Here is a 57220-nt window from a genome sequence, read left to right on the forward strand (position 1 = left end):
CGCCACCACCAGCACCTTGTCAGCCAACAGCACCTTGCCGCTGGGCCGCAGGGGCTCGCAATCCAGGGCGGTAAACTGCTCATCCAGCCAGCGGCGCGCCTCTTCGTTGCCCATGGGTGCCAGGCGGTCCACATCGGCACGGAACTGCTGGTCGGCGCTGAGTTGCACAATGACTTCACTGATCATGGGGAGCCTTTCCGAAAAGCGGTGTTCCTTGGCGCTGCAGCGGGCCCCGTACGCCCCGGGGCGTGAAGAAGGGGTGCCCGCTGGACACCACGGAAACATATAGAAAACAAGAGCTACCTACACAATACCAGCAAGCGTTTGCGGCAAAAGTCACTGCAAAGACAATCCCCGCAGATCTTCACCACGCAGGGCCTGCCGGGCAGGCCCTGCACGCTCAGGCCGCCACGGCGGCAACGGCCTGGGGCTGCACCACGCCGCGGCGTTTTTGCACGGCGCCCGACAGGCGATCCAACACCTCCAGCGTATCGTTCCAGCCGATGCAAGCATCGGTGATGCTCTGGCCATAGTGCAGGCCGCAGATCTGGTCCTTGCCGGGGGTGAACTTCTGCGCCCCTGCGACCAGGTGACTTTCCAGCATGACACCGAAGATGCTGCGCGAACCGGCTTCCATCTGCGCCGCAATGTCGGCCACCACGTCCTTCTGGCGCTCGTGCTGCTTCAGGCTGTTGGCATGGCTGCAGTCCACCATCAGGCTGGCGGGCAGGCCGGCCTTGCCCAGGTCGGCACAGGCCGCCTGCACGCTAGCGTCGTCGTAATTCGGCGTCTTGCCGCCGCGCAGGATGACGTGGCAATCCTGGTTGCCGGCGGTGTGGACGATGGCCACCTGGCCGTTCTTGTGCACGGACAGGAAGTGGTGGCCATGGCTGGCGGACTGGATGGCATCGGTGGCGATGCGGATGTTGCCGTCCGTGCCGTTCTTGAAACCGATGGGCGCCGAGATGCCCGAAGCCAGTTCGCGGTGGATCTGGCTTTCGGTGGTGCGTGCACCGATGGCGCCCCAGCTGATCAGGTCACCGATGTACTGGGGCGAGATCACGTCCAGGAACTCGCTGGCCGCCGGCACGCCCAGACGGTTGATGTCGATCAGCAGCTGGCGGGCAATGCGCAGGCCCTCGTCGATGCGGTAGCTGCCGTCCAGGTAGGGGTCGTTGATCAAGCCCTTCCAGCCGACGGTGGTGCGGGGCTTTTCGAAGTACACGCGCATCACGACTTCCAGCGTGTCCTTGTACTGCTCGCGCACATCGGCCAGACGGCGGGCGTAATCCAGCGCAGCCGCTGGGTCGTGGATGGAACAAGGTCCGACAATCACCAGCAGCCGGTCGTCGTTGCGCCCATGCATGATGTTGCGGATGGCGCGGCGCGTGTTGCTGACCAGCGACTCCACGGGTGTGCCTTGGATGGGGAAGAAGCGGATGAGGTGCTCGGGAGGGGGCAACACGGTAATGTCCTTGATACGTTCGTCGTCAGTCTGGCCAGTCTTTTGTACAGAGCTGCGATACCAAGCGTCGCCGGTGGAGTTGTTGTGAGCGTTCATGTCTGCCTCGTGGTCCTGTGGAGTGTTGGAATAGATGGGTGAAAAAAAACCGCCGGGCTTTTCAGCTTCGGCGGTTTTTTGGAGGGTGTTCGTGTGTGCGAGCGCTTGCCTCTCATCCGCCTGGGACCGAGAACCAAAAGTAAAAATAGAAAGCGCTACGTACTTGCATGGCGAAAGACTTTAACACCAGGAATCGTGCACTGCAACACAACCCAGCACACACGATTCAGGAAAAAACCAAAAACACCTATAAAAAAGGCTGATTCATCGAAACAAATCAGCCTTTCTAGCAATCAGCACAGGAATACTGCAAACAATTCCAAATTAAGCCGTACCACCCACGGTCAACCCGTCGATGCGCATGGTCGGTTGCCCCACCCCCACGGGCACGCTCTGGCCTTCCTTGCCGCAGGTACCTACGCCGCTGTCCAGACGCATGTCATTGCCGATCAGGCTGACCTTCTTCATGCACTCCGGACCGTTGCCGACCAGCGTGGCCCCCTTGACGGGATACTGGATCTTGCCGTTCTCCACCCAGTAAGCCTGGCTGGCCGAGAACACGAACTTGCCGCTGGTGATGTCCACCTGACCGCCGCCAAAGTTGGTGGCGTACAAGCCCTTCTTGATCGAAGCGATGATTTCCTGTGGATCCTTGTCACCACCCAGCATGTAGGTGTTGGTCATGCGTGGCATGGGCAGGTGGGCATAGCTTTCGCGACGACCATTGCCGGTGGGCTTGACGCCCATCAGGCGCGCATTCAATGCATCCTGGATGTAGCCTTTCAGGATGCCGTCCTCGATCAGGACATTCGCCTGCGAGGGACAGCCTTCGTCGTCCACGTTCAACGAGCCACGGCGATCGGCCAGCGTGCCGTCGTCCAGAATCGTCACGCCCTTGGCGGCCACACGCTGACCGATGCGGCCACTGAAGGCGCTGGATCCCTTGCGGTTGAAATCGCCTTCCAGGCCATGGCCCACGGCTTCGTGCAACAGCACGCCGGGCCAGCCAGGGCCCAGCACCACGGTCATCTCGCCGGCAGGGGCGGGTCGGGATTCCAGATTGACCAAGGCCTGGTCGACCGCTTCGTTCACATACTCGGCAATCTGTGCATCGCTGAAATAGGCCAGGCCAAAGCGGCCGCCACCACCGGAAGAGCCCACTTCACGGCGCCCGCTCTGCTCTGCAATCACGGTCACCGACAGGCGCACCAGGGGACGCACATCAGCAGCCAGCGTACCATCCGCACGCGCCACCATCACCACGTCGTACTCGCTGGCCAGGCCGGCCATCACCTGCACGATGCGCGGATCCTTGCCGCGGGCCAGGGTTTCCACCTTGCCCAGCAAGGCCACCTTCTCGGTGCTGTCCATCGTGGCGATGGGGTCGAGGCCGGGATACAAGCTGCGCGAAGGCGCCACCTTGGCCTTGGGAATGCGCACCTTGCGCTCCTGGTGGTTGCCGGAGATGGCACGCACAGCATGGGCTGCATCCAGCAAGGAGGCCAGCGAAATGTCGTCGGAATAGGCAAACGCGGTCTTCTCGCCACTGACGGCGCGCACCCCGACACCCTGGTCGATGGAGAAGGAGCCGGTCTTGACGATGCCTTCCTCCAGGCTCCACCCCTCGGCACGGGTGTACTGAAAGTACAGATCTGCATCGTCCACCTGGTGAGCGCGGATTTCCGCCAGCGCACGCGACAGGTGGGTTTCATCCAGGCCGAAAGGCTCTAGCAACAGTTGCCGGGCCGTGGCCAGGCGCTCGATGGTGGGTTCGCGAGAGATCATGGTTGCCATTGTAGGCAGGCTGCCATGCCCTCACCACGCAGTGGTTGGCATATGGGGCCTGCCTATGCGGCCGCTGCGCTCTGGTCGTCCAGCGCAGCGTCCGCCGCATTCTTCATGACGGAGGCAATGCCGTTGTCACGTGCCACTCTGGAGGAATACATCTCGCTGCGGCCAATCACCTGACCATTCGTGGCCTTGAGCGTAAAGTAGGATGAGCCATCCTTGCCGTCGAGCTTGTCAAAGCGTGCCTCCAGAGGCCCATTCTTGCGCACCGACTCCACACCGTTCAAGGCGCTGGCCTTGGCCTCATACATCTCGCTGCTCAGAATGATCTGGCCGTTGACGGCATGGAGATTGAAAAAGAATTTTCCGTTCTTGGATTGCTTCAGCACGTACTTGGCAACCACGGCTCAGGTCCTTTCAAGAAAGAAAGGCTGGCACAGACATTGGCCAGCCCTGGAGGCTTTGTACGCGAACTTGGCGCAAGAGCCCAGCCGCAGAGCCCTGGCAACCGCGGATTTACAACGTGTGTTTCGGCTCCGCCATGGACAGCCGCTGCGCGCGGGCGACCGACATCAGCACCCCCAGGGCCAGCCCCAGGGTCACCATGGCCGTGCCGCCATAGCTGATGAACGGCAGGGGCACGCCGACCACGGGCAAGATGCCGCTGACCATGCCCATGTTCACGAAGGCGTAGGTGAAGAAGATCATCGCCACGGCCGAAGCCATCAGGCGGCCGAACAGGTTCTGCGCCTTGACGGCGATGGCCAGGCCACGCCAGACCAGCAGCAAAAAGCCCAGCAGCAGGCACAGGTTGCCGATCAGGCCGAACTCCTCGGAGAACGCCGCGAAGATGAAGTCGGTGGTGCGTTCGGGGATGAATTCCAGGTGGGTCTGCGTGCCGGCCATGAAACCCTTGCCCCAGACGCCGCCAGAGCCGATGGCAATCATGCCCTGGATGATGTGGAAGCCCCGGCCCAGCGGGTCGCGCATCGGGTCCAGCAGGGTGCACACCCGGGTGCGCTGGTAGTCGTGCAGGAAGTACCAGCTCATGCCGTCCTGGCACAGCCAGGGCTCGTTCCAGATCAGCCAGGCGATGCCCACGGCCCCCAGCACCACGGGCGGCACCACCAGTTTCCACGGCAGGCCGGCAAAAAAGATCACCGACAGGCCCGCTGCCATCACCAGCAGGGCCGTACCCAGGTCCGGCTGCTTCATGATCAGGGCCACAGGTACCATCAGCAGCACAAAGGCGACCACGAAGTCGATGGCCCGCAGCACGCCCTCCCGCTGGTGGAACCACCAGGCCAGCATCAGCGGGCCGGCGATCTTCAAAATCTCGGAGGGCTGGATCACCACGCCCACGTTCACCCAGCGCTGCGCCCCTTTGCGCGTGATGCCGAACAGCAACACCGCCACCAGTAGCACCACCCCCAGGGTGTACAAGGGCACGGCCACGGCCATCAGCTTGTGCGGGGGGATCTGGGCCACCACGAACAGGATGGCCGCCGCCAGCAGCATGTTGCGCCCATGGTCGACAAAGCGCGTGCCATGGTCGTAGCCGGCCGAATACATGGCCAGCAGGCCCAGGGACGCCATGCCGGCGATGATCAGCAGCAAAAGCGGATCAAAGCCACGAAACAGCGGCAAGATGCGTTGGAGAATGTTGGGCTTGTCAAATTCGGCGGCCATAGTCCACCATTATCTGCTGCCCGCTTTGCCCCTGGAACGTGTGGACGCTCACCAGCGGCGCAGCACCCGCCCATCCACAGACACCTGCCCATGCCCACCACCCACCTGCTGTACCTGCACGGTTTTCGCTCCTCGCCCCAGTCCACCAAGGCCCGCACCATGGCCGAGTACGTACAGCGCCGGCACCCGCAGGTGAGCTGGTACTGCCCGCAGCTGCCGCCCTCGCCGCGCGCCGCGATGGAGCTGGTGATGGCGCAGGTGCGCGACTGGCCCGGCGAGCGCATGGCGGTGATCGGCTCTTCGCTGGGTGGCTACTACGCCACCTGGGTGGCGCACCAGAAGCACTGCAAGGCCGTGCTGCTCAACCCCGCCGTCTGGCCGGACCACTCGCTGGAGCAGTACATCGGCCAGCAGACCAGTTGGCACCACCCCGAGGAAGCCTTCTTCTTCCGCCCCGAATACATTCAGGAGCTGCGCGACCTGGCCCTGCACGAACAGGCCGCCACCGCCCCGCAGTTGGGCGTGTTTGCCAAGGGCGACGAGGTGCTGGACTGGCGCCAGATGGTGGCGCGCTACCCCGAGGCCGAGCAGCTCATCCTGGAAGGCGGCGACCACGCCCTCAGCGACTTTGACAGCCACCTCTCGCGCATCCTGGACTTCCTGGACCTGGCCTGAAGCCAAAAACATAGCGGATGGCGCACGTTGCACAAGCACTTCAGGCTGAAAATGCTTTGAAACGACCGTTGCACCTGCGCAGCCCACTTTGCTTTGGATAGCTTGCCGCTGGCACCGCCGCCGCGGGCAAGCGCCCTCCGGGGGAAATTCGCGGCGTGGGACAATCGCGGCATGCACGCATTGTTTGAAGATGCCGGTAAGTTTTTGGCCGGCCGTATCCTGTCCGAGGCCGATGCCTCCTCCCAAATCGAGCTGGCCTCTGGCAAGCGCGTCAAGGTCAAGGCCGCCAACGTCCTGCTCAAGTTCGAGAAACCCGAGCCCGCCGAGCTGATGGCCAAGGCCGAGGCCATCGCCGCCAGCGTCGAGCTGGACCTGGCCTGGGAATTCGCCCCCGAAGAAGAGTTCGGCTTTGCCGACATTGCGCGCGACTATTTCTCCGAGTCCGCCCCGCTGAGCGAGCAGGCCGGCATGCTGTTTGCGCTGTACGGCGCGCCGCACTACTTCCGCCGCGCCGGCAAGGGCCGCTTCAAGAAGGCGCCCGCCGAAATCCTGCAGCAGGCCCTGGCCGCCATCGAAAAGAAAAAGCAGCTGCAGGCGCAGATCGACGCCTGGGCGCAGGAGCTGGTCGCCGGCACCTGCCCACCCGCCATCCGCGAGCAGCTGTACAAAATCCTGTTCAAGCCCGACAAGAACGCGCCCGAGTACAAGGCCGTGGTCGAGGCCAGCCGCAGCGCGCAGAAGGCCCCGCTGGAGCTGCTGCAGGCCGCCGGCGCCATCGACTCGGCCTACCAGTTCCACTGGAAGCGCTTCCTGTTCGAGAACTTCCCCAAGGGCACGGCCTTCCCCGCCGTCACCGCGCCCCAGCCCCCGGCCGACCTGCCGCTGGCCGCCGTGCAGGCCTACTCCATCGACGATTCCATGACCACGGAAATCGACGATGCCCTGTCCGTACAGGGACTGGGCACCGGCACCGTCACCGTGGGCATCCACATTGCCGCGCCCGGCCTGGCGATCACGCCCGGCTCGGACCTGGACAAGCTGGGCCGCGCCCGCCTGTCCACCGTCTACATGCCCGGCTACAAGATCACCATGCTGCCCGACGAGGTGGTGCAGATCTACACCCTGGACGAAGGCCGCGCCAACCCCGCCGTGTCGCTGTACGTGACCTATGACGAGGCCACGCTGGAGGTCAAGGACAAGGTCACCAAGCTGGAGCGCGTGCCCGTGGCCGTCAACTTCCGCCACGACAAGCTGGACCACATCGTCACCGAAGCCTGGCTGCAAGACCCCAGCATTCAGGTCGAAAACACGCCCCAGCCCTTGCTGGACAAGCGTGAAGAGCTATCGTTCCTGCACCGTCTGGCCCAACACCTGAAGGCCGGTCGCGAACAGGTGCGCGGCAAGCCCGAGAACTTCTCGCGCCCCGACTACACCTTCCGCCTGGACGGCAATGGCGACAACGAGCCCCAGGGCCACGAAACCGTCAGCATCACCGTGCGCAAGCGCGGCGCGCCGCTGGACCTGATCGTGGCCGAGGCCGCCATCGTGGCCAACAGCACCTGGGGCCTGATGCTGGCCGAATACGGCGTGCCCGGCATCTACCGCAGCCAGGCCAGCCTGGCCCCCGGCGTCAAGGTGCGCATGTCCACCAAGGCCCTGCCCCACGCCGGCATCGGCGTGAAAGCCTATTCCTGGGCCACCTCGCCGCTGCGCCGCTACACCGATCTGGTCAACCAGTGGCAGATCATTGCCTGCGCCCGCCACGGCGCCACGGCCGCCCTGGCGGCACCGTTCAAGCCCAAGGATGCCGAGCTGTTCGGCATCATCAGCAGCTTCGACGGTGCCTACAGCGCCTACAACGGCTACCAGGCCGGCATGGAGCGCTTCTGGACGCTGAAGTACGTGGAGCAGAACGCCATCACCGAGCTGGACGGCGCCGTGATCAAGGACAACGGCCCCAACGGCGTGCTGGTGCGCGCCGACAGCCTGCCGCTGGTCATCAGCGTGGCCGGCGCCCAGGCCCTGCCGCGCGGCGCCCGCGTGCGCGTGAAGCTGGGCGAGATCGACGAGATCACCCTGGACATCCACGGCACCGTGACCGAGCGACTGGACGACCCGCAAGATCCCAGCGATGATGCGCCCCTGGACGACAGCGCCGACGACGAAGAGGACGTGGCCGGCCCCATCGCGATTGCGGTGGACGTCAACGAGTCCGACAGCCCCAGCGCCGATAATTCCAACCCGTGAAACTGCCCGCCGCGCTCCGCTCCATGTCCACACTCAGCCTGACGCTGGGGGTGTCGATCGCCATTCACGCAGCTCTGCTGACGGTGCGCTTTGTCGCCCCCGAGCAGTTCAACCGGGTGTTCCAGGACACGCCGCTGGAAGTGATCCTGGTGAACGCGCAGACGCAGGAGCGGCCGGAAAAGGCCCAGGCCATCGCCCAGGCGGCCCTGGCCGGCGGCGGCGATGCCGCCCGGGGCCGGGCCACCAGCCCGCTGCCCTACTCGGCCCTGACCGCTATCGGCGACGACTTCGAGGAGCGCCAGAAGAAGCTGGACGCCATGCAGGAGCAGCAGACCGTGATGCTGACCCAGCTGCGCAAGCAGCTGTCGTCGATGCCACAGTTCGACCCGCGCGAGCAGTCCCAGCAGCAGGACCGCGAGCAGCAGGAGCAAAAGCGCAAGCAGCTGATCAAGCTGCTGGCCGAGATTGAAAAGCGCATCAACGAAGAGAACGCCCGCCCCAAGAAACGCTACATCAGCCCCGCCACGCGCGAGGAGGTGTATGCCGTCTACTACGACGGCCTGCGCCGCAAGGTGGAAGACAAGGGCACGGAGAACTTCCCCGAGCACAAGGGCAAGAAGCTGTATGGCGAGCTGGTCATGGTGCTGACCGTGAACCACGACGGCCGCGTGCTGGACACCGAGATCGTGCAGGGCTCCGGCATCCCGCAGCTGGACACCCGGGCCCAGGCGATTGCCCGCGCCGCAGGGCCGTTCGGCCACTTCGGCCCGGCCATGCGCGCCAAGGCCGACCAGATTGCCGTGGTCTCGCGCTTCAAGTTCACGCGCGAGCAGACGCTGGAAACCAATGTCCGCTGACGGTGCCTGCGCGCGCGTCCGTCCCTGTCCGTTTTTTTGCCGTTGCACCGAATGACCACCACCGATCTGTACTGCGTTGTGGGCCACCCCGTGGCGCACAGCCGCTCGCCCTGGATCCACACGCGCTTTGCCCAGCTGACCGGCCAGGCCTTGCGCTATGAGCGCCGCCTGGCGCCGCTGGAGGGCTTTGCCGCCGACCTGCAGGCCTTCATCCAGGCCGGCGGGCGGGGTTGCAACATCACCGTCCCCTTCAAGCTGGACGCCGCCCAGGCCGCGCACAGCCACAGCCCGCGCGTGGCACTGGCCGGCGCCGCCAACACCCTGGTGATTGCAACCGATGGCCGCATCCACGCAGACAACACCGACGGCCTGGGCCTGGTGGCCGACATCACGCGCAATGCCGGCATCCCCATCACCGGGCGTGATGTGCTGCTGCTGGGCGCCGGCGGCGCGGCCGCTGGCGTACTGGGCCCGCTGCTGGAGCAAAAGCCCCGCCGCCTCGTCGTGGTCAACCGCACGCATACCAAAGCCCAAACGCTGGTCCAGCAGCACGCGGCCATTGCCACACTACATAAAGTAGAGCTGGTAGCACTTGAAAGACAAGTGCTTGAGACCGATTTGACCCAAAATTTTGACATCATCATCAATGCCACAGCCAGCAGTTTGGCTGGGGATGATGTGCCCGCGCCCGCCAGCGTGCTGCACGCACGCAGTCTGGCCTACGACATGATGTACGGCCCCGCCGCTCAGAATTTTCTGAATTGGGCCAGCAGCCACGGTGCACTCGCACGCGACGGCCTGGGCATGCTGGTGGAGCAGGCCGCCGAATCGTTTGCGCTGTGGCGCGGCGTGCGCCCGCCTTCGACCCAGGTGCTGGACGAGCTGCGCGACCTCCTCGCGCACGAAGCCGCCGCATGAAGGCCCTGGGCCGCTGGCTGGCCGTGCTGCTGTGCGCAGCCCTGGCGCTGCAGCTGTTCTTCATCGCCCGGATTGCGCTGGCCGCCTGGTGGGATCCGCAGTCCACCAGCTTCCAGCGCTCGGAGATGTGGCGCATCTGGCAACAGTCGGCCCAGCAGCGCCACTGGCAGCAGCAGTGGGTGGATTACCCGCGCATCTCCCCCCACCTCAAGCGCGCCGTGCTGACCGCCGAGGACGATGGCTTTGTCGACCATGACGGCGTGCAGTGGGACGCCATCGAACGCGCCTGGGAGCGCAACCAGCAGGCGCTGGAGCGTGCCCAGCGCAGCCAGCGCCTGAGCGCCAAGCCGGTGCCGATCTACGGCGGCTCCACCATCACCCAGCAACTGGCCAAGAACCTGCTGCTGTCGGGCGAGCGCAGCTTCTTGCGCAAAGGCCAGGAGCTGGTGCTGGCGCATGCGCTGGAGCTGTTCCTGAGCAAGGAACGCATCCTGGAGATCTACCTGAACAACGTGGAATGGGGCCAGGGTATTTTTGGTGCCGAAGCTGCCGCGCGCCACTACTTCCGCAAGAGCGCCCAGCAGCTCAGCGCGGCCGAAAGCGCGCGCCTGGCCGTGATGCTGCCGCGCCCCCGCTATTACGAGCAGAACCCGCAGTCGCGCTACCTGCAGTCGCGCACCAGCGCCATCCTGCGCCGCATGGCGGCCACGCCGCTGCCCTAGCGCCACAACCACGCCCGGCAACGGGCCGTCCAACCGAAGGCTGCCCGCGGCACGCCAGCACCACCACGCGGCCGCTCACCGGCGCCAGGGCGGGCAACGGCGCTCAGCCGCCCATCTCGCCATACAGCAACAGCACCTGCAGCGCGGTCAGCGTTTCTTCGTGCAGCGCCGTCAGGGCAGCCACCCGAACCGGGTCCAGGATGGGCCTGTCCTGCCCGTCCACCGCAAAAGGCCGGCCCAGAATTTCGGCCATGTCGATGGTGTAGTAGGACCGGTCGCCATACGGGCGCTTTCCGTCAATGGCGTGCATGGGCCACAGCGGTGCAGCCTCGGTGCTCTCGGCCAGCCATTCCTGCAAGGCCTCGCTTTCCACCTCGCGCCACATGGCGGCACGCAGCAGGGCCAGGTGCTCGGCCCGCAGCTGGAACTGGCCGTGCTGCACACCGGGCAGCCAGGCAGCCATGTCGGCCGGCACGGCATAGCGCCCCGGCGCCAGGTGGGCCTGGGTCACAAACGGCCGCACCCAGTGCGCCACTTCGGCCAGCCGCTGCGTGGCCAGGGTGGCGTCGTCGGTGGCCAGCAATTGCTGGGCGCGCTGCACGGCGGGGGGCTCACCGCGCAGCGGCTGGCCGGGGTCGACCCCGGGCGCACCGGATTCGACCGGCAGCCACCACACCCGCAGCGCGCGCACCAGTTGCAGATGCTGCGGGGTGAACACCGGCAGGGGGGCCGCGCGGAACACCTGCTGCACCATCTCGGCATGGCGCGGGGTGGAGGCTGTGGCCAGCACCACGATGCGCCAGCCCACCAGCACCAGCACGGCCGCCCCCAGGCCCAGCAGCAGGCGCAACAACACACGGAACAGGCGACGAAGGATAGGCATGGGCAGACACGGCAAGGGACACACAAGGGGCGCAGTGTACCCAGGGCAGTGCCAGTTCCACGGCGGCCATGCGGGCATGCGGCACAATCGCAAGCAAGCGCAGCCTGCGCCGCCCTCCCCTTGTTCCCAGCACTTTCCATGCGAATCCTTGGCATTGACCCCGGCCTGCAGACCACCGGCTTTGGCGTGATCGAACGCGACGGCCACCAGCTGCGCTATGTGGCCAGCGGCACCATCCGCACTACGCGCACCGAAGGCGTGGCGCTGGGCGATCTGCCGGGGCGCCTGAAGATCCTGTTCGAGGGCGTGAGCGAGGTGGTGGCGCGCTACCAGCCCGACACGGCGGCCATCGAGATCGTGTTCGTCAACGTGAACCCGCAATCCACCCTGCTGCTGGGCCAGGCGCGCGGTGCAGCGCTGACCGCCCTGGTGACCCAGGACCTGCCCGTGGCCGAGTACACGGCGCTGCAGATGAAGAAGGCCATCACCGGCCATGGCCGGGCGGCCAAGGGGCAGATCCAGGAAATGGTCAAGCGCATGCTGCAGCTGCCCGGCCTGCCCGGCACCGATGCGGCCGACGCGCTGGGACTGGCCATCACCCACGCCCACGCCGGCGCCATGCTGGACAAGCTGGCCCAGGACTCCGGCCTGCAGCGCCGGCAGCACGCCATGCTCAAGGCCGGCCGCGCCTACTGAACCGCTGTCGCCTGGCTGTGCCGAAAGGCCACACGCCAAAATCGCCCGTAGCGCTTACCCCGTCAGCGCAGAGTGCTCTGCTTTTGATGCAATCGACCATGGCCTGCCACTGGGCACAGCAGGCCATGGCAAAGGGCCATCACGGCGGGGCGCCCCATGCACAGCGCTGCGCCCCGGCGCCAAGCGCCCCTCAATACATGCTGTGGATGATGAGCTGCGAGATCACGCCGGTCGCAATCGCCACCAGCATGTAGTCACCGCCGTAACGCACCCAGTGGTAGCCGCGGGGCGGCTGGTGCAGGCGGTGGCCACGCCAATCGTGCACCACGTAGCGTGTGGCACGGTACTGCGGCGGCAGGCGCGTGCCCTTGACCCAGTTGTGCTGCGGGCCCGCGCCGCGGTAGTAGCGGTGGCCCGGAGGCGGTGGTCGGTGGCCGGGGTGCGCCTGCGGACCATGTGGCCCACGGTCACGGTGCCAGCCGGCAGAAGGCCCGGGCTTGTGGCGGTGCTGCTGGGCGTAGGGTGCGTCATGGTGGCGGCCGCCGTGCGGCTGTGCCTGGGCCACGGCGCTCACCCCCAGGGTCAGGGCCACAGCGGTGGCGATCGAAGCAGTGAAACGTTGCAGTTGCATGGTGCGTCCTTTCCGAGGCAGAAAGCAAGCAGCCGGAGCGGCTGCCACAACGCCATCATGCGAGAAAAAACGGACCGCCCCGGCCGGTGCAGCCCAGCTTTACGGAACTTTGCCCCTGCCCCGCACCGCTTTGCACAGACTTTACAGATGCAAGCAAGTGCACAGCCCTGCACGGGCCCGTGCGCTCAGATCAGCAGGAAGCGCGACAGGCCGAGCACGGCAAAAAAGGCCAGCCCGGCGATCACGGCCCACTTCAGAATCACCAGCCCCCAGCGGCGATAGTGCGGCCGGCCCGTGCCCAGGTAGAAGACAAAGCACAGGGCCGAGGTGATCAACAAAGCAAAAAGCAGCCAGCGAAAAATCAGCATGGCTGCTTTATACCGTGATTCCCAGGGCGGGACTTACCAGGCCAGGGCGGTCTGGGCAAATCCGGCGGGGGCCTTGCGTTCGTTGTCGAAGGTGACGAATTCCCAGTTGGCGGCATCGGCCAGCACGGCACGGATCAGCTGGTTGTTCATACCATGGCCCGAGCGGAAGGCGCTGTAGGCACCCAGGATGGGATGGCCGATGACGTACAGGTCGCCGATCGCGTCCAGGATCTTGTGCTTGACGAACTCGTCGTCGTAGCGCAGCCCGTCGCTGTTGAGCACCTTGTAGTCGTCCATGACGATGGCGTTGTCCAGCCCGCCGCCCAGCGCCAGGCCATTGGTGCGCAGCATTTCCACGTCTTTGGTAAAGCCAAAAGTGCGGGCGCGCGCGATGTCGCGCATGTAGTTGCCTTCGCCCATGTCGAACTCGAACGACTGGCCGGTGGAGTCCACGGCAGGGTGCGAGAAATCGATATCGAACTTCAGCTTGAAGCCGTGGTAGGGATCAAAGCGCGCCCATTTGAGGTTTTTTCCTTCCCCTTCACGCACCTCCACGGTCTGCTTGATGCGGATGAACTTCTTGGGCGCGTTCTGCAGCTCGATGCCCGCGCTTTGCAGCAGGAACATGAACGAGGACGAGGAACCATCCAGGATGGGCACTTCCTCGGCCGTGATGTCGATGTACAGGTTGTCGATGCCCAGCCCGCACAGGGCAGACATCAGGTGCTCGATGGTGTGCACCTTGGCGCTGCCCACCCCGATGGTGGAGGCCATGCGCGTGTCCACCACCGCCTGGGCCGTGATGGGAATGTCGACCGGCTCCGGCAGGTCCACCCGGCGGAACACGATGCCCGTATCCGGCTGCGCAGGGCGCAACGTCATCTCGACACGCTGGCCGCTGTGCAGCCCCATGCCGACGGCACGGGTGAGGGTCTTGATGGTACGTTGCTGGAGCATGGGTCAATTTTAGCGGCGGAGGGCATTTTTCCGCCCCGCCAAGGACATGGAAATTTCTATAACGCCGATTGACGCCTGCCGTTGACCCCGGTGTGTTGGCCAACGTTACAAGCATAAAAAAACCGGGTTCAAGAACCCGGTTTGGGGACCGCGCTGTCGGATCAGTCCGCCTGCTTGCGCAGGAAGGCAGGGATTTCCAGATCGTCCATGCCACCCGAGGACAAGGCATCCACACGGGCTGCGGCCTGGGTACGGTTGGTGCGCCAGACGCTGGGCACGCTCACATCGGCATAGCCACCGCCCACGCTGGCGGCACCACCCATGGCAGGCGCTGTGGCAGCGCCCATGCTCACGCCGCCCATGGCGGCCGTGGGGGCGCCGGCGTAGGCGAAATCGCCGTCCGTGCCGGTGCGCAGACCACCCTGGACCACGGACATGGCCTGGCGGCGGGCCGCAGGACGCGACAGGCCGGTGGCCACCACGGTCACACGGATGTCGTCACCCAGCGAATCGTCGTAGGCAGCGCCATAGATCACGTGTGCGTCGGGCGAAGCGTAGGCGTTGATGGTGGACATGGCCAGACGCGACTCGGCCAGCTTCAGGCTGCCTTTGGCGGCCGTCACCAGCACCAACACACCCTTGGCGCCGGACAGGTCAATGCCTTCCAGCAGCGGGCAGGCCACGGCCTGCTCAGCCGCGATGCGTGCTCGGTCGGGACCGGAAGCGCGGGCTGTACCCATCATGGCCTTGCCAGGCTCGCCCATCACGGTGCGCACGTCTTCGAAGTCGACGTTCACATGGCCGTACTCGTTGATGATTTCGGCGATACCGCCCACGGCGTTCTTGAGCACGTCGTTGGCCTGCGCGAAAGCTTCTTCCTGGGTGATGTCATCGCCCAGCACTTCCAGCAGCTTTTCGTTCAGCACCACAATCAGCGAGTCGACATTGGCTTCCAGCTCGGTCAGGCCGCCATCGGCGTTCTGCATGCGGCGGCCACCTTCCCACTCAAAGGGCTTGGTCACCACGCCCACGGTCAGAATGCCCATCTCCTTGGCCACGCGCGCGATCACGGGTGCCGCACCGGTGCCAGTACCGCCGCCCATGCCGGCCGTGATGAACAGCATGTGCGCCCCTTCGATCGCAGCACGGATGTCTTCCACGGCGGCTTCCGCGGCTTCACGGCCTTTGTCGGGCTTGCTACCAGCACCCAGGCCGCTCAAGCCCAACTGGATGGTGCGGTGCGCGTTGCTGCGGATCAATGCTTGCGCATCGGTGTTGGCGCTGACGAATTCAACGCCTTGCACATTGCAAGCAATCATGTGCTCAACGGCGTTGCTGCCGCCGCCGCCCACACCGATCACCTTGATCTGCGTGCCTTGATTGAATGTTTCGGCTTCGATCATTTCGATGGTCATGTTGGTGCTCCTGGAGATTTTTGAAATGGGTTCAGTGGTGCTGTATAGGGGGCTTCTCTTCGTCGTCGGTATCGAAAATCCGTGGGAGGCCCGGTAATGCGCATACGTCGAGAGCACATAGTTAGAAGTTTCCCACAATGAAGTCTTTAAATCGACCAAAAGCGGTCTTCATGGACCCACTCTTTTGTGCCACCTTGAAACCGCGCAATCTTGCTTGTCGCGCTTCTTCCAGCAAACCCATCACCGTCGCGGAGCGCGGCTGCGCCACCATGTCGGCCAATGCACTGGAATACTTGGGCACGCCGCGGCGCACGGGCTTGAGGAAAATGTCCTCGCCCAACTCCACCATGCCCGGCATCACGGCACTGCCACCGGTGAGCACGATGCCCGAGGACAACACTTCCTCATAGCCGGACTCGCGGATGACCTGCTGTACCAAAGAGAAGATTTCTTCCACACGGGGTTCGATCACACCGGCCAGCGCCTGCTTACTGATCATGCGGGGGCCGCGATCGCCCAGGCCCGGCACTTCCACCTGGCTGTCGGGATCGGCCAGCATCTGCTTGGCATAGCCGCTTTCCACCTTGATGTCTTCGGCATCCTTGGTGGGGGTGCGCAACGCCATGGCGATGTCGCTGGTGATCAGGTCGCCGGCGATCGGAATCACGGCGGTATGGCGGATCGCACCGCCCGTGAAGATAGCGACGTCGGTGGTGCCGGCGCCAATATCGACCAGGGCCACGCCCAGGTCGCGCTCATCGTCGGTCAGCACCGCCTGGCTGGCCGCCAGCGGGTTGAGCAGTAGCTGCTCCACCTCCAGGCCACAGCGGCGCACGCACTTGATGATGTTTTCCGCCGCGCTTTGCGCGCCGGTCACGATGTGCACCTTGGCTTCCAGGCGGATGCCGCTCATGCCCACGGGTTCCTTGACGTCCTGGCCGTCGATCACGAACTCCTGGGGCTCCACCAGCAACAGGCGCTGGTCCGAGGAGATGCTCACCGCCTTGGCGGTTTCGATCACACGCGCCACATCGGTGGGCGTGACTTCCTTGTCCTTGATGGCCACCATGCCACTCTGGTTCAACCCGCGGATGTGGCTGCCGGTGATGCCGGTGTAGACACGCTGGATCTTGCAGTCGGCCATCAGCTCGGCCTCTTTGAGGGCCTGCTGGATGCTCTGGACCGTGGCTTCGATGTTCACCACCACGCCACGCTTGAGGCCGTTGCTCGGCGCCACGCCCAGCCCTGCCAGCTTGAGCTCGCCATTGGGCATGACCTCGGCGACCACGGCCATCACCTTGGCAGTGCCAATGTCCAAACCGACGACGACGTCTTTGTACTCTCTTGCCATATCAGTGCCTGCCCTCAGTAGGTCGTGTTTTTTTGCTATCTTTTTGTTGCTGTGCTGCCTGGCGTCTGGCCATTTCCAATGCCTTTTCTCGAGACACGGTGGTCACGCCACGCAAGCGCAGGGCGTAGCCATCGGGGTAGCGCAGATCTGCGTACTCCAAGGCCTCGGCCGTGCGCTGGTATTGCTGGGTAATTTGCGGCAACGTCCGCACAAAACGCTGCGTACGCTGTAGGACTTCTTCCGGCTTGCCGCTGCCCAGCTCGATGCTGGCACCGTTGTCGAGCTGCACCAGCCAGCTACCGCGGTCACGCCAGGTCAGCGCATCCACTGGCGCCCCGATGGCAGTGAAGACGGGGTCCAGGGCGTAGTACATGCGCAGCACCTCGACGGCCGAGCCCTCGGGGCCAGAAAGGCGAGGCAAGCCTTCACGCTCCACCTCGCCCACATTAGCCTCGAACACCTCACCCATGGTGTTGACCATCGCGGTCCCGGTCTCCGGCCCCCAGTACGCCTGGGGTTCGTGCTCGTGCAGGATGACGCGCAAGCTGTTCGGATACTCGCGCCGCACCTCGGCCTGGCGCACCCAGGGCACCTGCTCGAAGGCTTCGCGCGCGTCCTTCAGATCGATCGTGAAAAAATTGCCGGTCAGGTGCGGGGCCACATTCGCCCGCAGGGTCACGGCATTGTTGTGCAGCATCTCCCCTTCGACCACGATGCGTGCAATCGAGAAGGCCGGATGGCGCACCGCCCACCAGCTCACCACCGCCAGCATGAGGATGGCCACCCCACCGAACATGGCCGTTGCGGTCACGTTCATGAGTTTGACATCCAAAGGGGCTGGCATGGAGTAGCTCATCAGGCCGCACGCTCCTCTGAAGACGTGCTGTCCAGCGAGGCCGAAGCCAGGATGGTCAGGCACAGTTGCTCATAGCTCATGCCGCGCGCACGCGCGGCCATGGGCACCAGCGAATGGCTGGTCATGCCGGGCGAGGTGTTGATCTCCAGCAGGAAGGGCTGGCGATCGCTCTGACGGATCATCACGTCGGCACGGCCCCAGCCACGGCAGCCCAGGGTGCGGAAAGCCTTTTCCACGATCTGCTGGATGCGCGCTTCCTCGTCCGCCGGCAGGCCGCTGGGGCAGTGGTACTGCGTGACGTCGGTGAAGTACTTGTTCTGGTAGTCGTAGTTGCCGTCGGGCGCCACGATGCGGATCACGGGCAAGGCCACAGCCGCTGCGCCTTCGCCCAGGACGGCGCAGGTGGTTTCCTCACCGGCGATGAACTGTTCGCACAGCACTTCGTCGTCGTACTTGGCGGCCAGGGCATAGGCTGCAGCGCACTGACTGGCGTCCGTCACCTTGGTCAGGCCCATGCTGGAGCCATCGCGGGCGGGCTTGACGATCATGGGAGCGCCCAGGGCCGCCAGGGCCGCCGTGGTTGCCTCGGGGCTGGACACCATGCGCCAGTCCGGCGTGGGCAGGCCTTCGAAGCGCCAGATGCGCTTGGTCATGATCTTGTCCATGGCCATGCTGGAAGCCATCACGCCGGAGCCGGTGTAGGGAATGCCCAGCAGCTCCAGCGCACCCTGCACCGAGCCGTCTTCACCGAAACGGCCATGCAAGGCGATGAAGCAGCGCGTAAAGCCCTGGGCTTTCAGCGCGCCCAGCTCCTGCTCGGCGGGATCGAAGGCGTGGGCATCCACCCCCTGGGCACGCAGGGCGTCGAGCACGCCCTGCCCCGACATCAGGGACACCTCGCGCTCGGACGAACGGCCGCCCATCAGCACGGCCACTTTGCCCAGGGCACGCGGATCGATTTTCTTCATGGAATTGCTCATAGCGCAGATCCTTTCTGCGCTTGCAGCTCTTTTTTCTCTAGCATTTCAACCAGTTGCGCGGGGACCGCGCCAATCGACCCTGCGCCCATGCACAGCACCACATCCCCAGGCTGCGCATTGTCCGCAATTGCCTGGGGCAAATCCGCAATTGTCTCAATAAAAATGGGCTCCACACGCCCTGCGACACGCACGGCGCGTGCCAGTGCGCGCCCATCCGCGGCCACGATGGGGGCTTCGCCGGCGGCGTAGACCTCGTTGAGCAGCACCGCATCGGCAGCGCCCAGGACTTTGACGAAGTCTTCGAAGCAGTCGCGCGTGCGGGTGTAGCGGTGGGGCTGGAAGGCCAGCACCAGACGGCGCCCAGGGAAAGCCCCCCGCGCAGCGGCCAAGGTGGCGGCCATTTCCACGGGGTGGTGTCCGTAGTCGTCGATCACGGTGAACGTACCGCCCTGTGCGCAAGGCAGATCGCCATAGCGCTGGAAACGGCGGCCGACGCCCTTGAAGCCCTCCAGGGCGCGCAGCAAGGCGGCATCGGGCAGCTCCAGCTCCATGGCCACCGCCACGGCCGCCAGTGCGTTGAGCACATTGTGCTCGCCCGCCAGGCTCAGGGTCACGTCCAGTTCGGGATAGGTCTGGCCGTTCTGGCGCAGCACCTTGAAGCGCATCTGGCCATGCTCGGAGCGCACCTCCAGGGCCCGCACCTGCACATCGGGGGCGAAACCATAGGTGGTCACAGGCCGCGCCAGCGCGGGCAGGATATCGCGCACCGCCGGGCTTTCGGCACAGACAATGGCACGCCCGTAAAACGGCATGCGGTGCAGGAAATCGACAAAGGCCTGCTTCAGCTTGCCGAAGTCGTGGCCATAGGTTTCCATGTGGTCGGCATCGATGTTCGTGACCACCGCCATCACCGGCAGCAGGTTCAAGAACGAGGCATCCGACTCGTCGGCCTCGACCACGATGTAGTCACCCTGGCCCAGCTTGGCATTGGCACCGGCGCTGTTGAGCTTGCCACCGATGACGAACGTGGGGTCCAGCCCGGCCTCGGCCAGCACGCTGGTCACCAGGCTGGTGGTGGTGGTCTTGCCATGGGCGCCAGCGATCGCGATGCCCTGCTTGAAACGCATCAGCTCGGCCAGCATCAGGGCCCGGGGCACCACGGGAATCTTGCGCGCACGCGCTTCCAGCACCTCGGGGTTGTTGGCCTGCACGGCGGTAGAGGTCACGACCACATCGGCGGCCTGCACCTGGGACGCGGCATGGCCCACAAACGTCTGGATCCCCAGCGCCTGTAGGCGCTGCAGGGTAGCGCTTGGCGCCAGATCGGAGCCGGAGACGGTATAGCCGAGGTTGTGCAAAACCTCGGCTATACCGCTCATGCCGGAGCCACCCAGACCCACGAAGTGGATGTTTTGAATGGCGTGTTTCATGCGGCGAGCTCCTCGCACGCAGCGACCACCTCGCGGGTGGCATGAATCTTCTGCATCGTTTTCGCTTTAAGGGCAACGTTCAAGAGTGTTGAACGCTGCATATTCTGTAGCATTTCTGCCAGTTTTTGTGCATTCAATGCAGGTTGTGGCATTAACCATCCACCCCCGGCATCCACCATGAAGTGCGCGTTCGTGGTCTGGTGGTCATCGACCGCGTGCGGGAAGGGCACATAAATCGCCGCCACACCAACGGCCGCCAGCTCGGTCACGGTGCTCGCACCGGCGCGGCAGATGACCAGGTCCGCGTCGGCAAAGGCCTGCGCCGTGTCCTCGATGAAGGGGGTCAGCTCGGCCTGCACCCCGGCGGCCGCATAGTTGGCACGCAGGGCATCGATCTGCTTGGCGCCGCTCTGGTGCACCACCTGCGGGCGTGCCTCGACCGGCAGCAGGGCCACGGCCTGGGGCACGATGTCGTTCAAGGCCTTGGCACCCAGGCTGCCGCCCACCACCAGCACCTTGAGTGGGCCGCTGCGGCCGGCAAAGCGCTCGGCCGGCTCCGGCTGCTGCAGGAAGGCCTGGCGCAAGGGGTTACCCACCCACTGCGCCTTGGGCAGCGCATTCGGAAATGCTGCAAACACCTTGTCGGCGACGCTGGCCAGCACCTTGTTGGCCATGCCGGCCACGGAGTTCTGCTCGTGCAGGATCAACGGCTTGCCCGCCAGCACGGCCATCATGCCGCCGGGGAAGCTGATGTAGCCCCCCAGGCCGATCACCACGTCCGGCTTGACGCGGCGCACCACCGACAGCGACTGCGCGAAGGCCTTGAGCAGGCGCAGCGGCAGCAGGGCCAGGGTGAGCAGGCCCTTGCCGCGCACTCCTGCAAAATCAATCGTTTCCAGCGGGAACCCCTGGGGCGGCACCAGCCGCTCTTCCATGCTGCCGGGCGCCCCCAGCCAGTGCACACGCCAGCCTTGCTCGCGCAGCGCGTGGGCCACGGCCAAGCCCGGGAAGATATGCCCCCCGGTGCCGCCTGCCATGACCAAAGCCACTTTCTCTTGCATCACTTCCTCACCTTTGGACTGATGAGCTTGTTCTCATAGTCAATCCGCAATACCACCGCCACCGCGACCAGGTTCATCAACACCGCCGAGCCACCGAAGCTCATCAGCGGCAACGTCAGCCCCTTGGTGGGCAAGGCCCCCAGGTTCACACCCATGTTGATGAAGGCCTGAAAGCCAAACCACAGCGCCACCCCCTGGGCCACCAGACCGGAAAACACCTTGTCGTGGAAGATCGCCTCCCGGCCGATTTCGATGATGCGGCGGGTCAGCCAGACAAAGGCAACGATCAGGATCAGGATGCCGATGAAGCCGAACTCCTCGCCAATCACGGACAGCAGGAAGTCGGTGTGCGCCTCGGGCAGCCAGTGCAGCTTCTCCACACTGCGGCCCAGGCCCACGCCGAACAGCTCGCCCCGTCCGATGGCGATCAGGGCGTGCGAGAGCTGGTAGCCCTTGCCCAGCGCATGGTCCACCGAGAACGGGTCCAAGTAGGCAAAGATGCGCTCGCGCCTCCAGGGCGAGAAGGCGATCATTAGCACAAAGGCCCCGACCACCAGCGCCGCCATCAGAAAGAACATGCGCGCATTCACGCCGCCCAAGAACAGGATGCCCATCGAGATCACCACGATCACGAGGAAGGCCCCCATGTCGGGCTCGGCCAGCAACAGCACGCCCACGACGAACACGGCCGCGGCCATGGGCAGCACGGCGCGGAAAAAGCGCTCCTTCACGTCCATGCGGCGCACCATGTAGTCGGCGGCATAGACCAGCACGGCAAACTTGGCCAGCTCTGAAGGCTGGAAATTCATCACCCCCAGCGGCAGCCAGCGCCGCGCGCCATTCACGACCAGGCCCACGCCGGGCACCAGCACCATCACCAGCAGCAGCAGGGCCAGCAGGAACATGGGCACGGCCAGCCGCTCCCAGGTTTTCATCGATACCTGGAAGGCCAGCAGCGCCGCCACAAAGCCCACGCCCAGGCTCATCGCATGCCGCAACAGGAAGTGGTAGTGCTCGATCTTGCCGAAGCGCGGGTTGTCCGGCATGGCGATCGAGGCCGAGTACACCATCACCAGCCCCCAGGCCAGCAAGGCAATCACCACCCAGATCAGGGCCTGGTCCAGCCCCAGGGCCGTGGGCGGCAGGGCCCGGGTGTTGCGGTACTCCGTGCCCCCCACGCGCACGGGCAGCACGTCGACAGGCTTGTCGGCCGCGCCGGCCAGCCAGCCTTGCAGGCGTTCGCGCACATGGGTCAGGGCGTTCATGCGTCGTACCCTCCGAGGATCTGTCCGGCCTCATCGGCCAGCTCCTGCACCGCCGCCACAAACACCTGGGCGCGGTGGGCATAGTCACGGAACATGTCCATGCTGGCGCAGGCGGGCGACATCAGCACGGCATCGCCCTCCCGGGCCTGGGCACTGGCCAGTTGCACGGCCTGCGCCATGTCGGCGGCCTCCAGCAGGGGCACGCCTTCGCCCTGCAGGGCTTGCTTGATCAACGGGGCATCGCGCCCGATCAGCACCACGGCGCGCACATAGCGCGCCACCGGGGCGGCCAGCGGGGTGAAATCCTGCCCCTTGCCCAGCCCGCCCAGGATCAGCACGATGCGCCGATCGGCCCCCAGGCCGGTCAAGGCAGCGACGGTGGCCCCCACGTTCGTGCCCTTGCTGTCGTCAAAATATTCCACGCCCTGCACGATGCCAATCGGCTCCACGCGGTGGGGCTCGCCACGGTATTCGCGCAGTCCGTACAGCATGGGGCCCAGCGCGGCACCGGCCGCCTGGGCCAGCGCCAGCGCGGCCAGGGCGTTGGTGGCGTTGTGGCGGCCGCGGATGCGCAGGGCATCGGCGGGCAGCAGGCGCTGCAGGTGCAGCTCTTCCTGCGGGTCGCGCGCGCGGCGGCCCGCCTGGTCCACCTCCAGCGCGCGCACCAGCCAGGCCATGCCAGCCACCATCTCGATGCCATAGTCGCCGGGGTTGCGCGGCAGGTCGGCGCCAAAGCTGATGTGGGCGCGCTGCTGCGGCTTCTGCAGCTTGACCTTGACCGGCGCAGGCAGCATGTCCATGACAGTGCGGTCCTCGCGGTTCAGCACCATCAGGCCGTGCTCGCCGAAGATGCGGGCCTTGGCGGCGGCATACGCGTCCATGCTGCCGTGCCAGTCCAGGTGGTCCTGCGTGACGTTGAGTACCACGGCGGCGGTCGGCTCGAAACCCTGCACACCATCGAGCTGGAAGCTGGACAACTCCAGCACCCAGACCTGAGGCAGGTCCTGCGCGTCGATGCGCGCGCTCAGGGTGTCCAGCAAGGTGGGGCCGATGTTGCCGGCCACCCCCACGCTCAGACCGGCATGCTCCAGCAGCTTGCCGGTCAACGAGGTCACCGTGGTCTTGCCATTGGTGCCGGTGATGGCCAGCAGCTTGGGCTGGTAGCCATGCGCCTGGGCCATGCCCTGCAGGGCGGCGGCGAACAAATCCAGCTCGCCCCCGACGGGCAGGCCAATCGCACGCGCGGCGTCCGCCACGGGCGCGATCACATCCGGCGCCAGGCCGGGGGAACGGTACACGGCGTTCAGGCTCTGGCCGTCCACCAGGGCACTGGTCAACGGACCGCCCACAAACCGCGCCTGCGGCAGCTCGCTGTGCAACAGCGCCAGCTGGGGCGGGGCTTCGCGGGTGTCGGCCACGGTGACTTCGGCCCCGGCACGCACGCACCAGCGCGCCATGGACATACCCGAGGCGCCCAGGCCCAGGATCAGCACGCGCCGGCCCTGCAGGTGCTGCGCCTGGTCCTGCGGCCATTGCGCAGGCACGGGGGGCAGCGCCACCGCAGGGGCGGCATCCACGGGCACGGCCACGGCGGTGACGTCGGCATCGGCCGCATCCGACATGCTGGGGTCGGTGAAAATCTGCGCCACAAAGGCAGCCGCGTCCTTGGCGGCGCTCAGGCTGCTGACGTCGGGCACGGGTTCCGCCCAGGCAGGTAGCGCCTCTTTTTCAGGAGCAGCTGGCGCTTGCGATTCGGCCACTTCAGACACTTTTGCATCGCCATCCAAGGATACATGCGCGCTGACTGCTCCTGAATTTTCCAGCTGTACCGCAGCGTCGACCGGCGCCACCGCAGTGTCGGGGTGGGGCTGGGCCGGTGTGAGGTCTTGGGTGTGCATGGAGCCTACCTCAGCTTCAGCGTGGACAGGCCGATCAGGCACAGCAGCATGGTGATGATCCAGAAGCGGATCACGACCTGCGTTTCCTTCCAGCCGCTCTTTTCAAAGTGGTGGTGCAGCGGCGCCATCTTCAGCAGACGACGGCCTTCGCCATAGCGCTTCTTGGTGTATTTGAACCACACCACCTGCAACATCACCGACAGGGCCTCGGCCACGAAGATGCCGCCCATGATGGCCAGCACGATCTCCTGGCGCACGATCACGGCGATGGTGCCCAGGGCGCCGCCCAGGGCCAGCGCGCCCACGTCGCCCATGAAGATCTGCGCGGGGTGGGCGTTGAACCACAGGAAGGCCAAACCGGCACCGGCCATGGCGCCGCAGAAGATCATCAGCTCGCCCGTGCCGGGGATGCTGGGGAAGTGCAGGTACTTGGCGTAGCTGACGTTGCCGGTCACATAGGCAAAGATGCCCAGCGCCGTACCAACCATGATCACCGGCATGATGGCCAGGCCATCCAGGCCGTCGGTCAGGTTGACGGCATTGCTGGCGCCAACGATGACCAGGTAGGTCAGGATGACGAAGCCCAACACGCCCAGCGGGTAGCTAACTTCCTTGAAGAACGGCACCTGCAGCCCGGCCTGCGGCGGCAGGTCCATGGAGAAGCCCGACTGCACCCAGGTCACGAACAGCTCGAAGGCGCGGCTGTTGGTGTTTTCGGAAATGCTGAACACCAGGGCCACGGCGGCGATCAGGCCGATCACCGACTGCCAGAAATACTTCTCGCGCGAGCGCATGCCCTCGGGGTCCTTGTTGACCACCTTGCGCCAGTCATCGACCCAGCCGATGGCGCCAAAGCCCATGGTCACCACCAGCACGATCCAGACGAAGCGGTTGCTCAGGTCAAACCACAGCAGGGTGGACGCGGCGATGGCGAACAGGATCAGCACCCCGCCCATGGTGGGCGTGCCGTTCTTTACTAGATGGGTCTGCATGGCATAGCCGCGCACGGGCTGGCCCACCTTCAGCGCGGTCAGCATGCGGATGGCCTTGGGGCCAATCCACAGGCCGATCACCAGGGCGGTCAGCGCCGCCATCACGGCGCGGAAGGTGATGTACTGCACCACGCGCAGGAAACCGAAATCGGGCGACAAGGTCTGCAGCCACTCAGCCAAGATCAGCAGCATGCTGCACCCTCCCCACAGGCGCTTTCCAGGGCCTGCACCACGTGTTCCATCTTCATACTTCTCGAACCTTTGACCAGCACACTGCCGGTCTGCCCCATGCGGGCCTGCACCGCTGCCACCAGCGCTGCCATCTCTTCAAAATGCGTAGCACCCTGCCCAAATGCAGCCACGGCGTGCTGCATTTGTGGCCCCAATGCCAGGAAAGTTTCAATGCCGGCCTGCCGGGCACTGGCGCCGACTTCCGCGTGGAAGGCCGGCCCCTGATCACCCACCTCGCCCATGTCCCCCAGCACCAGCAGGCGCGGGGCGGGCAGCTCGGCCAGCACGGCAATCGCAGCCTGGACGGAGTCGGGGTTGGCGTTGTAGGTGTCGTCCACCACGTCCACGCGCCGGCCCGCGCACACCACCGCGGTGGAGCGCGAGCGGCCCTTGACCGGCTGGAAGGCGCTCAGCCCCTGGGCAATCGCCGCCAGGGGCACGCCCGCCGCCAGGGCACAGGCCGCCGCCGCCAGCGCATTGCGCACGTTGTGGCGGCCGGCGATGTGCAGCGCGCAGTCGAAGCGGCCTTGCGGGGTCTGCACCTGCACCTGCCACGCGCTGTCGGCCCAGGTGGCCTGCAGACTGCGCACGTCGGCGTCCTCGCCCCCGAAGGTCAGCACCGGGCGTTCACCCGCCAGGCTGCGCCACAGGGGGGTGAAGGCCTCATCGGACGGGAACACGGCCACGCCATCGGCGGGCAGGTAGGCCAGCACGCTGCCGTTTTCCTCGGCCACGGCCTGCACGGTGTGCATGAATTCCTGGTGCTCACGCTGGGCGTTGTTGACCAGGGCCACCGTGGGCTGGGCGATGCGCGCCAGCTCGGCAATCTCGCCGGGGTGGTTCATGCCCAGTTCCACCACGCCCAGCTGGTGCGCAGCGCTGAGGCGGAACAGGGTCAGCGGCACGCCGATCGCGTTGTTGAAATTGCCCTGGGTCGCAAACGCCGCATCGCCGGCCTGGGCCTTCAGGATGCTGGCGATCATCTGCGTCACCGTGGTCTTGCCATTGCTGCCGGTGACGGCAATCAAGGGCAGGCCAAACATGCTGCGCCAGCCGGCCGCCAGGGCCCCCAGGGCCTGGGTGGTGTCCGGCACCTCGATGCCGGGCAGGCCCAGCGCCTCCAGGCCGTCGTGGGCGATCGCCGCAGCGGCCAGGCCCTGCGCCCGCACCTGGGGCAGAAAGTCATGTGCATCCATGCGCTCACCCTGGAGCGCCACAAACAAATCGCCCGCCTGCAGGCTGCGGCTGTCCGTGTGCACACGCAGCAGGGGCGTGGCACCATCGCCCACCAGTCGCGCCTGCGGCTGGAAGGCCTGGATCCACTGCCATGCCTGTTGCAAAGTCATCATTGCTGCATTCCCTCTCGCCGGAGCAAGGCGGCACGCGCCTTGTCCATGTCGGAAAACGGGTGCTTCACACCCTGGATTTCCTGGTAGTCCTCATGGCCCTTGCCCGCCAGCAGCACCACATCCTGGGTGCCTGCCTGGGCAATGGCCTGTTCAATCGCCTGCGTGCGGTCCACCACCACCTGCACGCGATCGAGCCGCATGCCGGCCGTGATCTGCTGCACGATGGTCTGGGGGTCTTCGCCACGTGGGTTGTCGCTGGTCACCCACACCACGTCGGCCTGGCGCTGCGCAGCCTGACCCATCAGGGGGCGCTTGCTGCTGTCGCGGTTGCCGCCACAGCCGAACACGCAGTGCAGCCGGCCACCCCGTGCACGCGCCACGGGCTGCAGGCCCTGCAAGGCCTGCTCCAGCGCATCGGGGGTGTGGGCATAGTCCACCACCACCAGGGGCTGATCAGCCTGGGCAATCTGCTGCATGCGCCCTGGCACCGGCGCCAGCCCCTGGCACAAGGCCACGGCGTCCGGCAGCGTCCAGCCCCAGCTGCGCAGCACGGCCAGCACGCCCAGCATGTTGCTGACGTTGTACTGGCCGATCATCTGGGTGGTCATGGTCACGGACTGCCCGTCTTCCTGTACCTCGAAGCACAGGCCCTGCAGTCCATGGCGCACGTCCGTGGCCCGCAAGCGTGCCGGGGCGTTCACCGCCACGGTCCACAGATCCAGGCCTGCGCGCCCCTGCAACTGCTGCGCCAGCAACTGCCCATGGGCATCGTCGACGTTGAGAACGGCCACCTGCAGGCCTGCCCAAGCAAACAGCTTGGCCTTGGCCTGCCAATAGGCTGCCATGCTGGCGTGGTAGTCCAGGTGGTCCTGCGTGAAATTGGTGAACACCGCGGTGTGGATGTGCGTGCCATCCAGGCGGTGCTCCTCGATGCCGATGGACGAAGCTTCGATCGCGCACGCGGCCAGGCCCTGCTGCACGTAATCGGCAAACGCATACTGCAGGCAGACAGGATCGGGCGTGGTCATGCCCGTGCTGACCACCTGGGGCGGCACGCCAATGCCCAGCGTGCCCACCATGGCACAGCCCTGGCGCCCTTGCAGCTGGAACCCGACCAGTGCATGCGCCAGCCACCAGGCGGTGGACGTCTTGCCGTTGGTGCCGGTGACGGCGACCACCCGCAGCTGCCGCGAGGGGTGCTGGCACCATTGCGCCGCCATCTCGGCCGTGGCAGCCTTCAAGCCGCGGTAGCTGGCCACCGCGCCGGGCAGGTTGAACGCCTCCACGCCGTCGTGCTCGACCAGGCATGCAACCGCACCGCGCGCGATGGCCGAGGCCACATGGGCGCGGCCATCGGTCACGCCACCGGGCCAGGCGATGAAACCATCCCCGGGCTGCACCTGGCGACTGTCGGTGCGCAATTGGCCGGTGACGCGGGCGCGCAGCCAGGCCAGGGCCTGGGGCAGATCATGCAAAAACTCAGGGGCGCGACTCACAGCGATTCCTCCACGGGGTTGGCGACGATTTGCGGCTGTACCGCCATGTCGGGCGCCACCCCCAAGAGACGCAAGCTCTGCTGCACCACCGTGCTGAAGACGGGCGCCGCCACCGTGCCCCCGTAATAGGTGCCGTTGCTGGGCTCATCCACCATCACTGCCACAATCACGCGCGGATCTTCAATCGGCGCCATACCGGTAAACCAAGCGCGGTATTTTCCTTGGGCATAGCTTTTGCCCACTTGCTTGCGAGCGGTACCTGACTTGCCACCCACGGAATACCCGACCGTCTGTGCGCGCTGCCCCGTCCCGCCCGGGCCGGTGGCCAGGGCCAGCATCTTGCGCACCTGCTCGGCGGTCTTCTCGGAAAACACCGGCACGCCCACAGGGGGCCTGTCCAGCTTCAGCATGGTGGCGGGGATCACCTTGCCGCCGTTCGAAAACACTGTGTAGGAGCGCGACATCTGCAGCAAGCTGGCCGACAGGCCATAGCCGTAGGACATGGTGGCCTGTTCCACCGGACGCCAAGTCTTGTAGGGGCGCAGACGGCCACTGGCCGCGCCAGGGAAGGCGATCTGCGGCTTCTGGCCAAAGCCCACGGCCGAGAACGTCTCCCACATCTCCTGCGCAGTGAGCTGCTGGGAGATCTTGGTCGTGCCCACGTTGCTGGACTTCTGGATCACCCCTTCGACCGTCAGCACCCCGTAGTTGTGCGTGTCGGAAATGGTGGAGCCGGTCACATTGATGCGCCCGGGCGTGGTGTCCACGATCGTTGAGGGCTTGAACTTGCCGCTCTCCAGAGCGATGCCGACCGTGATCGGCTTCATGGTCGAGCCCGGCTCGAACACGTCGGTGATGGCACGGTTGCGCAACTGCTCCCCGGTCAGGTGCTTGCGGTTCGAGGGGTTGAAGCTGGGGTAATTGGCCAGGGCCAGCAGTTCGCCGGTCTTGGCATCCATGACCACCACCGTGCCGCCCACGGCCTTGTGGGCCAGCACCTGCTCCTTGAGCTTTTGGTAGGCAAAAAACTGGATCTTGCTGTCGACCGACAGCTGGATGTCGCGGCCATCGATCGGGGGCACCTCTTCGCCCACGCCATCGACCACCCGCCCCAGGCGGTCCTTGATCACACGGCGCGAGCCGGGCTTGCCCGCCAGGTCCTTTTCGAAGGCCAGCTCCATGCCTTCCTGGCCCTTGTCCTCGACGTTCGTGAAGCCCACGATGTGGGCCGCCGCCTCGCCTTCAGGATATTGGCGCTTGTATTCGCGGGTCTGATAGATGCCCTTGATGCCCAGGGCCTTGATCTGCAGACCCACATCCCAGTCCAGCTGGCGCTTGACCCAGACAAAGCTCTTGTCCTCGGCCAGCTTCTTCTTCAGCTGGTCCAGCGGCATATCCATCAGCTTGGCCAGCTTGGGCAGCTTGGCCAGGTCTTCCGGGGTGTTCTTCTCCACGTCCTCGGGAATCGACCAGATGCTGGCCGCCGGCACGCTGGAGGCCAGGATCAGTCCATTGCGGTCCAGGATGCGCCCACGGTTGGCCGACAGCTCCAGGGTCCGGGCAAAGCGGACCTCGCCCTGGCGCTGGAAGAAATCGTTGTCGATCACCTGCACCCAGGCCGCACGCGCAGCCAGGCCCGTGAAGGCCAGCACGATGCAGCCCATCACGAACTTGCTGCGCCAGGCCGGCGTCTTGCTGGCCAGCAAAGGGCTGGAGGTGTAGGCCAGACTGCGTCTCACCGGGCACCTCCGGCAGGTTGTTCATCGCGCACATAGTGCGTGATGGCGGGCGATGCGCCCTGCAAGCCCTGGGCCACAGCCAGGGACTCGATGCGCGAAGGCGAGGACTGCGCGCGCAGTTCCACCTGCAGCCGCTGGTACTCGGTCTCCAGGTTGCGGGCCTCGTTCGTCGCGCGGTGCAGCTCGGTGAACAGGCGGCGCGACTCGTACTGGGTCTCGACCAGGTACAGGCCACTGAGCAGCACCGCCACCAGCAGCAAGAGGTTCAGGCGCAGCATGCCACCTCCTGGATGCTGGGCCACTGTGGGCGGGTGGTCATGCCGGCACCTCGGTGCGTTCAGCCACGCGCATCACCGCACTGCGCGAGCGCGGATTGGCGTCCACCTCGGCCTTGCCAGGCTTGATGCGCTCCAGCGCCTTCAGGTGCATGGGCTTGGGTGCGGCAAACGGGGTGCGGCGGTCGTAGACCTCTTTGGCGTGTTCGGCAATGAACTGCTTGACGATGCGGTCTTCCAGCGAATGGAAGCTGATCACCGCCAGGCGGCCGCCCGGCTTGAGCACGCGCAGACTGGCCTGCAGTGCTTCTTCGAGCTCCACCAATTCGGCATTGATAAAAATCCGCAGGGCCTGGAAAGTGCGCGTGGCGGGGTTCTGTCCATCACGGCTTTTCACAATCTTGCCCACCAGATTCGACAGCTCGGTGGTGGTCTGCAGTGGGCCATGCGCTTCGCGGTGCGCCACGATGGCCTTGGCAATCGGGAAGGCCATGCGCTCCTCACCATAGTCACGGATCACATCGGTGATCTGCTGCACCTCGGCTTCGGCCAGCCACTCGGCCACACTCTGGCCGCGCGTGGTGTCCATGCGCATGTCCAGCGGACCCTCAAAGCGGAAGCTGAAGCCGCGGTCGGCTTGGTCGATCTGGGGCGAGCTCACACCCAGGTCCATCAGGATGCCATCGGCACTCGCCGGCGGCAGTTCGCCGATGTGGCGAAACCCTTCGTGGCGGATAGAAAAACGGGCGTCTTCGATACGCCCGGCTTCTGCAATCGCCAATGGGTCCTTGTCGAAGGCTATCAGCCGCCCCTGCGGGCGCAGCCGGGAGAGAATCAATCGCGAATGGCCGCCACGGCCAAAGGTTCCGTCCACATACGTGCCATCGGCCGCGGACGGATCATCGCCCAGCAAGGCATCGACGGCCTCGTGGAGCAAAACAGTGATGTGTTGGAGGGGCTGGTTCAACGCTCGCCCTTTTCAGAAAGCAAAGTCTTGGAATACATCGGGCATGGGCGCCTGCATGGCTTGCGCCTCATGGGCTTCATAAGTGGCTTTATCCCAAAGCTCGAAGTGATTGCCCATGCCGAGCAGGATCACCTCTCTCTCAAGACCGACCGCCTGACGCAGCTCTGGCGAGACCAGCACACGCCCGGTGCCGTCCATGTCCACATCCATGGCGTTGCCCAGGAAGATGCGCTTCCACCACTGGGCCGACATCGGCAACTGGCCGATGCGGTCGCGGAACAGCAGCCACTCGGGGCGGGGAAACAGCATCAGACAGCCATGGGGGTGCTTGGTGATGGTGAGCTGGCCTTGGGCCTGCGTGACCAGGGCGTCACGATGCCGGGTCGGCACTGAAAGCCGCCCCTTCGCATCGAGAGTCAGCGAAGACGCCCCTTGAAACACGATGGATCACCCCGTTTGCTTGGACCTTGAGCGCCCGCATGTGGGCGGTTAAGGGAATTCTCACCACTTAATTGCACTTTTTTGCACTGTAGCAGCAATTTGATCCGGCGCCACCCGGAAAAGCACATGCTTTTGCAATGAAATCAACGACTTAGAAATTGCAAACTTGTGAAAGCTCGCAAAAAACCCATTGAATTCAATCACTTAGCCACTCATCGAAAAGCAGCACTCGTCCTACGCACCATTTACGTTCTTTATCAAAACAAATCCCCCCAGGCGCCATGGCAACGCGCGGGGGGATGGGGAGGCTGTTTTTTAGTTACAGGATGTATCTGGACAGGTCTTCATCCTGGCTCAGCATCTGCAGGCGCGCATCGACGTACGCAGCATCGATGGTGACCGTCTGGCCTGCCAGCTTGACGGCATCGAAGCTGACTTCGTCCAGCAGGCGCTCCATCACCGTGGACAGGCGGCGGGCCCCGATGTTCTCGGTGCGCTCGTTGACCGTGAAGGCCGTGTGGGCCAGGCGGGTGATGCCATCGGCGGTGAAGGCCAGGGTGACGCCTTCCGTCTCCAGCAGCGCCTGGTACTGCTTGACCAGGGACGCGTGGGTCTGCGTCAGGATGGCCTCAAAGTCCTGCACCGACAGGGAATCGAGCTCGACCCGGATCGGGAAGCGCCCTTGCAGCTCGGGAATCAGGTCGCTGGGGCGCGACAGGTGGAAGGCCCCGGAGGCGATGAACAGGATGTGGTCGGTCTTGACCATGCCGTACTTGGTGGACACGGTCGTGCCCTCAACCAGGGGCAGCAGGTCGCGCTGCACGCCCTGGCGCGAGACATCGGAACCGCTGGTTTCCTGGCGCGTGGCCACCTTGTCGATCTCGTCGATGAAGACGATGCCGTTCTGCTCCAGGTTGGCCAGCGCGCGCGACTTGGTCTCTTCCTCGTTGACCAGCTTGGCCGCCTCCTCGTCGATCAGCTGCTTGAACGCCTCCTTGATCTTGAGCTTGCGCGTCTTGCGCTTGTCCTGGCCCATCTGGCTGAACAAGCCGCGCAGCTGCTCGGCCATCTCTTCCATGCCCTGGGGGCCCATGATCTCCAGCTGGGGCCTGCCCTCTGCCAGATCGATCTCGATCTCCTTGTCGTCCAGCTGGCCCTCGCGCAGCTTCTTGCGGAAGATCTGGCGCGTGCTGCTGTCGGCGGGCACGGCGTCGTGCGTGCGCGCCTGCGGCAGCAGCACATCGAGGATGCGCTCCTCTGCCGCATCTTCGGCGCGCATGCGCAGCTTCTTCACCTCGCCCTCGCGCGCCTGCTTGACGGCGATCTCGGCCAGGTCACGGATGATGGAGTCCACATCCTTGCCCACGTAGCCGACCTCGGTGAACTTGGTGGCTTCGACTTTGATGAAGGGCGCATCGGCCAGGCGCGCCAGGCGGCGTGCGATCTCGGTCTTGCCCACGCCCGTGGGGCCGATCATCAGGATGTTCTTGGGGGTGATTTCCTGGCGCAGGCCATCGGCGACCTGCTGGCGACGCCAGCGGTTGCGCAGCGCGATGGCCACGGCGCGCTTGGCACCGGCCTGTCCCACGATGTGCTTGTCCAGCTCGGAGACGATTTCCTGGGGGGTCATGGAGGACATGGTCAAAATATCCATCAAATCTGGCTTTGACGCTTATGCAGCAAGCGCCAACAGCTATCAATTATTCAAATTCCACGCGCCAATGGCGTACGACGGTGCCGTGGCCGGCCAGCGGACCGCGCTCACAGCGTCTCGATGGTGTGGTTCATGTTGGTGTAGATGCACAGCTCGCCGGCGATTTCCAGGGACTTCTTGACGATGTGCTCGGCCGACAGTTCGGTGTTGTTCAGCAGCGCCTTGGCCGCCGAATGGGCGTAGGCGCCGCCCGACCCGATCGCCACGATGCCCTGCTCGGGCTCCAGCACATCGCCGTTGCCGGTGATGATCAGCGAGGCCGTGTGATCGGCCACGGCCAGCATGGCTTCCAGCTTGCGCAGCACGCGGTCGGTGCGCCACTCCTTGGTCAGCTCGATGGCGGCACGCGTCAGGTGGCCCTGGTGCTTTTCCAGCTTGGCCTCGAAACGCTCGAACAGCGTGAAGGCGTCGGCCGTGGCGCCGGCAAACCCGGCCAGCACTTTGCCGTGGTAGAGCTTGCGCACCTTGCGCGCCGTGCCCTTGACCACGATGTGGCCCAGGGTGACCTGGCCGTCGCCGCCGATCGCGACCTGGATGCCTTCGGGCGTCTGCCGACGCACGCTGATGATGGTGGTGCCGTGATACTGTTCCATAGCGACTGCAGATGGGGCCGGCATGCGGTTTTGCAAGCGCGCCGCTGCCACTTTTTACACATCCGCCGATCAGGCGGCGACGGCCTGCACGGTGGCGTGCTCGTGGATGCCGATGATGTGGAAGAACTCCGCCACCAGCTGGTGCAGCTGCGTGAAGCGCAGCTCATGGCCGTGGTTCTGCATCTCGGCCGCCCAGTTCAGCACGCTGCCGGCGGCCACAAAGTCCAGGCGGATGAGGTCGGCACAGGAAATCTCCAGCACCTGCCCGCGGCGCGCCTGGGCGCCCAAGGCGTCCAGCCAAGGCTGGGCATCGCCTTCGATCACACCGGCCAGGCCCTGCCCCACCGGCATGGCCCCAGGGATTTCGCCTTCCTGCGGCAGCACCGCCCCCGCCTGCACCGACTGCAGGGAGGCCTCGTGCAGCACCGAGACATCGGCCTCGCCCTCTTCCTGCACGATGCAGTGGCACGCCGGCTCCACCCAGGACGGTGGCGACACCTCGTAGGTCACGCAATAGTCCAGCGCCACCTGCTCGTAGGCATCCATGCGGTACACCAGGCGCAGCACCGCCATGCGCAGCAGCCACCAGGCTGCCGGACGGTGCGACTCGCCCACGGCGGTCTGTTGCTCCAGCAATTGCAGCAACTTGCCGGCATCGGACAGCACGAACTGACCCTCGCTGTCGGCCCAGGCCGTGCACAGCCGGGTCAGCGGCTGCAGCGCGGCGTCGTCGATGGCCACCAGCCGCAGCCAAGACATGCACCAGGGCTGGGGCGCATCCTCTTGGGACGCGCGCAGGGCCGTGACCGCGCCCACGGTCAGCAGCGCAGGGCTGGACCACAAGAACTGGCGCTTGCCGGGGTCCTTGCGCACCGCCCCCGCCAGGGCCGTCTGGCCCAGACGGGCCGGCAGGGAGGACCACAGCGGCGCTGAACGGCCAAAATGCTCGGCATAGTCGATCGCCAGGGGTTCGAAGGTGTCCTCGTCCCCGGTGGCGCGGCACCAGTCGAGCATGGCATGCCACAGCCGGCACACCTTGTCCTCATCCCGGGGCGTGGCACTGAGCGACTGCACCAGTTGCTCCAGCAAGCGGGTGCGGGCGCCTTCCAGGTCGCCATGGGCAAACAGGATGGCGGCTTCTTCCAGGTCCGGGTGGGGTTGGAACGCACGCACCACGGGTGGGGGCACCACCACGGGCGCAGCGACCACTGCTGCGGCAACCACGGGAGCCGCAGTGGGTATGGCCGGCGGTTCGGTCGCGACGGGGGCCGCCGCCTCCACGCCGGGGGCGGCCGGTTGCACCACGCTGTCTTCGCCCAGCACCGGCAGGCGGCTCCAGCTGCGGGCCGGGCCCCGCCGGCCGGCAGCTGGAGCCGCAGCCGCACCTGCCGCGGGCGGCTGGCGCCACCACTGGCCGGACATCTGGGCCTCGATCTCGTCGATTTTCTGCAGGGTGGCCGTGCTGCGCGTCTCCTGGCCCAGCAGCGAGGACAAAACCTCGGCCTCGCGCTCGGCCGCAGCATCGTGCACCTGGCCGATGGCCTGGTTGCGCTGGCGCAACTGCCGCAGCTGGGCAAACTCCTGCTGGCGGATGGCGTCGTTGCGGCGCTTGCGCGCCATGACCTCCTGCAGCGCCTCACGGGCCGTCAGACTGTCGGGGTCGGGCGGAGCGTCAGCCTCCGTGGCGGATGTCCCGCGCACGATGTGCATGACCTTACGAAAGAAACCGCCGGATTTGCCGCTGTCTGGTTGCATGATGCTGCGCATGAAAAACCGTGCACTGGGCACGGTCCTGAATCAATCTCCGAACATCTTCTGCTTGAGTTCGCGCCGCTGTTGCGCTTCGAGCGACAGCGTGGCGGTCGGGCGGGCCAGCAGGCGGGGGACGCCGATCGGCTCGCCGGTCTCATCGCAGTAACCATAGTCGCCGGCGTCGATCCGGGCAATGGCCTGTTCGATCTTTTTGAGCAGCTTGCGCTCGCGGTCGCGTGTGCGCAACTCCAGGGCGTGCTCTTCCTCGATCGTGGCGCGGTCGGCGGGATCGGGCACGACCACGGTGTCTTCGCGCAGGTTTTCTGCGGTTTCGCCGGCGTTCTGGTGCATGTCCTGCTTCAGCTTGACCAGCTTGGCGCGGAAATAGGCCTGCTGCACATCGTTCATGTACTCGTCATCGGACATGGCCACGATTTCAGCGTCGGTCAGTTCTTCGAGAGACTTGGTCTTCCAGTTGTTGGCGAGCTTGGGGTCGCGCTTGGTCACGATGGAAGTGGGCGCAGAAGTAGTCGTTGGCATGGTCTTGTTGGAAGCGGCCTTGGTGACTGCAGCAGGGGCTGCTGCAGTGGCCTTGGTTGGTTCATGGGTCACAGTGCGGGATGGGCTGCCCGCGGCGGTCTTGGCAGCAGCGGTGCTGGACTTGGCGGCCGTTTTCTTGGCGACCGGCTGGTCCTTCTGCTCAGCGGTGGTGGCAGCCACTTTGATGGTGGCTTTTTTCTTGCTCGTCTCGACTGCTGTCACTTCCTGTCTCCTCACAGTACTGGCACGGCCCCGTTGACGCCCCCTAGTGGCTGGAAGCTCCCGGGTTCTTCATTAGGGGCGCGATTGTATCGGTCAGATACTGCCATGCCCCCAAAGTTGCACATAACGCACAGACTTGTCTGGTTTAGCCCTGCCCTGCGCAGGGCAATGAAGACCCGCGCGGGCCTAGACCAGGCACTGATCCAGGCCTTGGCGCAGGATGTCTTGCGGCAGGTCAATCCCGATGAAGACCATCTTGCTCTGTCGTTTTTCATCCGCGGCCCACTCAGGGCCCAGGTCGCTGCCCATCAGCTGGTGCACGCCCTGGAAGATCACCTTGCGGGTGGTGCCGCTCATGTGCAACACGCCTTTATAGCGCAGCATCTTGGGGCCGTAGATGTTCACGATAGCGCCCAGGAAGTCCTCCAGCTTGGCGGGATCGAAGGCCTTGTCCGCACGGTAGACGAAGCTCTTCACATCGTCGTCGTGGTGATGGTGGTGCGGGTGGTGGCAGTGCTCACCATGCGCATGGTCGTGGCCGCAGTCAGGGCCGTGGTCATGGTGGTCGTGCGCATGCCCGTGCTCGCAGTGGCCATGGTCGTGGTCGCAATGGCTGTGGTCGTGCGCATGGTCGTGGTCGTCTTCCTTGAGGAAGTCGGGATCGATGTCCAGCTTGGCGTTCAGGTTGAAGCCGCGCAGGTCGAACACCTCGTTCAGCGCCACATCGCCAAAGTGCACGGCCTTGATGGGCGCGCGGGGGTTCATGTGCTTGAGGCGGTGGATCAGCGCCTGCTTGTCGTCCTCGGTCACCAGGTCGGTCTTGGACAGGAAGATCTGGTCGGCAAAGCCCACCTGGCGGCGCGCCTCCTGGCGGTCGTCAAGCTGCTGGTTGGCGTGCTTGGCATCGACCAGGGTCAGGATGGAGTCGATCAGGTAGGTTTCCGCGATCTCGTCGTCCATGAAGAAGGTCTGGGCCACGGGGCCGGGATCGGCCAGGCCGGTGGTCTCGATGACGATGCGGTCAAAGTCCACCAGGCCCTGGCGGCGCTTGGCGGCCAGCAGCTGCAGCGCTTCGCGCAGGTCTTCGCGGATGGTGCAGCAGATGCAGCCGTTGCTCATCTGCAGGATCTGTTCCTTGGATTCGGTGCGCAGGATGTCGGTGTCGATGTTTTCCTCGCCGAACTCGTTTTCGATCACGGCGATCTTCATGCCATGCGACTCGCTGAGCACGCGCTTGAGCAGCGTGGTTTTGCCCGAACCCAAAAAACCGGTGAGGATGCTGACGGGAATGAGTGCCATGGAAATACAACCTTGTCGCAATGCGCGCGCAACCGCGGCTGCGCTGCGCGGAAAGAGAAATCAAACCAGGGTGCCCAGACAGGGTGCCGGGCACCGAAGGCGGAAAGTGTAGCCATGCCGCGAAGCACGTGGCGCCACCAGGGGCGTGTGCATTCTGAAGGTTTTTGGCAGTAAACCCAGGCACAGCCAGCGCTATCAGCTATGAATATTCATAGATCTTCACGCCACCACCCGGTTTTCCAGCAGGCTGGCCATGGACGCCAGGTTCAAATCCCCCACCAGCACGCCGGTGAAACGCCCCTGCGGCCCGTGGATGGGCACGGCAATCGTCAGGCAGAAGTCCTCGGTGGCGCTGGACAGGTAGATGGGCGAGACAAAGGGCTGGCCGCTGTCGCGCACATGCACGAAGTAGGACTGGCTGCCGCGGTGGGCGCCGGCACCGCCGCCGCGGATGCGGCCGTACATGGCCGGGTTGATCCAGTTGGCGCAGATCTGCTGGCCATCGGCGTCCAGCTCGAACAGCACCTCGAAGAAGGGGTAGGCCTTGAACACATGGTCCAGCGCATGCGCGTCCAGCCCGCGCGGCTCCTGCAGCAGGCGCTGCAGGATGTCCAGCACCTGCACTTCCCAGCCGGACATGCTGGGACTGCTGCTCTCGGGCTGGACCACCCGGGGGTGGGCCGCCTCCACCACAATGACGTTGCCGCCCGAGGTCTTGCCCACCTTCTTGAGCTTGGCGGCGCGCGCCGAGGCCTCCACGCTGTCCTGGGGCATGCCGGTGCTGCCGTTGACGCAGGACACGGACATGCTGGCCACGGGGTGGGCCTCGCCGTCCTCGGTGACGAAATAGCCGCGCTGCAGGTCCTCGGTGTCGTACAGGTGCCGCGCCAGGGCATGGAACTGCGCCATGGCGCGCTGCAGCTGCGGAATCAGCAGGGCCACGGGGTGGTCGAACAGCACGATGAAGTCATCGCCGCCGATGTGGCCCAGGATGCAGTCCGGGCTGCTGGCGAACACGTGGCGCAGGATTTCGGCCAGCGTGCGGATCATGGCGTCGCCGCGCACAAAACCATAGCGGTCGTTGAAGGCCTTGAAATGGTCCAGGTCGATGTAGACCAGCTCCAGCATGCCGTGCTTGCGCGCAATCCGCATGTCGATGGCCTGGCGCAGCGTGGGCCCGGTCGGCAGCTGCGACAGCGGGTGCAGGCTGGCGCCGTGCTCCTGGCGCGCCAGCAGGTGGGAGACCAGCATCATCGGCTCCAGCGTGCCGATGTAGCAGCCGCGCTCGTCGACCACGGCCCAGGGGGCGGCGTCCATGCGCTCCAGGTACAGGCGCCGGGACAGGGCCGTCAGCCCGATGTTGTAGGGCAGCATGCGCTGCAGCGGCTGCGCGCCCTGGGCCACGGTGCGCAGGCCGGGCGAGAGCGCCCTGCCGCGGTGCAGGACGCCCACCGGATGCCCGGAATCGGTCAGCATGCACCAAGGCAGGTCGGGCGTGTCGCGAAACGCCTGGCGCACCAGCGTCAGCGGGGTCTGGATGTCGAAGGACGGCGGGGTCTCGATCACGTCGGTGATGGAAAACCGGTCCAGCCGCGCCATGGCGACCGTTTTGTCGGCCGTGGGCAGGGCCAGGCTGCCCCGCAACGGTGCATACGCCGGCTTGGCAAACAAAAAGCCCTGGACCAGATGGATGCCCAGCGAGCGGCAAAAGGCCACGTCCTCCTGGCGCTCCAGGCCTTCGGCGACCACGATGGAGCCCAGGCGCTCGGCCATGGAGACCAGGGCCTCCAGCAGCACCGAGCGCACCCGGCTGCCGCGCGCCTGGTGCACCAGGCCCCGGTCCACCTTGATGAAGTCCGAGCGCACCATGGCCAGCACCGACAGGCAGTTGAAGCCGGCGCCCATGTCGTCCAGCGCAATCCGCAGCCCCTGGGAGCGCAGCGCGTCACAGCGCTGGGCCAGGCCTGCGGGGTCGACCTGCTCGCTCTCGACCACCTCGATCACCACCTCGTGGTGCGGTATATCCAGGTCGTGCAGCCACTGCAGGAACTGGCTGGCCCAGGCCGGCTGCAGCAGGGTGGACGGCAGCACGTTGAGGAACAGGATGGCGCCGGGCTCCAGGTCGGCCACCTTGCGCTGCAGCGCCTTGTACTGCAGCGCCACGTCCAGCGCGTCCAGCCGGCCCAGGTGGCGCGCCAGGGTGAAGGTCTCGTAGCCCGACAGCAGCTCGCCCTGGGGGGTGCGCAGCCGGCACAGGGCCTCGTGGGCATAGATGCGCCCGCCGTCGGCCAGATCGACGATGGGCTGGAAGTGCACCTCCACGTACTTGTCCATGCCCGCCTGCAGCCAGGGGTAGCGCAGCCGCGTCAGCAGCACCATGAAGGGCACTGCGTTGTCCAGCAGCAGGGCCGGCGACTGCTGGTCCGCCACGCGCACCACCGCCACCAGGGTCAGGGCCAGCACCTCGGCCTCGGTCTCCTGCGCCAGCTGGTCCATCACGCCCTGCAGCGCATCCGGGTGCGGCAGGCGGAACACCCAGACATTGCGCCCCATGCGCATGCCGTGCAGTCGGGCCCAGACCCGGGGAATGTGGTGACCTTCGTATTTCAGGAGCAGTTCCATGACGCCATGCCGCAGATTTGTATAAATCTGTAAAAAGCAAAATTTGCACCACCTGCCGCTGGAGAAAATGTGAGCACGTTGCGCTTATAGCGATAGATGATCCAGCGCAAAAACACCTGAAAGTCATGAAGAATCAGCGCTGACAGCTCCTGTTCAAGGAGCCCCCCCCCGCCTCAGGGCGATTTCTTGCGCGCCCGCGGGTGGGCCTGCTCATAGGCCTGGGCCAGGTGCTGGAAGTCCAGCCGCGTATAGACCTGCGTGGTGGTGATGTTGGCGTGGCCCAGCAGCTCCTGCACAGCGCGCAAATCGCCGCTGGACTGCAGCACATGGCTGGCAAACGAATGGCGCAGCACGTGCGGGTGCACAGCAGCCGCCAACCCGGCCTGCTGGCTGCGCTGGCGCAGGCGCAGCCAGATGGTCTGCGGCGTGATGCGCGCGCCTCGCACGCCCAGGAACAGGGCCGGCGCACTCCAGCCGGCCGCAAAGCGCGTGGGACGGATCGCCAGCCAGCGCTGCACGGCGGCGCGCGCCGGCGCCCCCACGGGCACGCTGCGGCGCTTGCCGCCCTTGCCGGTCACATGCACCAGGCCGGCCTGCAGGTCCAGCCAGCCCAGGCTGTCGCCGGCCTGCACATCCAGGTTCGCCAGCTCGCTGACGCGCAGACCGCTGCTGTACAGCAGCTCGGTCATGGCCGCGTCGCGCGCTTCTTCCCAGGGATCGGCTTCCGGGTTGCGGTAGTCCGCCAGCTGCACGGCGGCGTCCACCCCCAGCGCCTTGGGCAGGGGCTTGGGCGTTTTCGGCGCGCGGATGCCCTCGACGGGGTTGCGCTCCACCCAGCCCTGCCAGGCCGCCCAACGGAAAAAGCCGCGCCAGCACGACAGCCACAGCGCAATGCTGCGGCCATGCCGGCCTTTGGCGTGCAGGCTGGCCACGAAGCGGCGGATGTGCTGGGGCTGCAGCGCCAGCACCGCGGGCCCGGCCTCGGCCGCCAGGGCCTGCAGCTGCTGCAGGCCTTCGGTGTACAGGGCCACGGTGCGCGCGGCCAGCCGCCGCTCGCTGGCCACATGCTGCAGGTAGGCCTGCAGTTGCGGCGCGAGCGCGGCGGTGTCGGCCATGCGGAGGGACTCAGTTGCCCGCAGGCATGACGCGCAGGCGCCCCAGGGCGGCGCTGGCCTGTTCGGCAATCCGCGAGAGGAATTCCGTGCCCATGGTGGCATCGAAGCGCAGCGGATCGGTCGAACCCAGCACCAGCAGGCCGAAGGCGGGCGACTGGCTGTCGTTGGGGCCTTCGCGCAGCGTCAGCAGCGCCAGGGACTGCACCGCGTCGGGCTTGGGCAGCCAGGCCGTGGGCTCAAAGCCCAGGTTGGGGCCGCAGAACGGCATGGTCAGCGAGGTGGCGAAGGCCTTGGCGTCCTCGCTGACGCCCATGGTGAACATCGAGCCCAGGTAGGGACCGGCGACGCCCCAGACGCGGATGCCCACCTGGGGCACGTCGAACTCTTTCTGGATGCCTTCGGCAATCGCGTGCGGCAGCTGGCGCACGTCGGACACCGCCGCCAGGGCACAGCTCCAGCGGTGGATCTTGTGCGCGATGGCCGAGTTCTCGCTGCTGTTGCGCACCATCTCCATGATGCGCTGCTCCAGCCCCTTGATCTTGTCGCGCAGCATCTCCGCCTGGCGCTCCTGCAGGCTCACGGCACGCTGGCCATGACCGCTGCTGAGCTGCACGCTGGTCAGCATTTCGGCATGGCGCTCAAAAAACTCGGGGTGCTGCAGCAAATAGTCGGCAATGCTGGCTTCATTCATGGCGGGTGTATCGATGCTGTTCATAGTTCGTCAGGAAGATGGATCTGGCCTTCAAACACGGTGGTGGCGGGGCCGGTCATCAGCACGGCATCCTGCGCGCCGCCGGCCCATTCGATGGTCAGCAGGCCGCCGCGAGTATGCACGTCCACGCGGTGATCCAGTTCACCCAGAAGGATACCGGCAACCACCGCCGCGCACGCCCCGGTGCCGCAGGCCAGCGTCTCGCCGGCCCCACGCTCGAACACGCGCAGCTTGACCGCCGTGCGCGACAGCACCTGCATGAAGCCGGCGTTGACACGCTGCGGAAAACGCACATGGGTTTCGACCTGCGGCCCGACCGTGGCTACCGGGGCGCTGTCCACGTCCGGCACCAACTGCACGGCGTGGGGGTTACCCATGGACACGACCACCACCTGCACCTGGGACACCGGGGCCGGGGCCTGCAGGACCAACGGCCACACCAGGGCCTGACCCTGGCGCTGCTCGGGCAGCCCGCTGGCGTCGAACGGCACACGGGCCGGCTCCAGCACGGGCGCGCCCATGTTGACCGTGACGCGGCCATCGGCGGCCAGCGCCGGCGCGATCACACCGGCCAGGGTCTGCACCCGGATCACGGTCTTGGGGGTCAGGCCCTTGTCGTGCACGAAGCGCGCAAAGCAGCGGGCACCGTTGCCGCATTGCTCCACCTCGCCGCCATCGGCGTTGTGGATCACGTATTCAAAGTCCACCCCTTCGGTGGGCGCAGGGCGCACGGTCAGAATCTGGTCGGCACCGACGCCGAAATGGCGGTCCGCCAGGAAGCGGTAATGGGCCGGCGTCAGCCCCAGGCGGCCCTGGGTTTCGTCGAGCACGACAAAGTCGTTGCCAGCGCCTTGCATTTTGGTGAAGCGGATGTGCATAGCAGTGCAGCGGTTGAGCAATGGTTTCAGCGCGGTCCGCGCGCACCCCGCCCACGGGGGGCACACTGGACCCAAACCCCGGCATCCTACCCCCCAAAACCTGGCCCTGCAGGCACCCTGTCAGACAAAGCACGGCCCACCCCCCGGGTTCGGCATAAAAAAAGACCGGCAGGGCCGGTCTTGGGGGTGCCGCACGGGGCGCTTACATGCTGATCTTGCTGATCTTGCTGCCGTTGACCGACACGCCGGCTTCCAGCCCGGTGTTGTTCAGCACGTAGCTGCTGACCGGCGCGTTGGCCGTGGTGGTGTCGATGCCGCCATTGGCGCCGGCCTTGCCAACGGCCACATTGGCGTCCGCCCCGACGGACCAGCCATCGCTGTTCAAGAACTTGTTGTAGGCATCCTGGGCGCTGAACACATAGATGACGGCCTTGGACTGCCCCCCCGCCTGCCAGCCGATCGAGGCCGCCGTGGTGCTGTAGTAGCCGCGCGTGGTGCCGTTGGAGCGCAGCACGCACTTGCCGTGCTCGGCACCGATCACGAAGCTGCCGCCGATCACGGCCGGGCACACCAGCACGCCGCGCGATTTGGCCACCAACTCACGGGTGCCAGGCATGGCGCTATACAGGCGGTTGAGCGCCGCCGTGGCCTGGGACTCCAGCTCGGCTCGGCTGGAGGGTGCTGCCCCCTTGCCCTGGGTGTTGCCCGTGGTCGTACAGCCCACCATCGCCACGGCCGCCGCCGCCATGCCGGAAGCCAGCACCAGGGAACGCACAGAAAAAGACTTTTGCATAGGAAACCCCTCGACAATGAAAAAGTTATGGAAACCTGCCCATCACCCTGGCGGTGTCCGTCTGGCCGACGTCCAGGGTGGTGGGCGGTGACAAGCATCCTAGGCGCTGCGCAACCGGCTGGCACGCACCCCGTCCAGTTCCCGCCGCCGGCCTACAGCCAGCCGGCTGCCTGTCTGCCATCGGTGCCGGAATGCGCGCACAAGTGCAGCAAGAAAGCCGTTTTTTCCCTGTTTTCCCGCAGACCATCCCCACACTGCATGCTTTAGGCTGGGCAGCCATGAGCTTCTGGAAACATTTTCACCATCCCCTGGCCGCCATGGTGCTGTTGCGCGTCACCCTGGCTGTGCTCCTGCTGTTTCACGGCTGGGCCAAGATCACCGGCGGCATTGCCGGCATTGAAGCCCTGGTGGTCAAGGCCGGGCTGCCCGCCTTCCTTGCCTATGGCGTGTTCATCGGCGAAGTCATCGCTCCGCTGCTGCTGCTGGTTGGCCTGTGCGTGGTGCCGGCCGCACTGCTGATCGCCGTCAACATGCTGGTGGCCCTGGTGCTGGTGCATGGCCCGCACTGGCTGCATATCAGCAAAAGCGGCGGCTGGGCACTGGAGTTGCAGGCCTTCTTCCTGATCACCGCCCTGGTCGTGGCGATGAGCCACAGCCGCAGCAAATAAGTCCGCCGGGCACAAAAAAGCGCGCCCGGGGCGCGCGAGGGTGCGGGGTCTGCGTGCCGCCCCGAATCAGAAGCGCTCCCAGGGCATGGCATAGCGCCACTGCCCTTCGGCCAGCTTGGCCATGGAGATGCGGCCCATGCGCAGGCGCTTGAGGCCCAGCAGCTTCAAGCCCACGCCGGCGCACATGGCCTCGATCTCCTCGGGGTAGATGCCCTTGAGCGCAAAGCGCAGGTGGTGGTCGCTTTGCCAGCTGACCTTGGTGCGCGGCAGGCGCTTGCCGGGGATGGCCGTGCCGTTGCACAGGCGCTCCAGCCCCTCGGCATCGAGCTGGCCCTGCACCTGGGCGATGCACTCCTGCTCCAGGTACAGCACGTCCTCGGTCAGCTTGCGCGCCACGCGCCTGTCCTGGGTGAACACGGTCAGGCCGCTGGCGGGCACGGGCAGCGGCTCCAGACACTCCAGGTGCTGGAAATGCTTGTGCAGCAGGCGGATGGGCGCCGGGGTATCGCCCTGGTTCCAGCGCTCCGGCACCAGCAGGTCCAGCGCGCTGCGCGGGCCGCCCGCCTGCACCGAATAACCGGCGGGCTTGTGCAGCAGCAGGGTGACAGGGGGCACCGGCTCGGGCTTGGCACCGGCGGTGACGGTCAGGACCTGCGCCGGGCCCACGCGGGCGCCGGCTTGCTCGACGGTCTGCCCGTCCACCTGCACGGCGCCGGCCTCGATGTACAGCTCCGCCTCGCTGCGCGAGCACTGCAGTTGCTCCGCCAATCGCTTGGACAGGCGCACGGTGTTGTCGTTGTTGTGGGGAAATTCAGTCGGTGACATGCAGCAAGCCTAAAGCACGAATGCGTTCCACGTGCGCCATCAGGCTTCTTTCGGCCAGCTTCCACAGCGCCGTGGGCGTGTCGGCATAGGCCTGGGCCACCCAGTCCTGGACCGAGCCCTCGGGCTGCTGGCGCATGGCAGCCAGCACCTTGGCCTCGCGCGCTAGGCGGTGGGCCTTGAGCCGGGCGATCACACCCAGCGCATCGCCCAGCACATAGCCATGGGCCGGCAGCACGAACTCCACGCCCTGCGCAGCGCACAGCGCGGCCAGCTTGTCCAGGCTGTCGAGGTAGTCGCGCATATTGCCATCAGGGATGTCGATGACCGGCGTGGTGCCGTTCAGGATGTGGTCGCCGCTGAACAGCAGGGCGTCCTCCTCCAGCAGCAGGCACAGGTGGTTGGCCGCATGGCCCGGCGTGTGCACGGCGCGCAGCGTGTGGCGGATGCTGGAGGCCTTTTCAGCCTCCAGCCCAAGCGGAGCGAGCGTGATGCGCTCTCCATCTTGCAGCACCACATCGGGCACGAACTGGCTGTTGGCACGCGCCGTCGGGGCCGAGGGCAGGCCATGGATTAAGGGCTTGTCCCGCCCCTGCTGCACGCACAGCGCCTGCAGCAGGAAGGCGCCCGGCGAGTGGTCGGCGTGCGAGTGCGTGCAGACGATGTGGCGCACGTCGCCCCCGGCGGCCTCCCACAGGCGCTGCACGTGGTCGGCATCGGCCGGGCCGGGATCGATGGCGATGAAGCCCGTGGCCGCTTCGCCGACCAGGTAGCTGTTGGTGCCCGGGCCGGTCATCACATTCGCGTTGGGTGCCGTCAGGCGCCACAGGTTCTTGCGCAGCGGCACGGCGCGCTCGCTCTGCCAGTCCAGCGGGTGCAGGATCTGCCCATCGGGGCAGACCATGGCCAGCTCACCGAACGGGGCTTCGTCTTCCATGCAGCGGTGCTGCTCGCCACGTAGCAGGCCGGAGCGCGGTGCGCTGGCCCACAGTGGCCCGGCGGCCACGGCGTCCAGCACCGCCTGCACGCTGGGGTAGCGCGCCAAGCGCGCCAGGGTGCGCAGCGTGGGGAAGATCATGGGCATCTGCCCGGCGGCATGGCGGTCCAGGGCCTGCTGCGGCTGGATCCAGACCGGCTCGAACTGCTCGGCCTCGTCGGCCACCGGGGTCTGGCCGGCGGGCATGCGCGCCACGAAGAAGGGCACGGCAAAGCGCTTGGGCAGGTTGCGGTCGGCCGTCCAGTGCGCCAGCTGCCAGACGCCGCGCACGTCCAGGCGCAGGCCGCGCTGCGCCAGCTGCGGCCACAGCGGGGCGTGGCGGTCCAGGGCATCGACATCGGCCTGGGTGGCGGGCCGTCCGTCGGCATGCACGGCCAGCAGCAGGCCCATCTCTTCCAGGCTTTCACGCAGGGCGGCGATGGCGGCGGTCAGCGCCCCGGGCGCCATGCCGTCGCGGTGCGCCACCTGGGCGTGGGCCTGGGCGTCCTGGGCCTCGATGCCGCCGCCCGGAAAGACGTAGGCACCGGGCACGAAGCTGGCCTTGTCGGAGCGGCGCGTCATCAGCACCTCCCAGCCCCCTTCGGGGCGGTCGCGCAGCAGCAGCAGGGTCGAAGCCTCCAGGGGCGTGACCGGCACGCGCTGGGGGTGGAGCAATTGTTCGGGTCGCAGCATGGCGCCCATTATTGATGCGGACGTGGGCCGCGCGCTGTCGCCCGTGGGCACACCGCCAGGACCTTGTGCGGGTCTGCCGTGCACCGCCGCCAGGTGTGCCTGAGTGCGGGTGTGCCGAAGGACGGTACGGCCCCCAAAAAAGTACAGGGCCCGGTCGATGACCGGGCCCTGCGGGGTGTCTGCAAAGTGTGAAGTCCGCCGATAAGCCGGATTCTGTGCATGGGCTTGCGCCCATGTGACTGCCATTACTCTGGGCCGGGGGTCGCCCCACCGGCTCGATGCTACCTACCCGCACACTCCGGGGGCCCCGTCAACGTGTGCCTACTTGGTATTGCTGCGCGTAGAGATTGCCCGTTTCACCCGGGCCGGTTTACCTTGCGGTACGCCTGCCCGACTACGTCTCTGTTGCTCTGATCCTCACCTCACGGTGGACAGCCGTTAGCTGCTACGCTGCCCTATGCAGTCCGGACGTTCCTCCAGTGCCGTGTTTCCACGCTTGCACCAGCGGCAGTCTGGCGAACTTCACGGGCGCCATTATCGTCCATGGGGCCGGCGTTTTCAGGTGATCGCCGAAATCACCCGGATGTCGTAGACGATCACCCCCATCAGGCCCAGCACCGCCAGTTGCATCAGCAGGATGCCCCAGCGGTTTTCACGGTAGGAAAAGCCCACCATCAGTGACACACAGACCACCGTCATGGCCACCATGTTGATGTGCAAAAGTGACATGGACAACGCCCTCCTTCTTTTTGGTGCTGCAAAAAGTATGCGCCATGGCCCCGCAAAATCGAAGTGCGGCGCAAAGGCCGCCTGAAACACTGCGCTTATCCAGACCGGCATATGCATATCGCCGGAGGTATGAACAAGTGCGCCAGAATGTGCAGCTTGTGCCCTCATCCACCCAAGGAGATGCCATGAAATTCGACAACGTCCTGCAGACCATCGGCAACACCCCCATCATCCGCATGCACCGCGTGTTCGGCGCCGGCGCCAACGTATGGATCAAGTCGGAGCGCGGCAACCCGGGCGGCTCCATCAAGGACCGCATCGCCCTATCCATGGTCGAGGATGCGGAAAAGTCCGGCGCGCTCAAGCCCGGTGGCGTGATCATCGAGCCCACCAGCGGCAACACCGGCGTGGGCCTGGCCCTGGTCGCCGCCGTCAAGGGCTACAAGCTGATCCTGGTGATGCCCGAGAGCATGTCCATCGAGCGCCGCCGCCTGATGCTGGCCTACGGCGCCAGCTTTGACCTGACGCCCAAGGAAAAGGGCATGAAGGGCGCCATCGCCCGCGCTCAGGAGTTGGCCGCGCAGACGCCCGGCGCCTGGATTCCGCAGCAGTTTGAAAACCCTGCCAACGTGGCCGTGCACGCCGCCACCACGGCCCAGGAAATCCTGGCCGACTTCCCCGAAGGCCTGGACGTGCTGATCACCGGCGTGGGCACCGGCGGCCACCTGAGCGGCGTGGCCCAGGTGCTCAAGGCCAAGTTCCCGCACCTGAAGGTGTTCGCCGTGGAGCCCGCGGCCTCGCCCGTGATCTCCGGCGGCAATCCCGCGCCCCACCCCATCCAGGGCATTGGCGCGGGCTTTGTGCCCAAGAACCTGGATACCAGCCTGCTGGACGGCGTGATCCAGGTCGAGGCCGAGCCGGCGCGCGAATATGGCCGCCGCGCTGCCCGCGAGGAAGGGCTGCTGGTCGGCATCTCCTCCGGCGCCACGCTGGCGGCGATTGCCCAGAAGCTGCCCGAGCTGCCCGCCGGCGCCAAGGTGCTGGGCTTTGCCTACGACACGGGCGAGCGCTACCTGTCGGTCGAAGGCTACCTGCCCACGGCCTGAAGCCCCCTCGCGCTGCGGCCCGCAACACGGCCGCCGCCTCCGACCACCACACCGGCGTGTGGTGGTTTTTTTATAGCTGCTGGCGCACGCCCCTGGCCAAAACCCCAGGCTTTCACGCTAAATCGCTGGCTGGACAAGCGCCATCCGCTCTTATTTTTGATTTTCATTCTCCTTGCCCTGCCGAGGGCATGCCTGCCGCCTACCATCGAAGGCACAAGGAGAAGTCATCTTGTTCGGATATTTTGAAAAACGGGTGCCGCCCTATCCGGCGGAAGATCCCCAACTGCCCCCTGCGGGCTTCATCGCTTTTCTGTGGGCCTGCACGCGCGGCATGCGCGGCTGGATCGTGCTGCTGACGCTGACCAGCGCGGCCCTGTCTATCTACGAAGCCTTTCTGTTTGCCGTCATGAGCCAGGTGGTCGACTGGCTCAGTGCCACGCCCATGGGCGATTTCTGGCAGCAGCAGCGCGGCAGCCTGCTGGGCATTGCCGCCATCCTGCTGGGCAGCATCGGCCTGCTGGCACTGCACACCATGGTCATGCACCAGGTGCTGGCCATCAACTTCCCGATGCGGCTGCGCTGGGTCTTCCACCGGCTGATGCTGGGGCAGAGCATGTCCTTCTACGCCGACGAATTCGCCGGCCGCATCACCACCAAGATCATGCAGACCGCGCTGGCGGTGCGCGAGGTGGTATTCATCGTCGTCGACGTGCTGGTCGGCGTGGCCGTGTACTTCCTCAGCATCCTGCTGCTGGCCGGCAGCTTCGACGCCTGGCTGCTGCTGCCCTTCGGCCTGTGGCTGCTGAGCTATGCCGGCGCCTGCTGGTACTTCGTGCCGCGCCTGGGCCAGATCGGCAAGCAGCAGGCCGATGCGCGCTCGCTGATGACCGGCCGCGTCACCGACGCCTACACCAACATCGCCACCGTCAAGCTGTTCGCCCACACGCGCCGCGAGGCCGAGTACGCGCGCAGCGCCATGGACGACTTCAAGCAGACCGGCTATGCGCAGATGCGCCTGGTCAGCCTGTTCGAGCTGACCAACCACATCATGATCACGCTGCTGATCCTGAGCAGCGCCAGCATGGCGCTGTGGCTTTGGGCCCAGGGCCAGACCGGTGCCGGCGTGGTCGCCGCAGTGATCGCCATGGCGCTGCGCATCGCAGGCTACTCGCACTGGGTGATGTGGCAGATGACGGGCCTGTTCGAGAACGTGGGCACCATCCAGGACGGCATCACCACCCTGACCAAGCCGCGCACCATCACCGATGCGCCCCACGCCCAACCGCTGCGCGTCACCCGGGGCGCCATCGCCTTCGAGGACGTGCACTTTGCCTACAAGGACGGCGGCAAGCAGGTCATCGACGGGCTGAACCTGCACATCCGCCCCGGCGAGCGCATCGGCCTGATCGGCCGCTCCGGCGCCGGCAAGTCCACGCTGGTGAACCTGCTGCTGCGCTTCCACGAGGCGCAGTCGGGCCGCATCACCATCGACGGCCAGGACATCACCCAGGTCACGCAGGACAGCCTGCGCGGCGCCATCGGCATGGTGACGCAGGACACCTCGCTGCTGCACCGCTCGATGCGCGACAACATCCTCTATGGCCGCCCCGACGCCAGCGAGGCCGAGATGCGCGCCGCCGCCGAACGCGCCGAAGCGGCCGAGTTCATCGACACCCTGACCGACCGCCATGGCCGCAGCGGCTACGACGCCCAGGTGGGCGAGCGCGGCGTCAAGCTGTCCGGTGGCCAGCGCCAGCGCGTGGCGATTGCGCGCGTGATGCTCAAGGACGCACCCATCCTGCTGCTGGACGAAGCCACCAGCGCGCTGGACAGCGAGGTCGAAGCCGCCATCCAGCACAGCCTGGACAAGCTGATGCACGGCAAGACCGTGATTGCCATCGCGCACCGCCTGTCGACCATCGCCGCCATGGACCGCCTGATCGTCATGGACCAGGGTCGCATCGTGGAAGCCGGCACGCACCAGCAGTTGCTGCAGCTGGGCGGCATCTACGCCAAGCTGTGGACCCACCAGAGCGGCGGGTTCCTGAGCGAGCTGGCCGAAGGCGAGGTCTGAGCCACTGCCCCGCCGCCCAGCTCAGGGCGCGGGGCGGCGCCCGCAAGGATTGCGCGCGCGCACCAGTGGTGCGACAGGGGGGCACAACGGCATCGCCAGGCCCCCGGCCCAGGGGGCATACAGGCTCCCACCAGGCGCCCCCAGGCAGACCGTGGCGGGGCGCAGACGCAGCGGCCGCCAACCCTTGATCCAGCACAAATCCCGCACACATTCGGCCCCGCAGGGCCGATGAACGGCCGCGTGTCTAGACCCGGTCTACCTAGCATGTGAGGCCGTTTGGCGCCACCCACCAACATCAGGCTGGGGGCACCGGCCCGCACTCACCCCAAGGGACACCACATGCACGCCACCATCGAACGCCCCGCTGCCGGGGCGGCCCCCCGCACGGCGCCGCCCCCCCAGCCCGTGGTGGCGCGCAATGAAGAGTTCCTGGTGCCCGAGTCCGAGCTGCTGATGTCCACCACCGACCGCACGGGGCGCATCACGCACTGCAACGCCGCGTTCACGCATGTCAGCGGCTATGCCATGGACGAGCTGATGGGCCAGCCGCACAACATCGTGCGCCACCCCGACATGCCGCGCGAGGCCTTCAAGGACCTGTGGACCACCATCGGCCATGGCCGCGCCTGGTCGGGCGTGGTCAAGAACCTGCGCAAGGATGGCCGCTACTACTGGGTGCGCGCCTACGTCACGCCCATCATGGAACATGGCAAGCCCGTGGGCTACATGTCGGTGCGCGTCAAGCCCACGGACAACGAGGTGCGCGCCGCCAGCGCGCTGTACGAGCGCCTGAACAACGGCACCCAGGGCAACGCCTACCTCCACGCCGGCAGCGTGCGCCACCATGGCCTGCTGAACCAGCTCGGCAAGCTGCAGCGCGCCAGTTTCACCCAGCGCCTGGCGACGCTGCTGCTGCCAATGGTGGCCGTGGCCCTGCTGTTTCCGCTGATGGGCTGGACCCAGGGCTGGCAGACCGGCCTGCAGGCCGGCGTGCTGGCCCTGCTGACGGCCTTGACACTGTACCGCCAGCATGTGCGGGTGACGCGTCCCTTCGAAGATGTGGCCTTGCTGGCGGGGGACATCGCGGGCTGCAAGCTCGACGGCGCCCTGCCGGCCTACCAGGGCCGCCACCCCATGGCCTTCTTGCTGGAGCGGCTCAAGCAGGTCCACGTCAACCTGCGCGCCGTGGTGGGCGATGCGCGGCATGAGATCGACGGCTTCACCGTGATGTCGCGCCAGCTGACCCAGGGCTCGACCAACCTGGCGCAGCGCACCGACCGCCAGGCCCAGGACCTGCAGGAGACCGCCGCCGCCATGGAGCAGCTGTCCGCCACGGTCGCCAACGCCCAGCAGTCCACCGAAGAGGTCAAGGTCCACAGCGAGCAAAGCGCCCAGCTGGCCGTGCAGGGCGGCAAGGCCATGGAGGAAGTGGGCGCGCTGGTGCAAGGCATGGCCCAGTCGTCGCAGCAGATGGGGCACATCATCTCCACCATCGAAAGCATTGCCTTCCAGACCAACATCCTGGCGCTGAACGCCGCCGTCGAAGCGGCGCGCGCCGGCGAACAGGGCCGCGGCTTTGCCGTGGTGGCCGGCGAGGTGCGGGCCCTGGCCCAGCACAGCGCGCAGGCGGCCGGCGAGATCCGCCAGCTGATCGCGCAGTCCAGCGAGCAGATGGACCAGAGCGCCCGCCACATGCAACAGGCCGGCCACACCATCCACCAGGCGGTCAACTCCGTCACCCAGGTCAGCGCCCTGATCCACAGCGTGGTCACCGCCACGCGCGAGCAGACCCAGGGCATTGCCCAGGTCAACGACGCCCTGAACGACCTGGATGCCGTCACCCAGGACAACGCCCGGCTGGCCGAGGAATCGGCCCACTCCGCCCAGCACATGGATACCAACGCCGGCATCCTGCGCCGCACGCTGGACGTATTCCGCATGTAGGCTGGCCCACCCAGACCGCGCACCAGCCAGCCCCTTCGGGGGCTTTTTTTTGTTTTGGTAGCGGCCTGCGCCCGCCAGCGCTCGATATTCCACCGAAATCTGCAGCAAACGCCCTACCGGTGTGCGCTGGGCGCTCTGGTTTTTCACACCACCCGTGCGCCAGCGGCGTGGTCTCTGCGCTGCATCAAGCCCGGCGCAGACCCGGGCCTGGGCTGCACGGCGTTTGACCGCGTCGCTGGACAGGCACGGCCCGTGTTTTCTATGGTGGCGATCCCCTCACCCAGCACCCAGCGCCCATGAACGCCACCGCCACCCTGCCCGAATACCTGCACATCTTTGGCGAAGACGGCCCCGTGGCCGTGGAAGTCCACGGCCCGGCGGGCCCCTTGCCACTGCCCGCGCGCCGCATCTGCGCCGAAGACATCGCCTGGCTGGTCAGCGGCGACGGCCAGCGCCTGCGCACGGCGCTGCAGTTCGACGGCCAGGAGCGCGCCGTGCTGGCCTGCGAGCTGGACCCCGTGCAGCAGTGCATCCGCCTGCGGGTGGCCTGAGGCCGCCCGCGCCGCGCTCAGTCCAGGCCGATGCCCTGGACGATGGCCTTTTCCTCGGCAAACGCCTGCTGCGCGAATGCCGCATAGGCCTGGTGGTCCCGGTAGTCGGTGCGGATGCCGTAGTTGGCCACCACCTGCTGGAAGCCGGGGTCGTTCATCGCTGCCTTGACGGCGGCATCCAGCTTGCGCACCACCTCCTGCGGCAGCCCCTTGGGCCCGGCAATGCCCAGCGGCGAAGGCACGTCAAAGCCATAGCCCGCCTCGCGGAAGGTGGGCACGTCGGCAAAGGCCTCGGGCCGGCGGTCGGCCGCGGTGGCCAGGGCGCGCACCTTGCCGGCCTGCAGCTGCGGCAGGATGCTGTTGGCAAAAATGGCCGACTGGATGTGCCCGCCGGCCAGGGCGCTGATGGCGTCCGCATCGCCCTTGAAGGGGGCGTGGTTCAGCTGGATGCCGGTCTTCTTCTCCAGCAGGGCCATGGCCACGTGGTTGGCCGTGAACTTGCCCGGCGTGCCATAGCTCATCTGCCCTGGGTGCTGGCGCGCCCAGGCCACATAGTCCTGCAGCGTGCGGATGGGCGAGCTGGCCGGCACGGTGAGGATGAAGTCGTAGGTCATGAAGCTGGCGATGTAGGTCAGGTCGCGCACCGGGTCATAGGCCACCTTCTGGATGTAGGGCTGCCGGAAGATGCCCACGGGCGCCAGCGTCAGGCGGTAGCCATCGGGGCGGGCGGTCAGCATGTCCACCACGCCCATGGCGCCCGCCGCCCCGGCCTTGTTCTCCACCACCACGGTCTGCCCCAGGGTCTTGCCCATGCTGGCCCCCAGCGCCCGGGCAATCACATCGGTCACACCCCCCGGCCCGTAGGGCACGATCAGGGTGATGGGTTTGTTCGGAAAAGCGTCGCCCTGCGCCTGTGCCACCCCCATGCTGAGGGTGGTGGCCACCACCGCTGCCATCCAAGTCCGTCGCTGCATGCCTGCCTCCTGGTCATCGTCCGTGGAACATGGGTGCAATCTACGGCCTGGCGTGCCGCCCGCCTTGCGGGTCTGCCCCAGGAAATGCCGTCCCTAGGGCAAACCACATCGTGCAGCGCAACACCTGGGTCCCACCGCCCGGCAGGCCCGGCCGGTGCTGGCGCGGGCCTTGGGCCCACGTGCTGCAGGACCTGCAGGAACGCCGCCGCCGCGTCCTGCAGGTGACAGGCTGGGGATGCGAATGCGCCCGTCCAATCCGCAGGCCCCTGCGGCGAAATGCGGCCCCGCACGGTGCTGCGGGGACAGGAGGTTGATAGCATCGACCGTGATTGCCTCTTTTGGATCCCCCCTTCCCATGCGCCTGCTGCACACCTCGGACTGGCACCTCGGCCAGAGCTTCATGAACCACAGCCGCGAGCGCGAGCACACGGCCCTGATCGGCTGGCTGCTGGAGCAGGTGCAGGTGCAGCAGGTCGATGCCGTGCTGATCGCCGGGGACATTTTTGACACCGGCACCCCGCCCAGCTACGCCCGGGCGCTGTACTACCGCCTGATTGCCGAGCTGCACCGCCTGAACGTGGCCCTGCTGCTGCTGGGCGGCAACCACGATTCGGTCAGTGTGCTGGGCGAAAGCCTGCCCTTGCTGCAGCACCTACAGACCACCGTCATCGCCAGCACCGGCAGCGCCGCACAGCACCTGGTCACCCTGCCGCAGCGCGCCAGCGGCCAGCCCGGCTGCATCGTCTGCGCCCTGCCCTTCATCCGGCCGCGCGACGTGCTGCACAGCCAGGCCGGCCAGAGCGCGCAGGACAAGCAACGCAGCCTGCAGGCCGCCATCCAGGACACCTATGCCCAGGTCTATGCCGCAGCGCAGGCCCAACAGGCCGCCCACCTGCAGGCGCACGGCGTGCGCCTGCCCATCGTCGCCACCGGCCACCTGACCACCGTGGGGGCCAGCAGCAACGAATCGGTGCGCGAAATCTATGTGGGTGCGCTCGAAGCCTTCCCCACGACCGCCTTCCCGCCGGCCGACTACATCGCGCTGGGCCACATCCACAAGCCGCAGAAGGTGGGCGGCCTGGAACACATCCGCTACAGCGGCTCCCCGATCGCGCTGGGCTTCGACGAGGCCCGGCAGAACAAGGAGGTGCTGCTGGTCGAGCTGGGCGCGGACGGCCTGTCCTCGGTCACGCCGCTGCCCACCCCGGTGTGCCAGGCCCTGGTCTCGGCCAGCGGCAACCTGGCCAGCCTGCCCGCCACCCTGCGCGCGCTGGCCGCCCAGGGCACGGCGGAGCACCCGGCATGGCTGGAGGTCACCGTGCAGGACGACGACTACCTGCCCGATCTGGCCCCGCGCATCGAGGCCATGGTCCAGGACCTGCCGCTGGAGGTGCTGCGCGTCAAGCGGCAGCGCGGCACGGCCACGCCGGGCCTGTGGGCCGAGGACGCCGCCTCGCTGCATGAGTTGTCGCCGCGCGAAGTCTTTGCGCGCCGCCTGGCCCAGGAGACGCTGCCGGCGGAGCTGGAAGCGGCCTTGCGCGCCCGCTATGACAGCCTGCTGGCCACGCTGCACGCCGGAGGTGCGGCATGAAGATCCTGAGCCTGCGGCTGAAGAACCTCAACGCCCTCAAGGGCGAATGGCAGATCGACTTTCGCCAGCCCGCGTTTGCCGACAACGGCCTGTTTGCCATCACCGGCCCCACGGGCGCAGGCAAGTCCACCCTGCTGGATGCCATCTGCCTGGCGCTGTACCACGAGACCCCGCGCCTGAACGCCGTGGGCGGCCAGAGCAACGAACTGATGACCCGCCACACGGCCGACTGCCTGGCCGAGGTGGAGTTCGAGGTGCAATCCACGGTCTACCGCGCCTTCTGGAGCCAGCGCCGCGCACGCGACAAGGCCGACGGTGCGCTGCAGCCGCCCAAGGTCGAGCTGGCCCAGATCGAGGCCGCCACGGGCGCGGGCCACATCCTGACCACCCACAGCAAGGACAAGACCCGGCGCATCGCAGAGATCACCGGCCTGGACTTCGGGCGCTTCACCAAATCCATGCTGCTGGCCCAGGGCGGCTTTGCCGCCTTCCTGAACGCCAACGCCAACGACCGCGCCGAACTGCTGGAAGAGCTGACCGGCACCGAAATCTACGGCCAGCTGTCCCAGGCCGTGTTCGAGCGCGCCCGCGAGGCGCGCGAGGCCCTGGCGCGCACCCAGGCCCAGGCCGACGGCGTGCAGCTGCTGGCGCCCGAGGCGCGCGCGGAACTGCAAGCCCGCCACCAGCAACTGCACACCGCGCTGGCCGAGACGCAGACGGCCTGGGCCACCGCCCAGGGCCAGCACGCCTGGCTGCAGCAATGCGCCAGCGCCCAGCAGGCGGTGGAGCAGGCCACCGCGGCCGAGCAGCAGGCCCTGCAGGCCCAGCGCCAGGCCCACGACGCACTGCAACGCCTGGAACAGGATGCCCCCGCACAGCGCTTGCTGCCCCTGCACCAGCACTGGCAGCGCAGCCAGGATGCGCACCGCCAGACGCAGGAGACACTGCAAAAACTGCAGCAATCACTGCTGAATCAGCAAGCGCTGCAGGCCTATTTGCACCAGCATGCGGCGCAACAGGCGCAAGCCGAGGCCAGCACCGCCCGGCAGCAGCTGCAGGCCCTGCAGGCGGCCATGGAGGAGCTGCAGCGCTACCAGCAACAGCATGCCGCCGA

51 protein-coding genes and 1 other RNA gene (2 of these 52 cut by a window edge) are annotated in these 57220 nt (G+C 66.3%); 13 read left to right on the forward strand and 39 right to left on the reverse strand.

All coding sequences use genetic code 11. The features are described 5' to 3' along the window. The 5 genes from CA2_RS00540 to rodA all read right to left on the reverse strand — a co-directional run. On the reverse strand, positions 1-186 hold the 5' portion of the coding sequence (locus CA2_RS00540) for a hypothetical protein (RefSeq protein WP_042411384.1). Its footprint begins 126 nt before the window's first position; only the first 186 of its 312 coding nucleotides appear in the window; the start codon lies at positions 184-186; its stop codon lies beyond the left edge, outside the window. Positions 187-400: 214 nt separating this feature from the next. Beyond that, positions 401-1561, reverse strand: a complete 1161-nt coding sequence (locus CA2_RS00545) for a 3-deoxy-7-phosphoheptulonate synthase (RefSeq protein WP_042411386.1) — start codon at positions 1559-1561, stop codon at positions 401-403. A gap of 324 nt (positions 1562-1885) precedes the next feature. After that, entirely contained in the window at positions 1886-3346 is a 1461-nt protein-coding gene (gene tldD, locus CA2_RS00550; protein WP_042411388.1) for a metalloprotease TldD, read from the reverse strand. A gap of 62 nt (positions 3347-3408) precedes the next feature. Then, the gene (locus tag CA2_RS00555) at positions 3409-3753 is read right to left on the reverse strand and encodes a YegP family protein (RefSeq protein ID WP_042411390.1); all 345 of its coding nucleotides are present in this window, start codon (positions 3751-3753) and stop codon (positions 3409-3411) included. 112 nt (positions 3754-3865) lie between these two features. Continuing rightward, positions 3866-5038: a rod shape-determining protein RodA gene (rodA, locus tag CA2_RS00560; protein WP_042411393.1), complete on the reverse strand. Its 1173-nt coding sequence runs from the start codon at positions 5036-5038 to the stop codon at positions 3866-3868. A 90-nt stretch (positions 5039-5128) separates the two neighbouring features. On the opposite strand from rodA, the gene CA2_RS00565 reads away from it, so the two are divergent. From CA2_RS00565 to mtgA, 5 genes are all read left to right on the forward strand, one after another. Further along, positions 5129-5713: a YqiA/YcfP family alpha/beta fold hydrolase gene (locus tag CA2_RS00565; protein WP_042411396.1), complete on the forward strand. Its 585-nt coding sequence runs from the start codon at positions 5129-5131 to the stop codon at positions 5711-5713. A 171-nt stretch (positions 5714-5884) separates the two neighbouring features. Beyond that, entirely contained in the window at positions 5885-7960 is a 2076-nt protein-coding gene (locus CA2_RS00570) for a ribonuclease catalytic domain-containing protein (protein ID WP_042411398.1), read from the forward strand. Further along, the gene (locus CA2_RS00575) at positions 7957-8817 is read left to right on the forward strand and encodes an energy transducer TonB (RefSeq protein ID WP_042411400.1); all 861 of its coding nucleotides are present in this window, start codon (positions 7957-7959) and stop codon (positions 8815-8817) included. Before CA2_RS00570 ends, CA2_RS00575 begins: the two co-directional genes overlap by 4 nt. A gap of 51 nt (positions 8818-8868) precedes the next feature. Next, complete coding sequence (gene aroE, locus CA2_RS00580) at positions 8869-9735, forward strand: shikimate dehydrogenase (RefSeq protein ID WP_042411402.1); 867 nt, start codon at positions 8869-8871, stop codon at positions 9733-9735. Then, positions 9732-10457: a monofunctional biosynthetic peptidoglycan transglycosylase gene (gene mtgA, locus CA2_RS00585; protein ID WP_042411405.1), complete on the forward strand. Its 726-nt coding sequence runs from the start codon at positions 9732-9734 to the stop codon at positions 10455-10457. The genes aroE and mtgA overlap by 4 nt, the downstream gene beginning before the upstream one ends. Positions 10458-10560: 103 nt before the next feature. Here the strand turns inward: mtgA and CA2_RS00590 are convergent, their stop codons facing one another. Then, complete coding sequence (locus CA2_RS00590; RefSeq protein WP_156105918.1) at positions 10561-11340, reverse strand: hypothetical protein; 780 nt, start codon at positions 11338-11340, stop codon at positions 10561-10563. Between the two features lie 138 nt (positions 11341-11478). Between CA2_RS00590 and ruvC the strand changes: the two genes are divergently transcribed. Beyond that, the gene (ruvC, locus tag CA2_RS00595; protein ID WP_042411407.1) at positions 11479-12036 is read left to right on the forward strand and encodes a crossover junction endodeoxyribonuclease RuvC; all 558 of its coding nucleotides are present in this window, start codon (positions 11479-11481) and stop codon (positions 12034-12036) included. 190 nt (positions 12037-12226) lie between these two features. Here the strand turns inward: ruvC and CA2_RS00600 are convergent, their stop codons facing one another. From CA2_RS00600 to CA2_RS00735, 28 genes are all read right to left on the reverse strand, one after another. Further along, positions 12227-12667 (reverse strand): RcnB family protein, encoded by a 441-nt coding sequence (locus CA2_RS00600; RefSeq protein ID WP_052369779.1) that lies wholly within the window; start codon positions 12665-12667, stop codon positions 12227-12229. A gap of 185 nt (positions 12668-12852) precedes the next feature. Further along, positions 12853-13035, reverse strand: a complete 183-nt coding sequence (locus tag CA2_RS00605) for a hypothetical protein (protein ID WP_042411411.1) — start codon at positions 13033-13035, stop codon at positions 12853-12855. Positions 13036-13068: 33 nt separating this feature from the next. Then, on the reverse strand, positions 13069-13992 hold the full coding sequence (gene lpxC, locus CA2_RS00610; RefSeq protein ID WP_042411414.1) for a UDP-3-O-acyl-N-acetylglucosamine deacetylase: 924 nt from the start codon (positions 13990-13992) through the stop codon (positions 13069-13071). A gap of 161 nt (positions 13993-14153) precedes the next feature. Further along, complete coding sequence (gene ftsZ, locus CA2_RS00615; protein WP_042411418.1) at positions 14154-15407, reverse strand: cell division protein FtsZ; 1254 nt, start codon at positions 15405-15407, stop codon at positions 14154-14156. A 121-nt stretch (positions 15408-15528) separates the two neighbouring features. Then, entirely contained in the window at positions 15529-16758 is a 1230-nt protein-coding gene (gene ftsA, locus CA2_RS00620; protein ID WP_042411421.1) for a cell division protein FtsA, read from the reverse strand. A 1-nt stretch (position 16759) separates the two neighbouring features. Continuing rightward, the gene (locus CA2_RS00625; protein WP_042411423.1) at positions 16760-17614 is read right to left on the reverse strand and encodes a cell division protein FtsQ/DivIB; all 855 of its coding nucleotides are present in this window, start codon (positions 17612-17614) and stop codon (positions 16760-16762) included. Beyond that, positions 17614-18594: a D-alanine--D-alanine ligase gene (locus CA2_RS00630; RefSeq protein WP_042411427.1), complete on the reverse strand. Its 981-nt coding sequence runs from the start codon at positions 18592-18594 to the stop codon at positions 17614-17616. The genes CA2_RS00625 and CA2_RS00630 overlap by 1 nt, the downstream gene beginning before the upstream one ends. Continuing rightward, positions 18591-20024, reverse strand: coding sequence for a UDP-N-acetylmuramate--L-alanine ligase (murC, locus tag CA2_RS00635; RefSeq protein ID WP_042411430.1), 1434 nt, complete (start codon positions 20022-20024; stop codon positions 18591-18593). The genes CA2_RS00630 and murC overlap by 4 nt, the downstream gene beginning before the upstream one ends. After that, on the reverse strand, positions 20021-21085 hold the full coding sequence (murG, locus tag CA2_RS00640; protein WP_042411433.1) for an undecaprenyldiphospho-muramoylpentapeptide beta-N-acetylglucosaminyltransferase: 1065 nt from the start codon (positions 21083-21085) through the stop codon (positions 20021-20023). The genes murC and murG overlap by 4 nt, the downstream gene beginning before the upstream one ends. Next, the gene (gene ftsW, locus CA2_RS00645) at positions 21085-22350 is read right to left on the reverse strand and encodes a putative lipid II flippase FtsW (RefSeq protein ID WP_042411436.1); all 1266 of its coding nucleotides are present in this window, start codon (positions 22348-22350) and stop codon (positions 21085-21087) included. The genes murG and ftsW overlap by 1 nt, the downstream gene beginning before the upstream one ends. Continuing rightward, positions 22347-24248 carry a UDP-N-acetylmuramoyl-L-alanine--D-glutamate ligase gene (gene murD, locus CA2_RS00650; protein WP_042411440.1) on the reverse strand — a complete coding sequence of 634 codons (1902 nt, stop codon included), beginning with the start codon at positions 24246-24248 and terminating at the stop codon, positions 22347-22349. Before murD ends, ftsW begins: the two co-directional genes overlap by 4 nt. A 5-nt stretch (positions 24249-24253) precedes the next feature. After that, positions 24254-25432: a phospho-N-acetylmuramoyl-pentapeptide-transferase gene (gene mraY / locus CA2_RS00655; RefSeq protein ID WP_042411443.1), complete on the reverse strand. Its 1179-nt coding sequence runs from the start codon at positions 25430-25432 to the stop codon at positions 24254-24256. Beyond that, positions 25423-26820, reverse strand: coding sequence for a UDP-N-acetylmuramoyl-tripeptide--D-alanyl-D-alanine ligase (locus tag CA2_RS00660; protein WP_042411446.1), 1398 nt, complete (start codon positions 26818-26820; stop codon positions 25423-25425). Before CA2_RS00660 ends, mraY begins: the two co-directional genes overlap by 10 nt. After that, a complete protein-coding gene (locus CA2_RS00665) occupies positions 26817-28316 on the reverse strand; it encodes a UDP-N-acetylmuramoyl-L-alanyl-D-glutamate--2,6-diaminopimelate ligase (protein ID WP_156105919.1) in 1500 nt (499 codons plus the stop codon). Before CA2_RS00665 ends, CA2_RS00660 begins: the two co-directional genes overlap by 4 nt. Further along, a complete protein-coding gene (locus tag CA2_RS00670) occupies positions 28313-30055 on the reverse strand; it encodes a peptidoglycan D,D-transpeptidase FtsI family protein (RefSeq protein WP_042411449.1) in 1743 nt (580 codons plus the stop codon). Before CA2_RS00670 ends, CA2_RS00665 begins: the two co-directional genes overlap by 4 nt. Further along, complete coding sequence (gene ftsL, locus CA2_RS00675; protein ID WP_042411451.1) at positions 30052-30333, reverse strand: cell division protein FtsL; 282 nt, start codon at positions 30331-30333, stop codon at positions 30052-30054. The genes CA2_RS00670 and ftsL overlap by 4 nt, the downstream gene beginning before the upstream one ends. 37 nt (positions 30334-30370) lie before the next feature. Then, positions 30371-31297 (reverse strand): 16S rRNA (cytosine(1402)-N(4))-methyltransferase RsmH, encoded by a 927-nt coding sequence (gene rsmH / locus CA2_RS00680; protein ID WP_042411454.1) that lies wholly within the window; start codon positions 31295-31297, stop codon positions 30371-30373. 12 nt (positions 31298-31309) lie between these two features. Further along, a complete protein-coding gene (mraZ, locus tag CA2_RS00685; RefSeq protein WP_042411458.1) occupies positions 31310-31738 on the reverse strand; it encodes a division/cell wall cluster transcriptional repressor MraZ in 429 nt (142 codons plus the stop codon). A gap of 319 nt (positions 31739-32057) precedes the next feature. Continuing rightward, the gene (gene hslU, locus CA2_RS00690) at positions 32058-33377 is read right to left on the reverse strand and encodes an ATP-dependent protease ATPase subunit HslU (RefSeq protein WP_042411663.1); all 1320 of its coding nucleotides are present in this window, start codon (positions 33375-33377) and stop codon (positions 32058-32060) included. A gap of 122 nt (positions 33378-33499) precedes the next feature. Continuing rightward, positions 33500-34045, reverse strand: coding sequence for an ATP-dependent protease subunit HslV (gene hslV, locus CA2_RS00695; RefSeq protein ID WP_042411461.1), 546 nt, complete (start codon positions 34043-34045; stop codon positions 33500-33502). A gap of 69 nt (positions 34046-34114) precedes the next feature. Beyond that, the gene (locus tag CA2_RS00700) at positions 34115-35800 is read right to left on the reverse strand and encodes an STAS domain-containing protein (RefSeq protein WP_169741433.1); all 1686 of its coding nucleotides are present in this window, start codon (positions 35798-35800) and stop codon (positions 34115-34117) included. 42 nt (positions 35801-35842) lie between these two features. After that, positions 35843-36559, reverse strand: a complete 717-nt coding sequence (gene dksA, locus CA2_RS00705) for an RNA polymerase-binding protein DksA (RefSeq protein WP_245620852.1) — start codon at positions 36557-36559, stop codon at positions 35843-35845. A 186-nt stretch (positions 36560-36745) separates the two neighbouring features. After that, the gene (locus CA2_RS00710) at positions 36746-37858 is read right to left on the reverse strand and encodes a CobW family GTP-binding protein (RefSeq protein ID WP_042411464.1); all 1113 of its coding nucleotides are present in this window, start codon (positions 37856-37858) and stop codon (positions 36746-36748) included. Between the two features lie 219 nt (positions 37859-38077). After that, positions 38078-40480, reverse strand: coding sequence for an EAL domain-containing protein (locus CA2_RS00715; protein ID WP_042411467.1), 2403 nt, complete (start codon positions 40478-40480; stop codon positions 38078-38080). Between the two features lie 173 nt (positions 40481-40653). Then, on the reverse strand, positions 40654-41595 hold the full coding sequence (locus CA2_RS00720; RefSeq protein ID WP_042411470.1) for a tyrosine recombinase XerC: 942 nt from the start codon (positions 41593-41595) through the stop codon (positions 40654-40656). A gap of 10 nt (positions 41596-41605) precedes the next feature. Beyond that, the gene (locus tag CA2_RS00725; protein ID WP_042411472.1) at positions 41606-42310 is read right to left on the reverse strand and encodes a DUF484 family protein; all 705 of its coding nucleotides are present in this window, start codon (positions 42308-42310) and stop codon (positions 41606-41608) included. Then, positions 42307-43185 carry a diaminopimelate epimerase gene (dapF, locus tag CA2_RS00730; protein ID WP_042411475.1) on the reverse strand — a complete coding sequence of 293 codons (879 nt, stop codon included), beginning with the start codon at positions 43183-43185 and terminating at the stop codon, positions 42307-42309. Before dapF ends, CA2_RS00725 begins: the two co-directional genes overlap by 4 nt. Positions 43186-43387: 202 nt before the next feature. Then, positions 43388-43978 carry a BPSL1445 family SYLF domain-containing lipoprotein gene (locus CA2_RS00735; RefSeq protein ID WP_042411478.1) on the reverse strand — a complete coding sequence of 197 codons (591 nt, stop codon included), beginning with the start codon at positions 43976-43978 and terminating at the stop codon, positions 43388-43390. A gap of 278 nt (positions 43979-44256) precedes the next feature. Here CA2_RS00735 and CA2_RS00740 point away from each other — a divergent pair, with 278 nt between their 5' ends. Then, positions 44257-44646, forward strand: coding sequence for a DoxX family protein (locus CA2_RS00740; RefSeq protein WP_042411670.1), 390 nt, complete (start codon positions 44257-44259; stop codon positions 44644-44646). A gap of 66 nt (positions 44647-44712) precedes the next feature. On the opposite strand, the gene CA2_RS00745 is transcribed toward CA2_RS00740, so the two are convergent. From CA2_RS00745 to CA2_RS17845, 4 genes are all read right to left on the reverse strand, one after another. Next, positions 44713-45471, reverse strand: a complete 759-nt coding sequence (locus CA2_RS00745; protein WP_042411481.1) for an RNA pseudouridine synthase — start codon at positions 45469-45471, stop codon at positions 44713-44715. Beyond that, complete coding sequence (locus CA2_RS00750) at positions 45458-47137, reverse strand: MBL fold metallo-hydrolase (protein ID WP_042411672.1); 1680 nt, start codon at positions 47135-47137, stop codon at positions 45458-45460. The genes CA2_RS00745 and CA2_RS00750 overlap by 14 nt, the downstream gene beginning before the upstream one ends. 186 nt (positions 47138-47323) lie before the next feature. Continuing rightward, an RNA gene (gene rnpB, locus CA2_RS17095) (RNase P RNA component class A) lies at positions 47324-47661 on the reverse strand. A gap of 34 nt (positions 47662-47695) precedes the next feature. Next, positions 47696-47866, reverse strand: a complete 171-nt coding sequence (locus CA2_RS17845; protein ID WP_156105920.1) for a hypothetical protein — start codon at positions 47864-47866, stop codon at positions 47696-47698. A gap of 185 nt (positions 47867-48051) precedes the next feature. Here CA2_RS17845 and cysK point away from each other — a divergent pair, with 185 nt between their 5' ends. The 4 genes from cysK to CA2_RS00770 all read left to right on the forward strand — a co-directional run bounded on the left by cysK (position 48052) and on the right by CA2_RS00770 (position 53541). Continuing rightward, positions 48052-48972 carry a cysteine synthase A gene (cysK, locus tag CA2_RS00755; protein ID WP_042411483.1) on the forward strand — a complete coding sequence of 307 codons (921 nt, stop codon included), beginning with the start codon at positions 48052-48054 and terminating at the stop codon, positions 48970-48972. Positions 48973-49201: 229 nt separating this feature from the next. Continuing rightward, positions 49202-51046 (forward strand): ABC transporter ATP-binding protein, encoded by a 1845-nt coding sequence (locus tag CA2_RS00760; RefSeq protein ID WP_042411486.1) that lies wholly within the window; start codon positions 49202-49204, stop codon positions 51044-51046. Positions 51047-51385: 339 nt separating this feature from the next. Next, complete coding sequence (locus CA2_RS00765) at positions 51386-52990, forward strand: methyl-accepting chemotaxis protein (protein WP_081888809.1); 1605 nt, start codon at positions 51386-51388, stop codon at positions 52988-52990. 296 nt (positions 52991-53286) lie between these two features. Further along, positions 53287-53541 carry a hypothetical protein gene (locus CA2_RS00770; RefSeq protein WP_042411488.1) on the forward strand — a complete coding sequence of 85 codons (255 nt, stop codon included), beginning with the start codon at positions 53287-53289 and terminating at the stop codon, positions 53539-53541. Positions 53542-53558: 17 nt separating this feature from the next. Here the strand turns inward: CA2_RS00770 and CA2_RS00775 are convergent, their stop codons facing one another. After that, positions 53559-54515: a Bug family tripartite tricarboxylate transporter substrate binding protein gene (locus tag CA2_RS00775; RefSeq protein WP_042411490.1), complete on the reverse strand. Its 957-nt coding sequence runs from the start codon at positions 54513-54515 to the stop codon at positions 53559-53561. 355 nt (positions 54516-54870) lie between these two features. Between CA2_RS00775 and sbcD the strand changes: the two genes are divergently transcribed. Together sbcD and CA2_RS00785 are read left to right on the forward strand one after the other, a co-directional pair. Next, a complete protein-coding gene (gene sbcD, locus CA2_RS00780; protein WP_042411492.1) occupies positions 54871-56106 on the forward strand; it encodes an exonuclease subunit SbcD in 1236 nt (411 codons plus the stop codon). Next, on the forward strand, positions 56103-57220 hold the beginning of the coding sequence (locus CA2_RS00785; protein ID WP_042411495.1) for an AAA family ATPase. 2338 nt of this gene lie beyond the right edge of the window; only the first 1118 of its 3456 coding nucleotides appear in the window; it begins with the start codon at positions 56103-56105; its stop codon lies beyond the right edge, outside the window. Before sbcD ends, CA2_RS00785 begins: the two co-directional genes overlap by 4 nt.

It is taken from the genome of Comamonas aquatica NBRC 14918, from assembly GCF_000739875.1.
GTDB classification, from domain to species: Bacteria; Pseudomonadota; Gammaproteobacteria; order Burkholderiales; family Burkholderiaceae_C; genus Comamonas; species Comamonas aquatica.

What these genes read in the sequence shown, in the direction of transcription:
- rodA (WP_042411393.1), bottom strand. Translation starts at nt 5,038, where the DNA reads ATGGCCGCCGAATTTGACAAGCCCAACATTCTCCAACGCATCTTGCCG.
- CA2_RS00545 (WP_042411386.1), bottom strand. Translation starts at nt 1,561, where the DNA reads ATGAACGCTCACAACAACTCCACCGGCGACGCTTGGTATCGCAGCTCT.
- mraY (WP_042411443.1), bottom strand. Translation starts at nt 25,432, where the DNA reads ATGCTGCTGATCTTGGCTGAGTGGCTGCAGACCTTGTCGCCCGATTTC.
- CA2_RS00735 (WP_042411478.1), bottom strand. Translation starts at nt 43,978, where the DNA reads ATGCAAAAGTCTTTTTCTGTGCGTTCCCTGGTGCTGGCTTCCGGCATG.
- CA2_RS00770 (WP_042411488.1), top strand. Translation starts at nt 53,287, where the DNA reads ATGAACGCCACCGCCACCCTGCCCGAATACCTGCACATCTTTGGCGAA.
- CA2_RS00740 (WP_042411670.1), top strand. Translation starts at nt 44,257, where the DNA reads ATGAGCTTCTGGAAACATTTTCACCATCCCCTGGCCGCCATGGTGCTG.
- lpxC (WP_042411414.1), bottom strand. Translation starts at nt 13,992, where the DNA reads ATGCTCCAGCAACGTACCATCAAGACCCTCACCCGTGCCGTCGGCATG.
- CA2_RS00630 (WP_042411427.1), bottom strand. Translation starts at nt 18,594, where the DNA reads ATGAGCAATTCCATGAAGAAAATCGATCCGCGTGCCCTGGGCAAAGTG.
- CA2_RS00775 (WP_042411490.1), bottom strand. Translation starts at nt 54,515, where the DNA reads ATGCAGCGACGGACTTGGATGGCAGCGGTGGTGGCCACCACCCTCAGC.
- CA2_RS00700 (WP_169741433.1), bottom strand. Translation starts at nt 35,800, where the DNA reads ATGCAACCAGACAGCGGCAAATCCGGCGGTTTCTTTCGTAAGGTCATG.
- murG (WP_042411433.1), bottom strand. Translation starts at nt 21,085, where the DNA reads ATGCAAGAGAAAGTGGCTTTGGTCATGGCAGGCGGCACCGGGGGGCAT.
- CA2_RS00725 (WP_042411472.1), bottom strand. Translation starts at nt 42,310, where the DNA reads ATGAACAGCATCGATACACCCGCCATGAATGAAGCCAGCATTGCCGAC.
- CA2_RS00765 (WP_081888809.1), top strand. Translation starts at nt 51,386, where the DNA reads ATGCACGCCACCATCGAACGCCCCGCTGCCGGGGCGGCCCCCCGCACG.
- dapF (WP_042411475.1), bottom strand. Translation starts at nt 43,185, where the DNA reads ATGCACATCCGCTTCACCAAAATGCAAGGCGCTGGCAACGACTTTGTC.
- ftsA (WP_042411421.1), bottom strand. Translation starts at nt 16,758, where the DNA reads ATGGCAAGAGAGTACAAAGACGTCGTCGTCGGTTTGGACATTGGCACT.
- aroE (WP_042411402.1), top strand. Translation starts at nt 8,869, where the DNA reads ATGACCACCACCGATCTGTACTGCGTTGTGGGCCACCCCGTGGCGCAC.
- CA2_RS00720 (WP_042411470.1), bottom strand. Translation starts at nt 41,595, where the DNA reads ATGGCCGACACCGCCGCGCTCGCGCCGCAACTGCAGGCCTACCTGCAG.
- ruvC (WP_042411407.1), top strand. Translation starts at nt 11,479, where the DNA reads ATGCGAATCCTTGGCATTGACCCCGGCCTGCAGACCACCGGCTTTGGC.
- tldD (WP_042411388.1), bottom strand. Translation starts at nt 3,346, where the DNA reads ATGATCTCTCGCGAACCCACCATCGAGCGCCTGGCCACGGCCCGGCAA.
- hslU (WP_042411663.1), bottom strand. Translation starts at nt 33,377, where the DNA reads ATGTCCTCCATGACCCCCCAGGAAATCGTCTCCGAGCTGGACAAGCAC.
- CA2_RS00565 (WP_042411396.1), top strand. Translation starts at nt 5,129, where the DNA reads ATGCCCACCACCCACCTGCTGTACCTGCACGGTTTTCGCTCCTCGCCC.
- CA2_RS00750 (WP_042411672.1), bottom strand. Translation starts at nt 47,137, where the DNA reads ATGCTGCGACCCGAACAATTGCTCCACCCCCAGCGCGTGCCGGTCACG.
- murD (WP_042411440.1), bottom strand. Translation starts at nt 24,248, where the DNA reads ATGCACACCCAAGACCTCACACCGGCCCAGCCCCACCCCGACACTGCG.
- ftsW (WP_042411436.1), bottom strand. Translation starts at nt 22,350, where the DNA reads ATGAACGCCCTGACCCATGTGCGCGAACGCCTGCAAGGCTGGCTGGCC.
- cysK (WP_042411483.1), top strand. Translation starts at nt 48,052, where the DNA reads ATGAAATTCGACAACGTCCTGCAGACCATCGGCAACACCCCCATCATC.
- ftsL (WP_042411451.1), bottom strand. Translation starts at nt 30,333, where the DNA reads ATGCTGCGCCTGAACCTCTTGCTGCTGGTGGCGGTGCTGCTCAGTGGC.
- CA2_RS00590 (WP_156105918.1), bottom strand. Translation starts at nt 11,340, where the DNA reads ATGCCTATCCTTCGTCGCCTGTTCCGTGTGTTGTTGCGCCTGCTGCTG.
- CA2_RS00660 (WP_042411446.1), bottom strand. Translation starts at nt 26,820, where the DNA reads ATGATGACTTTGCAACAGGCATGGCAGTGGATCCAGGCCTTCCAGCCG.
- CA2_RS00605 (WP_042411411.1), bottom strand. Translation starts at nt 13,035, where the DNA reads ATGCTGATTTTTCGCTGGCTGCTTTTTGCTTTGTTGATCACCTCGGCC.
- ftsZ (WP_042411418.1), bottom strand. Translation starts at nt 15,407, where the DNA reads ATGACCATCGAAATGATCGAAGCCGAAACATTCAATCAAGGCACGCAG.
- CA2_RS00600 (WP_052369779.1), bottom strand. Translation starts at nt 12,667, where the DNA reads ATGCAACTGCAACGTTTCACTGCTTCGATCGCCACCGCTGTGGCCCTG.
- CA2_RS00715 (WP_042411467.1), bottom strand. Translation starts at nt 40,480, where the DNA reads ATGGAACTGCTCCTGAAATACGAAGGTCACCACATTCCCCGGGTCTGG.
- CA2_RS00710 (WP_042411464.1), bottom strand. Translation starts at nt 37,858, where the DNA reads ATGGCACTCATTCCCGTCAGCATCCTCACCGGTTTTTTGGGTTCGGGC.
- murC (WP_042411430.1), bottom strand. Translation starts at nt 20,024, where the DNA reads ATGAAACACGCCATTCAAAACATCCACTTCGTGGGTCTGGGTGGCTCC.
- CA2_RS00745 (WP_042411481.1), bottom strand. Translation starts at nt 45,471, where the DNA reads ATGTCACCGACTGAATTTCCCCACAACAACGACAACACCGTGCGCCTG.
- CA2_RS00570 (WP_042411398.1), top strand. Translation starts at nt 5,885, where the DNA reads ATGCACGCATTGTTTGAAGATGCCGGTAAGTTTTTGGCCGGCCGTATC.
- CA2_RS17845 (WP_156105920.1), bottom strand. Translation starts at nt 47,866, where the DNA reads ATGTCACTTTTGCACATCAACATGGTGGCCATGACGGTGGTCTGTGTG.
- CA2_RS00625 (WP_042411423.1), bottom strand. Translation starts at nt 17,614, where the DNA reads ATGAGCTACTCCATGCCAGCCCCTTTGGATGTCAAACTCATGAACGTG.
- sbcD (WP_042411492.1), top strand. Translation starts at nt 54,871, where the DNA reads ATGCGCCTGCTGCACACCTCGGACTGGCACCTCGGCCAGAGCTTCATG.
- hslV (WP_042411461.1), bottom strand. Translation starts at nt 34,045, where the DNA reads ATGGAACAGTATCACGGCACCACCATCATCAGCGTGCGTCGGCAGACG.
- mtgA (WP_042411405.1), top strand. Translation starts at nt 9,732, where the DNA reads ATGAAGGCCCTGGGCCGCTGGCTGGCCGTGCTGCTGTGCGCAGCCCTG.